Here is a 54282-nt window from a genome sequence, read left to right as displayed (position 1 = left end):
TGCACTTCACGGTCATGGTGAACGGCACCGCCGTGAACCCGATGAACTGGTTCTGACCAGGTTTCAGGCAAACCCGCTCGACCACAGGCTGCCTGACGGCTTGCGGGCCGTGGACACCTCGCCGAGTCGGCGTTGCTTGACCTCCTCCGCTGCGCTCCTCCGGTCAAGCAACGCCGACTCGGCTCCTGTCGCGTGCGGATCATGAGGGGCACCGCAGCGGAACCTGGTTGCCGGCTCCTGAGAGAATGGCGGGATGCCGAAGGAACAGGGGCGCAAGCTCATCGCGCAGAACAAGAAGGCGCGGCACGACTACCACATCGAGGACACCTTCGAGGCCGGCCTGGTGCTCGTGGGGACCGAGGTGAAGTCGTTGCGCATGGGCCGGGCGTCCCTGGTCGACGGGTTCGTCGACATCGACGACCACGAGGCCTGGCTGCACGGCGTGCACATCCCGGAGTACTCCCAGGGCACGTGGACCAACCACGCCGCCCGGCGCAAGCGCAAGCTGCTGCTCAACCGGGTGGAGATCGACAAGATCGAGCGTCGGGTCAACGAGAAGGGCCTCACGATCGTCCCGCTGTCGCTGTACTTCCTCGACGGTCGGGCCAAGGTCGAGATCGCGCTCGCCAAGGGCAAGAAGTCGTGGGACAAGCGGCAGACCATCGCCGAGCGCACCGCCAACCGGGAAAAGGAGCAGGCCCTGGGCCGGCGCCTGAAAGGTATGGATTGATCGACGAGGACGTCCCGGCCTGGTGGGCGGCGCTCGGGCTGCCCGGGCTCTTCGACGTCCACGTCCACTTCCTGCCCGAGAACGTCCAGCGCAAGGTCTACGCGCAGTTCGACGACGCCGGGCCGAAGATCGGGCGCCCGTGGCCGATCCGCTACCGCGGCAGCCACGAGGAGCGGGTCGAGCACCTGCGCGCCCTCGGCGTACGCCGCTTCTCGACGTTGCCGTACGCACACCGGCCCGGCATCGCGACGTACCTCAACGACTGGGCGCGCTCGTTCGCCGAGCGCGTGCCCGAGAGCCTGTGGTCGGCCACCTTCTACCCCGAGCCGGACGCCCCGGCGTACGTCGAGAAGCTGGTCGCGGACGGCGTCGAGGTGTTCAAGGTGCACGTGCAGGTGGGCGAGTTCCACCTCGACGACCCGCAGCTCGACCAGGTCTGGGGCACGCTCGAGGACGCCGGCACCCCGATCGTCGTGCACGCGGGGTCCGGTCCGGTCGGCAACGCCTTCACCGGGCCCGACCCGCTGCGCAGGGTGCTGCAGCGATTCCCGCGTCTCGCGGTCGTGATCGCGCACCTGGGCGCTCCGGAGTACGCCGAGTTCGTGGCCCTCGCCGAGACCTACGAGCGCACCTGCCTGGACACCACCATGGTGTTCACCGACTTCTTCGACGCCGAGGCGCCGTTCCCTCGCGACCTGGTGGGCAGGCTCGCCGACCTGCAGGACAAGGTCCTGCTCGGGAGCGACTTCCCGACCATCCCGTACCCCTACGCCCACCAGCTCGAGGGGCTCGAGCGGCTCGGCCTGGGGGATGGCTGGCTGCGCGCCGTGTGCTGGGAGAACGGCATCCGCATCTTCGGCTGAATCCCTCCGGCTTTCCCCTCGTGGCCCCGATCCGCTCGGGACCTTAGGCCCTGTGGAGCCGATTCTCCGACGGGTGAACTGTGCGCATGCACACCACTTCCCCCGTTGACGCGTGCGTGCAGACGCTGCAGGTGGTCGGATCCAGGTGACCCTGTCGACCATCCGTGCCGTGGCCACGCCGACGGAGGCCACGGAGCAGGCGCCCTCGGTCCTGCGCTGGACGGCGCTGTGTGCCGTCGCCGAGGCTCTGGGGATGACTGCGGCCGCGGGGGCGTCGCGGGCCGGTCAGGTCGTCGCCGACCGACCGGGTCCCTGGGGAGGTGCAGGCCTGGCCCTGGCGATCATCGTCGCCGGTGGCCTGGTCGAAGGGATTGCGCTGGGTTCGGCGCAGGCCTGGTCGCTCGGCGGCTGGCTGTCCTCGCTGCAGAGGGGACGCTACGTGCTGATGACCGTGGTCGTCGCCGGCCTGGGGTGGGCGGGTGCCTCGGCGCCTGCCGTTCTCACGGGGGATGGCGGCGGGGCAGCCCCGCCGCTTCCGCTGGTGCTTGTCGGCGCCGCGGGTCTGGGACTGGTGATGGGCCCCCTGCTGGGGTCCGCACAGGCGGTCGCCCTACGCGGCGCGACCTCCCACCCGTGGCGCTGGATCGGCGCCAACGCGGTCGCCTGGCCACCGGCCATGTGCCTGATCTTCCTGGGTGCCTCGGTGCCCGGTGAGGACTGGCCGGTGGCCAGGCTGCTGCTGCTCGCAGCCGTGACCGGTGCGCTCGCCGGTGCGGCGCTCGGACTGGTCACAGGCTGGCACCTGGCTTCGCTGAACGGCGCGGCCCCCCACAACCGGCTGGTCCTGGGGCTGCTCGGCACCCCGTGGCGGGGCCGGCTCGACCGCCGGCTGGTGGGCCTCGGCGTCCGTGGCCGGCGCACGGGACGCAGCTACCGCTTCCCTGCGCAGTACGCCGTCGACAGCGGGGGCCTGGTCCTGGTGCCGGGTCACGCCGAGCAGAAGACCTGGTGGCGCAACCTGCGCGAGCCCGGCACCCCGGTCGAGGTGCTGTGGGGCGGGGACTGGGTGCCCGGCGCGGCGGACCTGCTGCACCCGGGGGACCCCGGCTACGCGGTGGCGCGCTCCACCTACCACCGCCGCTGGCCGCACCTGTCGCTGCCGCCGGGGCAGGTCGTGGTGCGGATCCGCTACGCGGGACCGTCCGCGGGGAATGCCTGATGCAGTCCGCTGGTTGAGTCGGATAGCCTGTGCATGCAGGTCACAACTCAAGAGGGGCTGATCGGTTTCGACTTGGGACGTTAGTTCCAGGGGAAGCGGGTCGAGAAGCCAGCGTCATCTCGTAAACGATCGCTGGAAACCAATAACTGCCAACGCTAAGCGCAGTTCCTTCGCTCTCGCCGCCTGAGCGGTGATCGAAGCGTCAGACCGGGCATCCGTCTCCGTCCCGGACCCTGGCGTCATCTAGGAGACTTGCTGCTCAACTCCTGTCAGGAGGGTTGAGCGGGACTTTTTCCTGACTGAGCCTGTCGGGGACGTGTTCGTGCGAGCCCCGGGGCCGAGAAAAGCGACATCACGGACTGCACCCGGAGAAGACCTGGTTCGACGCTCGAGGACGCGGGTTCGATTCCCGCCAGCTCCACGCACGACGAGACGGCCCGGATCCCAGCGCGCAGCGCTGGGATCCGGGCCGTTCGCGTGCGTGTACCGAGCCGAGTCGGCGGTTCCTCGTCGGGGGAGCGAAGCGGAGGAGGCGAGGAAGCGCCGACTCGGCGATCGCCGAGCAGCGGCGAGCCGTGAACCAGCGGGGACCCACGCAGCAACGGCGAGCCACGAGCCGCGCAGCAGCCCCAGCCAGAATCCGACCCCCACGCCTCCGGCTCCGTGCCCGCACCGCGGTTGATCCGATGCACCTGGTGAATCGGATCAACCGCGGTGGCGTCGGCCCGGTCCCCGGGCTGGTCCTGGCGGACGACCCCGTCGTCGACTACACGGTCGCGGTCTCGTCCAGCCGCGGGGGAGCGACCGCGACCAGCCGCTCGAGCAGGGCCCGGTCGCCGGTGACCGACACCTGGTCGAGCCGTCGGTTGACGAACATGTCGTAGATCGACGACGGATCCGCCTCAACCACCACGTCCGGGTCCTCGACCGGTCCGCGGCGTACCTCCCCGTCGACCAGCGAGGTCACCTCGCCGTCGACGCGGAACTCGAAGCGCCCGGTCGGCGCCCGGTGGGCGAGGACGATGTCCATCGCGTTGGCCATCCAGCCGGGGAACAACCCGGACTCGGGCGTCGGTGGGCCGAGCGAACGGGCGCCCCAGAGGGCCAGCTCGCGCACGGCCGGCCGCAGCTCGCGGCCGTACTCGGTGAGCTCGTAGACCTTCGAGGCGGCCGGTGGCGGGAGCGTGCGCCGGGTGACGACGTCCGCCTGCTCGAGGTCGCGCAGCCGCGCGGCCAGGATGTTCGTCCCGATGCCCGGCAGTCCTTCGACCAGGTCGGTGTAGCGCTTGGGGCCGTGCATCAGCTCGCGCACCACCAGGAGCGCCCAACGGTCCCCGACCAGGTCCAGCGCGTGTGCGATCGGGCAGTACTGGTCATAGCGCTTCGCCATACCAAAAGAGTACCACCCGATGACTATTTGCAATGGATCGCTTGCAAAAGTGAAGTGAGCGAGCCTACGGTCGTTGCACCTACTACGAATTTGAAAGGAACGACGATGGTGCACACCGACCGGCGCAAGTGGCTGGCCCTCGCGCTCCTGTGCGTGGTCCAGTTCATGGTCGTCCTCGACATCGCGATCGTGAACGTGGCCCTGCCCTCCATCAAGATCGACCTCGGCTTCTCCCAGGGTGACCTCCAGTGGGTCATCAGTGCCTACGCCCTCGTGTTCGGCGGCTTCCTCCTGCTCGGTGGCCGCGCCGCCGACATGCTGGGGCGGCGCCGGATCTTCCTCGTCGGCACCGTGGTGTTCACCTCGGCGTCGCTGCTCGCGGGCCTGGCCTGGTCCGAGCCCTCGCTCATCGCCGCGCGTGCCTTCCAGGGCCTCGGCGCGGCGATCATCACGCCGGCCGCCCTGTCGATCCTCTCGACCACGTTCGTCGAGGGCCGCGAGCGCAACATCGCCCTGGGCGCGTGGGGTGCCGTCGGCGGCTTCGGCGCGGTCGCGGGGGTCCTCCTCGGAGGAGTCCTCACCGACGCCCTCAGCTGGGAGTGGATCTTCTTCGTCAACGTCCCGGTCGGCGTGCTCGGCTTCATCCTCGCGCCGGTGCTGCTGCACGAGAGCCGCGACGCCCGCGTCCAGCGGTTCGACGCTCCGGGTGCGGTGCTGGTGACCGGCGGGCTCTCCGGCCTGGTCCTGGCCATCACCGAGGCCAGCCGCCACGGGTGGCTCTCGGCGCAGGCCATCGCGGTGTTCGCGACCTCGGCCCTGCTGCTGATCGGCTTCGTCGCCTGGGAGCTGCGCCACCCCGAGCCGCTCATGCGCTTCGGGATCCTGCGCACCCGCACGGTGAGCGGCGCCAACGTGGCCGGCTTCATCCTGGGGACGGCGTTGTTCTCGATGTTCCTGATGCTGACCCTCTACATGCAGCAGGTCCTGGGCTTCTCCGCGATGAAGACCGGCGTCGCCTACCTCGCGGTCGCCGGTACGGCGATCCTGTGGTCGGCCGTCGCCGGCCAGCTGGTCACCCGCGTGGGCGTCAAGCCGGTGCTGGTGGTCGGGATGGCCATGCTCACCGCCGGGCTGCTGTTCTTCACCCAGGTGCCGGTCGACGGCACGTACGTGCGTGACCTGCTGCCGGGGTTCCTGGTCCTCGGCGTCGGGATCGGGTTCTCCTTCGTGCCGATCTCGATCGCGGCACTGGCCGGCGTCCGTCCGGCAGAGGCCGGGCTCGCGTCCGGGTTGATCAACACCTCGCAGCAGGTCGGCGGCGCGCTGGGGATCGCCCTGCTCTCGACCATCGCGACCTCGCGCACCGAGGACTCGCTCGCCTCGGGTGCCATCCCGCCGCAGGCCCTCGTCGACGGCTTCTCGGCCGCCTTCGTGGTCGGTGCGATCGTCGCCGCAGCCGGACTGCTGGCGGCCCTGACCCTGATCCGTCGGGACGAGATGGAGGCCCCGGTCACGGCCGCGGTGGAGGACGAGCCGCTGCTCGACGCCGCGTGAGGCACGCCGGTCCCGTCCACGGGCCGGCACGTGCGAACGACGCGGTGGGTCCGACGTACCAGGTACGCCGGACCCACCGCGTCGTCGTGCACCCGGACCTCGAGGGGTCCGGGGAAGGCCGGGCGGCTGCGGGGGAGGGGGCGCCACCGCCCGGGTGGCTCAGGCCGTCGCGACAGTGGTCACTCGGCCGTCGGGACGGTGGTCAGTCGAACCACGCGTCGGCGGTCGCCTTGTCCATGCGGGAGTCGTAGCCGCTGCCCTCGGCGCTGTTCCAGTACAGGCCGAAGTCGAAGATGCCGGCGTCGACCATGGCGGCCTTCATCGCGCGGGTGTTCTCCACCCGGTTCGGGTCGCTGGTCGGGGCGCCGGTCTCGGCGACACCGCTCCGCGAGACGCCGGCGGTCTTGGCCGCGGCGACCATGCGGTCGACCAGGGCCTGCGGGTCCTTGCCCTTGCCGTAGTAGGCGTCGAACGCGAACACGTCCACGGTGCCCTTCGGGGGAGTCCAGTCCGCGACGTTGCGGCCGGACTTCGGGTTCAGGGTCCAGGCCATCAGGATGTTGGTCGGGATGAAGCCCTCGGCGCGCATCAGCGGCGCCTGCAGGGACCACTGCCGCTTGTACTCGTCCGACCAGGCCTTGTACGTCGCGGAGCCCGGGTTGCCGTTGTCGTCCTCGGGCTCGTGGTTGAACGAGGTGTAGACCGTCAGGCCGTCGGGGATGCCCGCGAGGAACTTCTTGATGGCGGTCTGGTCGGTCTCCTTCCAGGAGATCACGAAGGTCTTCACGCCGTCGGCGAGCGCCTGCTTGACGGCGCCGTTGTTGCTGAACGAGGCACCGTCGAGCTGCTGGAAGAAGACGCGGGCCGCCTTGGCGCGCCCGGCGTAGATGCTCTCGTCCACCTGCGACGCGGTGGTGTAGTTCGCACCGAACTTGGTGCTGCCGCTCGGGGCCGGAGTCTGCGTCCCGCCCGTGGTGCCACCGGTGGTCCCACCCGTGGTGCCGCCGGTCGTGCCACCGGTGGAGTCGCTGGTGCCGCCCGAGGTGGCGACCTCGACGGTGTCGGAGACCGGGCCGACCTCACGCACGCCATTCACCTCGACGACCCGCACCCGGACGTACCGGCTCGAACCCGCCGGCAGGTCGGACAGAGTCAGCTGGTGCTTGCTGGTCCACTTCCGCTTGGCGTCGGTCATCTGCGGGTTGTCGGCGACGTCGAGCCGGTAACGGGTCGCGCCGCTGACCTGGTCCCACGCGACCGTGATGGTGGTCGAGGTCGCGTCGACGGCGCGCAGGTTCGACGGGGCGGGGGTGGTGGACCGGCTCGCCAGGAGCTGCACGCTGTCGGGCTGGGCGGCGTGGGCGGCGCCGGTGACGGCGGGAACGCCGAGCCCGACGCTGGCGGCGGCCACGAGGGCGAGGGTGCGGTGTGTGAGGGGGAGCTTCATCACAGGGGTTCTCTCCGGGTTGCGGGCAGGTCGACCGGGATGGTCGGACGCTGTCGGGTGTTGGTGGTGGATGTGGCACGTCGGCCGGGTGGTCGACGCCCGTGCGGGTCGGGATGAGCCCCCGTGCTCATCGTGTGGGCTCGGACCTGCCGAGACCGTCAGCCGAGCGCGATCACTCGAACCAGGCGTCGGCTGTCCTCTTGTCCATGCGGGAGTCGTAGCCGCTGCTCTCGGCGCTGTTCCAGTACAGGCCGAAGTCGAAGATGCCGGCGTCGATCATGGCGGCCTTCATCCGACGCGTGTTCCGGACCCGGTCGGGGTCGCTCGTCGGGGCGCCGGTCTCGGCGACGCCGCTGCGGGAGACCCCGGCCTTGCGGGTCGCGGCGACCATGCTGTCGACGAGGGACCGCGGGGACTTGCCCTTGCCGTAGTAGGCGTCGAACGCGAACACGTCCACGGTGCCCTTCGGCGGCGTCCACGAAGCGACCTTCCGGCCGGACTTCGGGCTGAGGGTCCAGGCCATCAGGATGTTGGTCGGGATGAAGCCCTGCTTGCGCATCAGGGGCGCCTGTCGCTCCCACTGGTGCTTGTACTCGCGCGACCAGGCCTTGTACGCCGCGGAGCCCGGCCGACCGTGGTCGTCCTCGGGCTCGTGGTTGAACGAGGTGTAGACCCTCAGCTTGTCGGGGATGCCCTTGAGGAACTTCTTGATGGCGTGCCGGTCGGTCTCCTTCCAGGAGATAACGAACGTCTTCACGCCGTCGGCCCGCGCCTCCTTGACCGCCCGGTTGTCGCGGAACGAGGCGTGGTCGAGCTGCTGGAAGAAGACCCGGGCGGCCTTGGCGCGACCGCCGTAGACGTTCTCGTGGACCTGGGCGGCGGTGGTGTAGTTGGCGCCGAACCTGGTCTTGCGGGCATGGGCCGGCTTCTGGGCCTCGCTCGACGTCGCCGCATGCCGGCTGCTGTCGGGCTGGGCGGCGTGGGCGGTGCCGGTGACGGTGGGGACGCCGAGGCCGATGCCGGCGACGGCTGCGAGTGCGAGGGATCGGCGGATGAGGGGGAGCTTCATCACAGGTGTGTTTCTCTCCGGGTTGGGGGCAGGTCGACCGGGATCGCCGGTCGCTGTCGTTCGTCGTTGGTCGTGGCGCGTCGGCCGGGTGGTCGACGCCCAGGTCGGTCGGGATGAGCCCCCGTGCTCATCGTGTGGGCGCGGCGGAGCATCGCCGGCCGGTCAGCTCATCGGGAGATGGCGGTCCCGGCCGGTGATCACGTCGCCGGACGTCTTCCCGGGCTGGCTACCGGGTCGGTGCGCGACCGGTGCGGGTGCACGGCACCGGTGAGCCTGCGGCGCTCGCCTCGCCCTGCGGTCCCCGCGAAGGCGGTGCACCGGCTCGGGCTCGGCTCTGAGATGTCGGCCGTGTCGCCCCGAAGGGCGTCGGCCCGGGCTTGCAGGAGATGCAAGTGCCCATGTGGATCATGAAATACGCTTCCTTGTCAGGCCCCGCGCGGAGTGTTGATGCCCTGCTCAGGAGGCCCCAAACCTCTGAGGGCCAGATGTGACGCAGGCAACGGCTTGGCATGCTGTGCCCGTGGACCTGGAGTTCAGTGGTCAGGTGTGGTTCTGGCGAGGGCCCTCGCCGTACCACTTCGTCAGCGTGCCCGAGGACGAGAGCGCGGAGCTCCGGGAGACCGCGGCGATGGTGACCTACGGCTGGGGCATGATCCCGGTCGCAGCCCGGATCGGGTCGACGTCGTGGACGACGTCGCTGTTCCCCAAGGACGGCGGGTACGTCGTGCCGCTCAAGGACAAGGTCCGCACCGCCGAGAGCGTCGAGGTCGGCGACTCCGTGACGGTGCGCCTGACCGTCGACGTCTGAGCCAGGGACCGCTCAGGAGAGACCGAGGATCGTCCCGTCGTCGGCGAGATCGATGCGCGAGGCGGACGGATCGCGGGGCAGTCCCGGCATCGTCATCATGTCGCCGCACACCACGACGACGAACCCGGCGCCCGCGGACAGCCGGACCTCCCGCACGTGCAGCTCGTGGCCGTTGGGGGCGCCGATCAGGGTCGGGTCGGTGGAGAAGGAGTACTGCGTCTTGGCGACGCAGACCGGCAGCGTGCCGTACCCGTCGCGCTCGATCCGCTGCAGGCGCCGACGGGCCCGGGCGTCCCACGTCACCAGGGACGCGCCGTACAACCGGGTCGCGATCGCCTCGACCTTCGCGGCGAGCGGCAGGTCGTCCTCGTAGGTGAACGAGAAGGAGTACGCCGACGGCTCGTCGAGCGCCTCCAGCACGCCCTTCGCGAGGTCCTGCGCGCCGACACCGCCGTCGGCGAAGTGCGTCGCCGGGAACGCCCGGACGCCCTCGGCCGCGACCAGCTCGACGACCGTGGCGATCTCGAGGTCGGTGTCGCTGGGGAAGCGGTTGACCGCGACCACGCAGGGGATGCCGTAGACGTCACGGACGTTGTCGAGGTGGCGACGCAGGTTGACCATCCCGGCCTCGAGGGCCGAGAGGTCCTCGCGGCCGAGGTCGGCCAGGGCCACGCCGCCGTGGTACTTCAGGGCCCGCACCGTGGCCACCACCACCGCGAGGTCGGGACGCAGGCCGGACTTGCGGCACTTGATGTCGACGAACTTCTCCGCGCCGAGGTCCGCCCCGAAGCCCGCCTCGGTGACCACCAGGTCGGCGAGCCGGAGCCCGGCACGGGTGGCCGTCACCGAGCTGCAGCCGTGCGCGATGTTGGCGAACGGACCGCCGTGCACGAACGCCGGAGCGCCCTCGAGGGTCTGCACCAGGTTGGGCGCGAGCGCGTCCCTGAGCAGCGCGGCCATCGCGCCGTCGGCGCCGAGGTCGCGGGCGGTGACCGGCTGGGTCGCCCGGGTGTAGCCGATGACGATGTCGCCGATGCGCCGCTTCAGGTCCGACCACGACTCGGTGAGGCAGAAGATCGCCATCAGCTCCGAGGCGACCACGATGTCGAACCCGTCCTCACGGGGGAAGCCGTTCACGTGCCCGCCCAGCCCGACGACGACCTCGCGGAGCGCCCGGTCGTTCACGTCGAGCACGCGCTTCCAGGTGACGCTGCGGACGTCGATGTCGAGCTCGTTGCCGTGGTGCACGTGGTTGTCGATCAGAGCCGCCAGCAGGTTGTTCGCGGCGGCGATGGCGGCGAAGTCGCCGGTGAAGTGCAGGTTGATGTCGCTCATCGGCACCACCTGGCTGTAGCCGCCGCCGGCCGCGCCGCCCTTCATGCCGAACACGGGCCCCATCGACGGCTCGCGGAGACAGGCGACCGTCCGGTGACCCAGGCCGTGCAGGGCGTCGGTGAGGCCGACGGTGGTCGTGGTCTTGCCCTCGCCCGGCGGGGTGGGGGACAGCGCAGTCACCAGCACCAGCCGGCCCAGCGGCCGGTCGGCCAGCGAGGCCAGGTGGGTGAGGTCGACCTTGGCCTTGTGGTGGCCGTACGGCACCAGGTGCCGCTCCTCGATCCCGAGGGTCTCGGCGGCCACGTCCTTGATCGGGCGCAGTGTGGCGGCGTTGGCGATCTCGATGTCCGACAGCACAGTGGCGCCCTCCTTCGGTGACCCCCACCGGGCACGCTAGCCGAGCCCCACGGGAGGTCATGCGAAATGAGGGTCCATGCCCTCAATTCGCATGACGTCCGTGGTACGGCGCGGTCTACGCTCCCCGGCATGGCAGCAGTCCACGAGCTCACCCGGGCGGACGCGCGGCGCATCGCGGTGCGGGCGCAGCTGCTGACGGAACCACGCCCGACCGACCTGGTCGAGACGGTCCGTCGGCTCTCCCTGCTCCAGGTCGAGCCCACCAGCGCGGTCGCCCCGAGCGCCGAGCTGGTGCTGTGGAGCCGCCTGGGCTCGGAGTTCGACCCGCAGCAGCTGCGTGACGCGGTCGACGAGCAGCGACTCATCGAGCTGCACCAGACGGTGCGGGCGCCCGAGGACATCGCGCTGTTCCGCGCCGAGATGGCCGAGTGGCCGGGATCGGGGAGCCTGCGGCCGTGGCAGGTCGAGGTGCGTGACTGGGTGCAGGCCAACGACGACTGCCGGCGCGAGATCCTCGAGCGGCTCCGCGCGGACGGACCGCTGCCTGCGGGCGAGCTGCCCGACACCTGTGTCGTGCCGTGGCGCTCGAGCGGGTGGAACGACGGCCGCAACCTGCGGATGATGCTGGCCCGGCTCGTCGAGCGCGGCGAGGTCGCCGCGGCCGGCGGGACCGGTCGCGACCGGCTCTGGGACCTCGCCTCTCGGGTCTACCCCGACGACCCGGTGCCCCCGGTGGAGGAGGCTCGACGGCTGCTCGCCGAGAGGCGCCTCGGCGCCCTCGGCATCGCCCGGGCCCGGACCACCAAGCTGCCGCTCGAGCCGGTCGACGTCGGTGAGGTCGGGGAACCTGCGGTGGTCGAGGGGGTCCGCGGGCAGTGGCGGATCGACCCCGCTCAGCTCGGCCAGCCGTTCACCGGCCGCGCCGCGCTGCTGTCGCCGTTCGACCGGCTCCTCGCCGACCGCAAGCGGATGGGCGAGCTCTTCGAGTTCGACTACATCCTCGAGATGTACAAGCCCGCCGGCGCGCGGATGTGCGGCTACTACGCGCTGCCGATCCTGTACGACGACCGGCTGGTGGGGAAGCTGGACGCCACGGCGGACCGCAAGGAGGGTGAGCTCCGGGTCGACGCGGTGCACCGCGACGTGCCGTTCACCGCAGCCATGACGGACGCGGTGGACCGGGAGGTCGCAGACCTCGCGCGCTGGCTCGACCTCGAGCTGGTGCGGGCAGACTGACGACCGCGGGAGCAGTGGTTGGGCCGACCCACGGTGCCCGTGGCACGATCCGTGCCCGTGACCGACGCACCCACCGCCGCCGGGCGGACCCACGCGCAGCCGTCGTACCGGTCCGTGGTCGGGGAGGCGCTCCCCGAGCTCGACCAGCGGCTGTCCGACGAGCTGGACCGCGTGAACGCCGCCGCGACCCGCGGTGTGCCGACCGCTCGCGAGCTGACCGTGCAGGTCCTCGACGCAGCCGGGGAGCTCGCCGCGGGGATGAGCGGCTGGACCTGGGGCGTGGCTGCCGGCATCGCGATGACCTGGGTGCGCGAGGATGCGCGCGGGGACGGCCTCGGCGCCCGGCTGCTGGAGGAGTTCGAGGCCGAGGCACGGGCCCGCGGCTGCACCCACGTCTTCGTCACGTCCTTCACGTTCCAGGCGCCGGGCTTCTACGAGCGGCACGGGTACCGCGAGATCTTCCGGTGGGAGGGCGTGCCCACCCCGGACGCCGCCGACGTGCACTTCCGCAAGGAGCTGTGACCCGGCTTCGAAGGAGCGGGAACCGATCCGGTCTCGTCGACGTCGTACCGGCATGACACCGCGACGGACACAGGTGATCGCCTTGCTGGTGGCGTCCCTGGCGGGGGCGGCGCTGACGGCCTGCTCGTCGGGCGAGGTGACCGGCAGCGGGGGCTCGTGTGCCGCGGTGCTGGTGCACGACGGGCACAGGTACTGGGGACGGGGCGACCTGCGGCGCGACCCGCCGACCACCGGCCGGGTCGTCGACGCCGTGCTCCCCGCCTGCGACGACTCCGGGGGCCAGGTGGACCCGGGGCAGGACGAGCCGGTCGAGGCGGCCGAGCTCGTCGGCGTGCCGACGGACACCGCGCTGCTGCTCGGGAACAGCGTCTACGTCCGCAGGGGCGCGAGCCTCCCGGCCGCGGCGGGCGCGTGGTTCCGTCCGCCCCGCTGCACGACCTCCGGGGAGTTCGACCTCACCGCGGACTGGCTCGGCGTCACGGGGCCGAGGAAGACGCGCTTCGACGGGGACGTCCGCCCGCCGTACCGCCTCGAGGTGCACGTCACCGAGGGCCCGCAGGAGTACGTCGGCACGCGGGTGGCGCTGCACGCCGACTCCACGACCGAACCGGCCCTCGGCCCCCGGGACGTGAAGTCGTCGCTGTGGCAGGGCGGTCAGGTCATCGCCCGGGTGCGGTGCGACGGCGGCCGCTTCGCAGCGGTCTCGCTGCGCACGCCGAGCGTCGGCTGAGCGCGACTGCTCAGAGGGGGACGCGCGCCCAGACGGTCTTGCCCTCGAGCTCCTCGCGCACGCCCCACGCCTCGCAGACGGCGTCGATCAGGTGCAGCCCCCGGCCGCCGGTCGCGTCGAGGGCGGAGTCGGTCATCGTCGGCAGCCGGTGTCCGCGATCGAACACCTCGACCAGCACCGAGTCGCCGGTCGTGTCCAGCGTGACGTCCACCGGCCCGTCGCCCTGCCGGACGGCGTTCGTGACGAGCTCGGACACCACCAGCAGCACCAGGTCGGCGGCGTCCTCGGGCACCCGCCGGGCGAGCCACCCCGACGCCCACGAGCGCGCCAGCGGCACCGACATGGGCTGCGCGGGCAGGGAGCGCTGGGCGCGCCCGGTCTCGGCGTCCGGTGACGGCGGGACCCGGGCGGCCAGGACGGCCACGTCGTCGCCGCGGTTGCCGGCGGGCAGCAGGTCCAGGGCGGTGTCCAGGACCCGCGAGGGCCCGGAGGCGGCGGGCAGGGTCTCCAGCAGCACCCCGAGGCGGTGGATGCCCTCTTCGATGTCCCAGGTCCGGGTCTCGACCAGCCCGTCGGTGTAGAGCAGCAGGACCGCGTCCGGGGGCAGCTGGGTGCTGCGCTCCTCCCAGCGCTGGCCGATGCCCAGCGGCGGGCCGGTCTCGACCTCCATCTGGTGCAGGTCGATGCCCTCCTCGGTCATGCCCATGACCACGGGTGGGAGGTGGCCGGCGCACGCGGCGGTCGCCAGCCGGGACTGGACGTCGAGGTGGACGACCAGGACGGTGGCCAGCAGGTCGCTGCCCAGCCGCTCGAGGTAGTCCGCCGCTCGCGCCAGGACACCGGCCGGCGGATGGCCGTCGGTGGCCGCGGCCCGGACCACGGTGCGCAGCTGGCCCATCAGCGCCGCGGCCTGGACGTCGTGTCCCTGGACGTCCCCGACGACCAGGACCATCCCGCCGTCCACGGTGATGGCGTCGAACCAGTCGCCGCCGACGTGCACGCCGGGGTCGCCTGTGCGGTACTGCGCGGCCAGCTCGACCTCGCCGATCCGGAGCGGGATGTCGGGCAGCAGGCTGCGCTGGAAGGCCAGGCCGAGCGCGCGCTCCTCGGCCAGCTCGCGCTCCAGCTGCTCGTCGAGCCGGCTGCGCTCGACCGCCCGGGCCACCGTGCGCACCAGCACGTCGATCAGGGCGAGGTCGCTGGCGCCCGGCCGCACCGGGGTCGGGTAGTACATGGCGAAGGTCCCGAGGACTCGTCCGCCGACGCCCACGATCGGCGTCGACCAGCAGGCCCGCAGCCCCGCCCGGAGCGCGAGCTCTCGGTAGTCGTCCCACAGGGGATCGGTCTCGATGTCCTCGACGATGACCTGGCGACGGCGGTACGCCGCGGTGCCGCAGGAGCCCACCGACGGGCCGATCTCGACTCCGTGGATCGCCTCGTTGTACCAGTCGGGCAGGCTCGGCGCCGCGCCGTGCAGCAGGTGCTTGCCGGACTCGTCGAGCAACAGGATCGAGGCGTAGAGCCGGCCCGTGGACACGCGCTCGACCACGCGCAGCAGAGACTCGAGGGCGCGCGGCAGGTCGTGGCCGGCGACCACACCTGCGAGCAGCTCCAGCTGGGCAGCGAGCAGCAGCGTCTCCCGACCCTCGGCCTCACGGGGGAACTCTGTGCTGAGAGTCATCGCTCGTCGACTGTACGCCCCGACGCGTCCCCGGCCCACGGCCTGAGCCAGGGCCCCGGACGGTGACGCGTCAGTGCAGGAGGGTCTTCAGCACGACCATGACGACGCCGAAGGCGCCGGCCACCGTGGTCGAGAGCAGCCGTTCGGGCAGGGTGAGCTTGCCGTCCTGGCCCATCCGCCAGCCGGCCACGCACAGGATGAGGGTGCTGCAGCCGAGGGCGGTCAGCACGGCGGTGTCGAGCTCGGCGCCCAGCAGGCTCATCGAGGAGAGGGTGAGGAGCGGCAGCAGGGTCGCGGTCACCATCTCCCAGCCGGTGGTCAGCGCCTGCCGGACGTGGGCCCAGGTCGGCCGGTGACCGCTGTGGATCCGCTCGGCCACCAGGCGCGAGTACCGCTCCGCCACCCAGTAGATGGTGAGCGTGACGAGCACGGCGACGTCGAGCGCGATCGCCGACTCCGGGTGCGCCGAGACCATCACCGCGGATCCCACGATCACCCCGTAGATGCCCGCAGCGGTCCCCTCCTCCGCAGCCGTGCTCTCCTCCGTGGGGGCGGCCATGACTGCGCAGGCTACGAAACCGGGCCCGTCGCCGGATCCCCCGCAGGGGATGAGCCGGGCCGAGCCCATCCGGGGCGGGCGATGCGCCACGGGAGGTCCCGTGTCGACGATGGGCGCGACCCGTTCACCCAGAGAGGCAGGCAGATGGCCAAGCAGGAGAAGGACACCCTCTACGTGATCGCCGCGGCGTACGACGACGTCGACGCAGCGGTGGCGGACTACGAAGCGGTCAAGGCCCTCTACCGGGAGGTGAAGTCGTCGCACGACTTCGACGCTTCCGTCATCGCCAAGGACGAGAACGGCAAGGTCAAGATCGTCAAGAAGCACGAGCAGCCCACGCGGCACGGCGCCGCCAAGGGGCTGGGCTGGGGCCTCGCGGTGGGCGTCACGGCAGCACTGTTCCCACCGGTCGCCATCGGGATCGTCGGCGCCGGAGCCGGGGGAGCCGCGATCGGCGCGGTGGCCGGGCACGCCTCGGGCGGGATGTCCCGCGGCGACCTCAAGGACCTCGGGGAGACCCTGGACGCCGGCCAGGCCGGCCTGATCGTGGTGTACGAGACCAACCTGGCCGACCAGATCGCCGCCAACATCAAGGCGGCCAACCGGATGGTCTCGCGGGCGACCGACATGGCGGCGGACCAGCTCGCCGAGGACATGAAGGCCGCGGAGAAGGAGGAGCGGGAGGCAGCGTCGAAGGCATCCGCCTGACCCGCGCCGCGACGTGTCGCCGGGCGGACCCCGGCGACTGCGGCAGAATGCGCGCATGCGACCCGGGCCCCGCATCGCCGCACTCTGTCTCGCCGTCCTCGTCATCACCGGTCTCGGCAGCGCTCCGGCGCAGTCCCAGGAGCCGGTGCCGACGACGCTGACCATGACCGCGCGTCCGGTGCACGCCGACCAGACCACCGCGCTGGAGGTCGACCTCGTGCAGGAGGCCGACGGCGCCCCGGTGGTCGCTGCACCGGTCACGGTGGAGCGGCGCACCGACGGCGCTTGGGCGCCGGTGGCCACGGTCGTCACCGACGACGCCGGTCACGCCGAGGTCGACGCCACCCTGAACCGCACCGCCTCGAACAACGTGTTCCGGGCTTCGTACCCCGGCGACGCGGCGCACGCCCCCTCCGCCACCGGGCGGGTGCCCGTGGCCCTGGTGCGCCGGGCCAGCCGGGTGCGGATCGTGGGGCCGGACCGGGTAGTCGACGAGAAGCGGCTCAGCCTGGAGGTCCGCTGGGACACCGGCAACGGCACCCCGGTGTCGGGCCGGGTGCGGGTGTTCCGCCGCAACGGTGACGGCCCGTGGCGGCTCGACCGCACCCTCACCACCGACGAGGACGGACGCGCCCGGCTCTCCAGCAGGCCCCGCACCGACACGCGCTGGCGCGCCGAGGTGAAGAGGTCCGACTGGTACCGCGCGGACACCAGCCCCGTGCACCGGGTCGACAACCTGCCGCCCGGGGTCCCGGTCAAGCTGCCCGCCGCGGCGCCGCGCCCCCGCGTCCGGGTCCCGGCCCAGCCCCACGCGGTCGGTGCCGGCCCGAACGTCACGATCACCCGGGTGCCGCAGCGGGTCTGGGACCGGATGACCGGGATCAGCTGGCGAGCGGGCTGCCCCGTCGGTCGTGCCCAGCTCCGCTACGTCCGGATCAACTACTGGGACTACCAGGGGTACCGCCGCCGCGGCGAGCTGGTCGCCAACGCGGACGCCGCCGGCCGGATCGCGGCCGCGCTCGCCGACATGTACGCCGCCGAGCTGCCGCTGCGCTCGCTGTACCTCGTCGACCGCTTCGGCTACTCGAAGCGGGTCAAGGGCGGCAACGACCTCCGCTCGATGGCGGCCGGCAACTCCTCGGCGTTCAACTGTCGCGACGTGGTGAACCGGCCGGGCGTCCGCTCGCCGCACTCGTGGGGGCGGGCCCTGGACCTCAACACCTGGGAGAACCCCTACCGCTCCGCGCGGGGCCTGGTCCCGAACTCCTGGTGGCAGTCTCACTCCCACCCCCGGGTTGCCTGGCGGTCCCGCTCGCACGCGGTCGTGAGGATCATGCTCGCCCACGGGCTGCGCTGGACCTACGGGCTCGGCGACACCCAGCACTTCGACGCTCCCGCGGGCAACGGCCGGTTCATGGCGCGGCCGCGGGGCTGCGACGGCGTGTGCGAGTGATCGCCCTCCTCCTCTCCGGCCCGGTCCCGGGGCTCTTCGAGGCCCGGGTGGGACACGCCTGATGGCCGCCGAGGGCTGCGTGTTCTGCGCGATCGCCGCTGGTGAGGTCGAGGCCGACCGCGTGCTGGATACCGAGGAGCTCGTGGCCTTCCTCGACCGGCGCCCGGTCTTCAAGGGTCATGTGCTGCTGGTCCCGCGCGAGCACGTGGTGACGCTGCCCGACCTCCCCGCAGCCCTGCGGGACCCGTTCCTGGCCGCCGGGCAGCGGCTCGCCACCGCCATGGTCGAGGGGCTGGGCGCCCAGGGGTCGTTCGTCGCGATGAACAACACCGTCAGCCAGTCCGTGGCCCACCTGCACCTGCATGTCGTGCCCCGCACCAAGGGCGACGGCCTGCGCGGGTTCTTCTGGCCCCGGCACACGTATGCCGACGACGCCGAGCGGGCGGCGTACGCAGCCCGCCTGCGTGCCGCGCTGGACCGGTAGGACGCGCGCGCGGGATCGGCAGGACGCAACCTTCTCGGCCGAACCCGCGTCTCCCTGTCGTCACAGCACCACTCCTCGGGAGGCACCCATGTTCCTGCGCACGATGCTCGCCACCGCCGCGATGACCGCCGCGACGACCGTCGGCCTGGTCGCCGGCCAGGTCGCCGCCGACCCGGCCACGGCCGGTCCGGGGCCGACGGCCGCGACGGTCGGCTCGACCGAGGCCGGGCCCGGGTGGTACCTCGCCACCGTCGACCACGGCCGACGCGGCGACTACGGCATCGAGCCACGGCGCCAGCGCCTGGTCCTGGTCAGCCCCGAGGGAGAGCGGACCCGGGTGTGGGGCAAGGACCTGGGCCGGCACGGGCGCGGGAGCTTCCAGCTCGTCGACTGGTCCGCCGACGGGCTGACCGCGCTGGTGGTCGTGGACGCGGGGATGGCGAACCAGAAGGCGCTGCTCGTGGACGTCCCCACCGGCTCGACCACGGCCGTGCCGCTGGGGGAGTCGGTGGCCACGGTCCTCCTCGACAGCGCCGGCGGGCTGCTCGCCACCGGCTACTCGAACGGCGACCACCGGGGAGCACCGGTGTGGCGGATCTCGCCGTCCGGCGAGCGCACCCGGTTCGGGGCGCGCGTCGACGGGCCGGTCCTGCCGTCGGCCGACGACAGCCGGCTGGTCACCGGCAGCGCGGACTGGGCGGGCACCGGCATCCGTGTCCTGGACCGGGACGGTCGGCTGCAGCAGCGCATCTCCACCAGCAGGCACTGCACCCCGGTGCGCTGGTGGGACGCCACGACCGCCCTGGTGCAGTGCTGGCGCCGCACCGGCCCCACCCTCTCGTTGGTCGACGTGGCCACCGGGGGGGTGACCCCGCTGACGCACCCGCACGGTCGGGACAGCATCGACCTCGGCGACCTCGACGCCCGCCGGGTCGACAGCGGGCTGTACCTCCAGGCGTCCGGGCCCTGCGGCTACGTCTTCCTCGCCCGCCAGCTCGCGGACGGGTCGGTGAGGAAGGTCAAGGTGCCCCACGCCGCCGGCAACGTCCTGCTCCTCGGGGCCGAGGACGACGAGCTGGTGATCGAGCACGCGATCAGCTGCGACGGTGCGACGTCCGGATCCGCCCTGAGCCGATTCGACCCGGTGACCCGCGACGAGCACGTCCTGATGACGCTCGGCGAGCGGGAGGCCTTCGCGCGGATCCTGCCGTTCGGCGAGCAGCAGGCCTCGGCGTACTGACCCGCGACCGCCCTCTACAGTGTGGGGCGCTGAGACACCCCCACCGAGTCGAGGAGTCATCATGGGCCGTTTTGACGGACGCGTCGCTGTCGTCACGGGAGCCGCTCGCGGCATCGGGTTCGGGACCGCCACGCGGTTCGCCGAGGAGGGTGCCTCGGTCGCGATCATCGACCTCGACGAGGCCTCGGCGGCCGAGTCGGCCGGCCGGCTCCCGCTCACCGAGGGCGCCAGGGCGATCGGCATCGGCTGCGACGTCAGCAACGCCGAGTCCGTCGACGCCGCCGTCGCGCGGGTCGTGGAGGAGCTCGGCGGCATCCACATCCTGGTCAACAACGCCGGCATCACCCGCGACAACCTGCTGTTCAAGATGACCGAGGACGACTGGGACCTGGTCATGAACGTCCACCTCAAGGGTGCGTTCCTGATGACCCGGGCCGCGCAGAAGCACTTCGTGGAGCAGAAGTACGGCAAGATCCTCAACCTCTCCAGCGTCTCCGCGCTGGGCAACCGCGGCCAGGCCAACTACTCCGCGGCCAAGATGGGCGTCCAGGGCTTCACCCGGACCCTCGGCATCGAGCTCGGCCCGTTCGGCATCAACGCCAACGCGATCGCGCCGGGCTTCATCGCCACCGAGATGACCGACGCCACGGCCGCGCGGCTGAAGATGGACGTCGAGGAGTTCCGCCGGCTCAACGCGGAGGCGAACCCGGTCCGCCGGGTCGGGTTCCCCGAGGACATCGCGGCCGCCGCGGCGTTCCTGTGCAGCGACGAGGCGTCGTACATCACCGGCCAGACGCTGTACGTCGACGGCGGCGCCAAGCTCGGCTGACGGCTCCGGCCCACGGCCGTTCCCTCCCCAGATTGGGGAGGGGACCTTCCTCGCGGCCCGCTGATCGGGTTAGCCTGCCGGGTCGCCGTAGGCGGCCGGCCCGGGTACGCCGAGTCCTGCCCGCCCGGGTCGCCCCGGAGCACCGAGGGCGGGAGCGGGGGACCCACAGGTCCCACCGCCGCAACTCGGATGCGGCTCGGGGTGAAGCCGGCGCCTCTCGGGCGGGCCCGGCGGAGGACTTTCCACCTCCAACCCGACAGCTGACCTCGCAGGCGTGGGAAAGGCCCGTCCCAATGTCCGCACGCCTGCGCGCGCTCGTCGCGCTGCCCGTACTCCTGCTCGGCCTGCTCACGGCCCTCGTCGCCACCAGCGTCGTCACGGCGCCGACGGCCGATGCCGCCACCCGCAACCAGCGGGTCCTCCATGCTCGGACCATCGCGCTCCACCAGCTCGGCGACCCCTACCGGTACGGCGCCGCCGGGCCGCGGGCCTTCGACTGCTCGGGGCTCGTCTACTACAGCTACCGCCGCGCCGGGCTCGCCGTGCCCCGCACCTCCCGTGCCCAGGCGGCGCGCGCCCGGCACATCCGCCGGTCCCGCATGCACCCGGGCGACTTCCTCTTCTTCACCGGCAGCGGCGGGGTCTACCACGTGGGGATCTTCCTGCGCCGGGCGCACGGCCACGTGGTGATGGTGCACTCGCCACGTCCCGGCGAGCGGGTCCGGCGTGAGGTCCCGTGGACCAGCCACTGGTTCGCGGGCACCCTGCGCGGTCGGTGAGCCGTGGTCGGCTGCTAGCGTCCCGGACCGTCCGGCGCGGGCGCGCCTCCCCTCGAGGGGCGTCGTTCCCCGGCACACTTGAAGTCGACCAGTTCACTAGACGAACGGAGCCCATCGTGCGCCGTGCCCCCCTGCCCGCCGTCCTGATCGCCGCCAGCCTCGTGCTCGCCGGCTGTGGCGGTGGAGACGACGACGCTCCCGCCTCGGACAGCTCGCCGGCCGCGCAGAAGGTCGCCGGTGGCTCCGAGCTGGACTCCACCTGGCCGCTGACCGGCCTGCCGGTGTCGGGCGACCAGAGCGCATCCCAGGACCACCCGGTGCTGGTGGCGAAGATGGACAACACCTACTCCAGCGCGCCGCAGATCGGCCTCTCGAAGGCGGACATGGTGGTCGAGGAGCTCGTCGAGGGCGGCCTGACCCGGCTCGCCGCGTTCTTCTACTCGCAGGTCCCCGGTGACGTCGGTCCGGTGCGGTCGATGCGGGCCAGCGACATCGGCATCGTCTCGCCGGTCGACGCCGACGTGGTGACCAGTGGCGCGGCGGGCAAGACGATCGCGCGGATCAAGGGCGCCGGCATCACCTTCTTCCAGGAGGGCGCGAAGGGCTTCCACCGCGACTCCGGCCGCCACGCGCCGTACAACCTGATGGCGAACCTCGGGGAGGTCGCCTCGGTCATCAAGCAGGACGAGGCCCGCCCCGACGACTACCTGCCGTGGGGCGACGAGAAGGACATGCCCAAGGGCGTCCCGGCGAGCACCGTCGCGGCGTCGTTCTCGGGTGGGCACACCACCAACTGGACCTACCGCGACGGCGGCTACGTCAACGAGAACACCTACGCCGCCGACGGCGACGAGTTCCCGGCGGACACCGTGCTGGTGCTGCGGGTGCAGATCGGCGACGCGGGCTACCTCGACCCCGCCGGCAACCACGTCCCCGAGACGAAGTTCACCGGCAAGGGCGCGGCCATGCTGTTCCACGACGGCCGGATGGTGCGCGGCACCTGGTCCAAGGACGACCTCGGATCGCCGATCGAGCTGTCCACCAAGGGCGGCGACCTGACCGTCCCGGCCGGTCACACCTGGATCGAGCTGGTGCCGGCCTCCGGCGGGAACGTCACCTTCAAGAAGTAGTCGTCACTCGCTGCCGGGCAGCTCGACGCCGGTGTCGGCCAGCGTCTGGAAGCCCGCGAGGATGAACCCGATCGCCGTCTCGACCCTGGTCGCGGCGGCGATCGGGTCCTCTGCGCTCGAGACCGACTCGCCGGCCGACGACATCGCCCCGAAGAAGATCCGGGCGAACGTCTGGATCATGTCCTCGTCGAGCTCCCACGTGCCGGCGCTCAGCACGGCGCGCACGATCTCGAGGACGTTGGCGAACGTCGAGCGCTCCTCCTGCTCGCGGTAACGCTCGTAGCCGAGGACCGAGGGGCCGTCCTGGATCACGATCCGGCGGTAGCGGGGCTCCTGGACCTCGGTGAGGAACGCCCGCAGCCCGGCGCGCGCCTTCTCCCACGGGTCCCGGTGCCCGCGCAGGGACTTCTGGATCGTCCGGGACGCGTCGGCCTCCACGCGCTCGAACACCGCCTCGAAGAGCGCCTGCTTGCCGCTGAAGTGGTGGTAGAGCGCGCCCTTGGTGACCTGGGCGCCCGCGACGATCGCGTCGAGGGAGGTGGAGGCGTAGCCGTTGGCGGTGAACAGCTCCTCGGCGACGTCGACGAGCGCCCGCTTCGTGGAGGCGGAGTACTGCTGGCGCCGACTCGTCCCCGAGACCCCGGGGACCTTGGGGACGAGCTTGGAGACCGAGGACTTGCTCATCCGCGCAGTTTAGGGACCGGGCAGGGGGTCGGGTGACTGGCCTCACCGCGCGCCGCTTTGCATACCGTCGGTACGTGACCGTACTCTGAGTACGTACCAACGGTATGTAGGTGATACGCAAGGAGCCGACCATGACCTGGAAGTCCTTCCACCACCGCGGAGAGATCCTCCGCACCGTCATCGAGACCGCCGACCTCCGCCGGGACGGACTCCTCCCCATGGACGTCGACGGGGTCGCGGAGACCTTTGGTGACGAGATGTCGTTGCTCGGCGCCCTCCAGCTGCGCTGGCACACCCGCCTCGCCGGCCGGATCGAGCGCGAGCTGATGGACCAGCCGATGGACCTCGAGCGGGCGGTCGTGGCCGCCTGGCAGGGGACCGCGGAGGAGATGCCGGGCGTGCGCGCGGTCGTGGACCACTACCGGGCCGAGCCGCTCGACGCGCGGATGGCCGAGCTGATGGACCGGGCGGCCGCCAAGGAGCACGTCCTGCTGGCCGTGATGGCCGGCCGGGTCAGCACCCAGGACGCGACCGCCGCGCGGGTGGGCGAGACCATCGAGCACGAGGCACGCGCCACCCGCCGTCCCGCCCCTTCCGTGGGCGACGCCGACCCGGCCGCACCGGGACTGCTCGACCGGATCAAGGCCGCGCTGGCCGCCTGACCCCGGCCCGTCGACGTGGCCGACCGGCCGCCCGTGGGCGATGATGGAGACATGACCGAGGTGCGCGCCGGCATGCTGCTGGTGGCCACCCCTGCGCTCCTCGACCCCAACTTCGCCGACACCGTCGTGCTGCTGCTCGACGTCGACGACAACGGCGCCCTCGGCGTGGTCCTCAACCGGCCCTCGGTCGTCCCGGTCGCCGACGTGCTCGGCGACTGGGGTGACGTGGTCGCCGAGCCGGAGGTGCTCTTCCACGGAGGACCGGTCAGCACCGAGGGGGCGCTGGCGGTCGGCTGGCTGCGCGCCGAGGACGACGTACCGGTCGGGTTCCGCGAGGTCGCGGGGCAGCTCGGCCTGGTCGACCTCGACACCCCGCTGGAGCTGCTCGACGGGTCGTTGGTGGGGATGCGGATCTTCGCCGGGTACGCCGGCTGGGGGGCCGGCCAGCTCGACGCCGAGGTCGAGGAGGGCAGCTGGTACGTCGTACCCGCCCAGCCCCGCGATGCCTTCCGGATGGACCCGGCCGACCTGTGGCGCGACGTGCTGCGCCGGCAGCCCGGCGAGCTCGCGTGGCACTCCACACGTCCGGTCGACCCTGAGCTCAACTGACCCGGACCTGAACTAGAGTGGGGCCTCGTGACCACCATCGGATTCTCGACAGAGACAGACGTCCGGGAGGACCGACGTACCGTCCCGACCGATGAGGGGGACCACGAGCGGTTCTCGCACTTCGTCGACAAGGACAAGCTGACCGAGGCCATGGTCATGGGCACGCCCGTCGTGGCCCTGTGCGGCAAGGTGTGGGTGCCCAGCCGGGCCCCGGAGAAGTACCCGGTCTGTCCGGAGTGCAAGGAGGTCTGGGAGTCCATGCGCGACGACGCGGGCGAGGGTGACGAGTGACGGGACGGCCCCACCAGGACCCCGCCCACCCCAGCTCCACCGCGCAGGACCAGCTCGAGATCGACCCCGCACTCCCGCCCGCCTATCCCGACCGTGCGGCGTGGGGGACGGCTCCGTCCCTGCGCGCGTGGCAGGCGGCGGCGATGCACAAGTACTTCGCCGAGCAGCCCCGTGACTTCCTCGCCGTGGCGACGCCGGGCGCGGGCAAGACGACGTTCGCGCTGACGGTCGCCGCCGAGCTGCTCGGCCGGCGGCTCGTCGACCGGGTCACGATCGTGGCGCCCACCGAGCACCTCAAGGTGCAGTGGGCCGAGGCGGCGGCCCGGGCGGGCATCCCGATCGACCCGACGTACTCCGCCGGCAAGGGCAGGACGTCGAAGGACTACGTCGGCATCGCGGTCACCTACGCCGGTGTCGCGGTCAACCCGCTGGCGATGCGGATCCGCACCGAGAACTTCAAGACCCTGGTCATCCTCGACGAGGTGCACCACGCGGGTGACGCGCTGTCGTGGGGCGACGGGGTGCGCGAGGCGTTCGAGCCGGCGGCGCGCCGGCTCGCGCTGACCGGCACGCCGTTCCGCTCCGACGTGAACCCGATCCCGTTCGTGACCTACGCGCCCGGCGAGGACGGCATCCCGCGCTCGGTGGCCGACTACGCCTACGGCTACGCGCACGCGCTGGCCGACCACGTCGTGCGTCCGGTGCTGTTCATGGCCTACTCGGGCGAGATGCAGTGGCGGACCCGCGCCGGCGACGAGATCGCCGCCCGGCTCGGTGAGCCGTTGACCAAGGACATGACCGCGCAGGCCCTGCGTACCGCGCTGGACCCGACCGGCTCCTGGATGCCGTCGGTCCTCGCGGCTGCGGACAAGCGGCTCTCGGAAGTACGCCGGCACGTCCCCGACGCGGGCGGGCTGGTGATCGCCAGCGACCAGGAGTCCGCGCGCGCCTACGCCAAGCTGCTGCGCCAGATCAGCGGCGAGGCGCCCACGGTGGTGCTGTCGGACGAGAAGGCGTCGTCGAAGAAGATCGCGGCGTTCAGCGAGGGGGAGCAGCGCTGGATGGTGGCGGTGCGGATGGTGTCCGAGGGGGTCGACGTGCCGCGGCTCGCGGTCGGCGTCTACGCCACGACGTACTCCACGCCGCTCTTCTTCGCCCAGGCGGTCGGGCGCTTCGTCCGCGCCCGCAAGCGGGGGGAGACCGCGTCGGTCTTCCTGCCGTCGGTGCCGACCCTGCTCGGCCACGCCTCGGAGATGGAGGTCCAGCGCGACCACGTGCTGGGCAAGAAGATCACCGACGAGGGCGACATCTTCGCCGCCGAGGACGCCCTGATGGCGCAGGCGAACGCGTCCGAGAACGCGTCCGCCGAGCTGGAGCTCTCCTTCGAGGCGATCGGGTCGCAGGCGACGTTCGACCGGGTGCTCTACGACGGAGGCGAGTTCGGCCACTCGGGCGAGGTGCACGTGGGGTCGGAGGAGGAGATGGACTTCCTCGGGATCCCCGGCCTGCTCGAGCCCGACCAGGTGCGCGAGCTGCTGCACTCGCGGCAGAGCGAGCGGGCCCGCAAGCAGAAGAGCGCGGCTCCTGCGTCGGAGCCCGACACGGTCGCCCAGCTGTCCACCCACGAGCAGCTCGCGGTGCTGCGCCGCGAGCTCAACGGGCTGGTGGCGGCCTGGCACCACCGCACCGGCCAGGCGCACGGCATCACCCACGCGGCGCTGCGCAAGGAGTGCGGTGGGCCGGCGGCCGCGGTGGCCACGGCCGACCAGCTGCACGCGCGCATCGACCGGCTGCGCGAGTGGGCCTCCCGCAAGTCCTCCTGAGCACGTCGGTCGGCGCGGGCCGGTCCGCCGCGACCGGACCTACACTCGGCACATGCCGGCCGAGACCTCCCAGACGCTCGACCGCGGGCTGCGGGTCCTCGACGTCCTGGCCGGCGCCCCGGGCGGGCTCACGATCACCGAGCTGGCGGCCCGGCTGGCGGTGAACCGGACCGTGGTCTACCGCCTGGTCAGCACGCTCGAGCAGCACGCGCTGGTCCGCAAGGACGGGCGCGGCCGGCTCCACGTCGGCCTCGGCGTGCTGCACCTCGCCTCGGCGGTCCAGCCGGCGCTGCGCGACCTCGCCGTCCCCGTGCTGCGCGACCTCGCCGAGCAGGTCGGCTGCACGGCCCACCTCACGGTTGCCGACGGCGAGGAGGCGCTCGCGCTGGCGGTCGTCGAGCCGTCGTGGACCGACTTCCACGTCAGCTACCGGGTCGGCTCCCGACACCCCCTGCAGCAGGGGGCGGCCGGCAAGGCGATCCTGCTCGGCCGCACCGCCGCCGCCGACCACCCCTACGAGGTGACCGAGGGCGAGCTCCAGCCGGGCGCGCGCGGGCTGGCCGCCCCGGTCCGCGACGTCGAGGGGCTCGAGGCCAGCGTCGGCATCGTCACCCTCGGCGAGCTGGACGTCGCAGCCATCGGCCCCGTCGTGGCGGCGGCCGCCGCCCGGGTCGCCTCCCGCCTGCGCTGACCCTCGTTGAGCTGGGCCGAGATCAGCGTTGAGCCGGGCCGAAATCGGTTGGCTCCATCGAATCAGGCCCAGCTCGAGACCGAATCGGCCCAGCTCAACGGGTGGCGGCCTCCCGCGCCAGCGGCAGCACCCGGTAGGGCACCTGGGTGGCGAGGGCGATCACCGTCGAGCTGCGCACGATCGCCGGGTCCTTGAGCACCAGGTCGATCACCCGCTGCAGGTCGGTGTTGGAGCGGGCGACCACGCGGGCCCACATGTCGCCGGCGCCGGTGATCGTGTGCGCCTCGAGGACCTCGGGGATCGCCGCGAGGTGCCGGCCGACCGTGTCGTGGCCACCGTGGTCGGCGGTGTCCTGGCGGATCTCCAGGGTGAGGAACGCCGTCACCGGGTAGCCCAGCGCGTCGGGGGAGAGCTCGGGACCCCACCCGGTGATCACGCCGCGCTCCACCAGCTTGTCCAGCCGGGCCTGGACCGTGCCGCGCGCCACCGAGAGCCGGCGGGACGCCTCGAGCACCCCGATCCGCGCGTCCTGCGCGAAGAGATCGATCAATCTGCGGTCGAGATCGTCCACCGATCACCCCTCGCTGGGCAAGTTGCACACTGTTTCGTCGTACTGTTGCACACTCTGCGCGCCCTCGACAGGCTGTGCCCATGACTTCCACGGAATCGATGCACGCCCCCGTCGAGCAGGCGTCCACCGGCGGCGCCCTCACCACCGACGAGCTCAAGGCCGACCTGACCCTCGAGCAGCTGCAGCAGCTGGTCGGCCTGGTGCAGTACGACGAGGACAACGACGTCTTCCCGGTGACCGGGTGGGACTCCATCGTCTTCGTCGTGGGCAACGCGACCCAGACCGCGCACTACTACCAGTCCGCGTGGGGCATGCAGCTCGAGGCCTACTCCGGGCCCGAGAACGGCAACCGCGACCACAAGTCCTTCGTGCTCCGCTCCGGCTCGATCCGCTTCGTCATCAACGGCGCGGTCGACCCCGACAGCACCCTGGTCGAGCACCACCGCAAGCACGGCGACGGCGTCGTCGACATCGCCCTCGAGGTGCCCGACGTCGACAAGTGCATCGCCCAGGCGCGCCGCGCCGGCGCGACCGTGCTGCGCGAGCCGGAGGACGTCACCGACGAGCACGGCACCATCCGCATCGCCGCGATCGCGACGTACGGCGAGACCCGGCACACCCTGGTCGACCGGTCCCGGTACGCAGGCCCGTACCTCCCCGGCTACGTCCCCGCCGAGAGCACCTGGGTCAAGCGCGAGGGCGAGCCGAAGCGGCTCTTCCAGGCCCTCGACCACATCGTCGGCAACGTCGAGCTCGGCCACATGGACGAGTGGGTGGAGTTCTACAACAAGGTCATGGGCTTCGTGAACATGGCCGAGTTCATCGGCGACGACATCGCCACGGACTACTCCGCGCTGATGTCGAAGGTGGTCGCGAACGGCAACCACCGGGTCAAGTTCCCGCTCAACGAGCCGGCGATCGCGAAGAAGAGGTCGCAGATCGACGAGTACCTCGAGTTCTACCGCGGCGCCGGCGCCCAGCACCTCGCCCTCGCCACCGGCGACATCCTCGCGACCGTCGACGCCCTGCGCGCCAACGGCGTGGAGTTCCTCGACACCCCCGACTCCTACTACGAGGACCCCGAGCTGCGCTCGCGGATCGGCGAGGTGCGGGTCCCGATCGAGGAGCTGCAGAAGCGCAAGATCCTCGTCGACCGCGACGAGGACGGCTACCTGCTGCAGATCTTCACCAAGCCGCTCGGTGACCGCCCGACGGTCTTCTTCGAGCTGATCGAGCGGCACGGCTCGCTGGGCTTCGGCAAGGGCAACTTCAAGGCGCTCTTCGAGGCGATCGAGCGCGAGCAGGACAAGCGCGGCAACCTCTGAGCCCGGGCGGCGGGCTGGCTCGCCGGCGTACGAAAAAACTTGTAACGCTCCGTTAGGGAGACTCGTGCCCCGTCACAACGGAGCACCTGAGTCCCTAACGGAGCGTTACAAGTTCTCGGTGGCCGCCGAGAACGGTCAGCTCAGGTCGCCGACCAGCTCCGCCTCGGCCTCGTCCCGGCTGTGCGGCGCGGGGGCCTCGCCGCGCAGCGCGCGGGCGATGGTGGGGCTGCCGGCGGCCACGATGACCACGCCGACGGCAACCGCGGCCGCACCGAACCAGAACGGCGCGTGCAGGTCGACGTGCTCGGCCAGCTTGAGGGCGACGTACGGGCCGACGGCGCCGCCGGTGAAGCGGACGAAGGAGTACGCCGCGGACGCGACCGGCCGCTCGACCGGAGCCGCGTGCATGACCGCCTCGGTGACCAGGGTGTTGGTGATGCCGAGGAAGGCGCCGGCCACGACGATGCAGGCGGCGATCACCGGCTCGTGCTCGGCGAAGACGGCCATCACCGCGAGGTCGAGGGCGAAGCCGGCCAGCACTGCGGTGAGGCTGGGCAGGGTGCCGAACGTCCGCTGCAGCCGCGGCGCGACCACCACGGAGGTGATGGCCAGCAGCAGACCCCAGCCGAAGAAGGTCCAGCCGATCTGCATGATGTCGAAGCTCGGCAGCGCGAACGGCCCGGCGGCCATGAGCGTGAAGAAGCCGAGGTTGTAGAAGATCGCGACCAGGGCGAGCAGCAGCAGCGCCGGGTGCCGCAGCGCCCGGAACGGGTCGGCCAGCGACGTGCGCCGCCCCTGCGGCGGGGTGGTCGGCAGGAAGAACGCGGTGGCAACCAGTGCGATGGTCATCAGCACGGCCACACCGAAGAACGGCCCACGCCACGACTGCTCACCGAGCAGGCCGCCGACCAGGGGGCCGGAGGCGATGCCCAGGCCCAGCGCCGCCTCGAACAGGATGATCGCCTGCGCGACCGACCCCTTCGAGGAGCTGACGATCGTCGCGAGGGCGGTCGCGACGAAGAGCGCGTTGCCGAGGCCCCAGCCGGCCCGGAACCCGATCACGGCGCCGACGCTGCTCGAGGAGCCGGCCAGCGCGGAGAACACGATGATGAGGACGAGGCCGGAGAGCAGCGTGCGCTTGGGGCCGATGCGGCTCGAGACGACGCCGGTGACGAGCATCGCGATGCCCATGATCGCCATGTAGCTGGTGAACAGCAGGGACACCTGGCTGGGCGTCGCCTCCAGCTTGACGGCGATCTCCTTGAGGATCGGGTCCACCAGGCCGATGCCCATGAACGCGATCACGCACGCGAAGGCCACGGCCCAGACCGCGCGGGGCTGCTTGAGGAGCGAGCCGGTGGGCTCGCTGGTGGTGCTGTGGGAGGTCACAGGGTGCCTTTCTCGGTGTCGGGTGTGTCGCTGAGGACGTCGCGCAGCACGGCGACGGCGGTGGCGAGGTCCTCGACGGTGTGCTCGTGGTGGTCGGTCAGGCGGGCTGCGACGAGCTCGCCGTTCAGCCGCCGGATCCGGTCCAGCTCGCGCCGGCCGGCCTCGGTCAGCGTGACCACGCTGCCTCGGGCGTCGGCGGGGTTGGGGCGCTTGTCGACCCAGCCCCGCTCGACGAGGCCGGCGACCGCGCCGGACATCGTGGGCTGGGAGCTGCGGTCGGCGGCCGCGAGCTGGGTGATGCCCAGCGGGCCGTACTCGTCGAGGAGCGACAGCACCCGGATGCCGGCGGGCTGCTCGAGGGCCCGGCGTACGGCGCGCACGAGGCGGGCGGCGTACACGACGAGGTCGCTGCTGAGCTCCTGGAGCCGAGGATCGGTGGTCACGTTCCACCACGTTACATCGGAAACCTATGTAAGTGAACGTGATCCCGCGCACGCAGGCTGGCTGCGCCGCGCCTCCCGGTGCGGCATGATCGCGGCGTGGCGACGTACATCGCGTTCCTGAGGGCCATCAACCTCGGGGCGAAGCGCAAGTTCCCGAAGGATGCGATCCGGGCGGCGGTCGAGACGGCGGGCGGCACGCGCGTGGAGACCTACATCAACACCGGCAACGTGCGGCTGGACTCCTCGATGCGCTCACGGACCCGGCTGGAGGCGGCCCTGGAGTCGGCCTTCCTCGAGGACCGCGGCTTCGAGGTGCCGACGATCGTGTTCACGCCCACCGAGCTGCGCGAGATCGCCGAGGACGCCAAGCGGTTCGCCGACGGGCACGACGGGCGGCACTACGTGTCGCTGCTCAAGGAGGAGCCGACGGCCGAGGCCGTGGCGAAGCTGGAGGCCGCCGGAGCGGCGGGGGAGGTGGCCCGGGTGGGCGGCCGCGCCGTGCACCTGCTCCTGGGCGCCGAGTACCACACGGCGACGCTGACCAACACGATCGTGGAGAAGCACCTCGGCGTCGCCACCAACCGCAACCTCACCGTGGTCACCACCCTCGCCGAGCGCTGGGGCGGCTGATCACGCCTCGGTGAACATCTCGTGTCGGTCGCGGCGTGGGTCTTCCGGTTGACCGGGGCCACCGGGTAGAAACTGTCCGGCTCACCCGTCGATCCCTCGGAGGACTTCCGCATGCCCATGCCCACCCCCTCGCGCCGCGCCCTGCTCACCGGAGGTGCCGCGCTCGCGGCGGCCGGGTACGTCGCGGAGCCCGCCCTCGCCGATGCGCGCGACGCTCGCCTGGACCGGCACTACGGCCCGCACAGCAAGCACGTCCGGCTCACCGTCCTGGGCACAACCGACCTGCACGGCCACGTCTACAACTGGGACTACTTCAAGAACGCGGAGTACGACGACAAGGCGCAGAACGACGTCGGCCTTGCCAAGGCCGCGACCCTGATCAAGGCGATGCGCAAGGAGCGCAAGGGCGAGCCGGTCCTGACCCTCGACGCCGGCGACACGATCCAGGGCACCCCGCTGGCCTACTACTACGCGAAGATCGACCCGATCACCGGCGGTGCCGTGCACCCGATGGCGCGGGCGATGAACCTGGTCGGGTACGACGCCGCGGCGCTCGGCAACCACGAGTTCAACTACGGCATCGACACGCTGCGGGCCTTCGAGTCGCAGCTGGACTTCCCGCTGCTCGGCGCCAACGCCGTGGACCACGCGAAGCCGCACCGACCGGTCTTCCGCCCCTACGTCATCAAGAAGTTCAAGGTCGGCGAGGGGCGCGTCCTGAAGGTCGGCATCCTCGGCCTGACCAATCCGGGCATCGCGATCTGGGACAGGGCCAACGTCGAGGGGAAGATGGAGTTCCCCGGCCTGGTCGAGACCGCGAAGAAGTGGGTCCCGGAGATGAAGGAGAAGGGCTGCGACCTGGTCATCGTCTCGGCCCACTCGGGCGCGGACACCTCCTCGTCGTACGGCGACGCCCTGCCGTACCCGGAGAACGCCGCCTCGCTGGTCGCCGAGGAGGTGCCGCACGTCGACGCGATCCTGGTCGGGCACGCGCACGTCGAGATCCCGCAGCGCTTCGTCCGCAACAAGAAGACCGACCAGCAGGTGCTCATCTGCGAGCCCTACTACTGGGGCATGCGCGTGGCCGTCATGGACCTCGTGGTCAAGGAGGTCTACACCCGTCACGGCCGCCAGAAGTGGGCGCTGGTGGCGACCGGCTCCCAGCTGCTGAACTCCAACACCGTGGACGCCGACCCCCGCGTGGCCGCCGCGGTCCAGGGGCAGCACGACACGGTCATCGAGTACGTGAACTCGGTCATCGGCCAGTGCACCGAGGAGCTGCCCGCGGAGCGTGCGCGGGTCGAGGACGTGCCGATCATCGACTTCATCAACTACGTCCAGGCGGGGGCGGTGAAGGCCGGTCTGACCGGCGCCGACGCGGCCCTCCCGGTGCTGTCGATCGCCGCGCCGTTCAGCAAGGACGCCGTCTTCCCGAAGGGGGACATCACGGTCCGGGACGTCGCGGGTCTCTACGTCTTCGACAACACGCTGCTCGGCGTGAAGGTCAGCGGCAAGGACATCCGCGACTACCTGGAGTTCTCGGCGCGCTACTTCAAGCAGGTCTCGGGGACCGGGCCGTTCAAGATCTCCGACCTGACCAACGCCGTCACGCCTCAGGCGCCGGCCCCGAACGGCACGCCGGACTACAACTACGACTGCATCGCCGGCCTGGACGGGCGGCTGACCTACGACATCGACGTCGCGCAGGCCGCCGGCTCGCGGATCAAGAACCTCGCGTACGACGGTGCGCCGGTCACCGACGAGATGCAGTTCGTGCTGGCGGTCAACAACTACCGCCAGTCCGGCGGCGGTGGTTTCCCGGCCGTCTCGACCGCCCCGGTCGTCTACAACCGGCAGAACGAGATCCGCCAGCTGCTCATCGACTGGGTCACCACCAACGGCGTCATCGACCCGACCGAGTTCGCCTCCGTGGACTGGAGGCTGGTCTCGAACGGGCAGGACATCACCATCACGAGCTGAGCCCGGCCCCGCCACTTGTAACGCTCCGTTAAGGCGTCTGGAACCCCGTCACAACGGGGTTTCAGAGCCCCTAACGGAGCGTTACATGTTTTCCGAGGGGCGAGAAACGTCCACAGCCTCGACCCATGCTCCCGCTGTCCACAGCCGCTCGCTCGTGCCCCGCGCAGGGTTCCGGACTCCCGCAGGGTCGGTCTCGTGAATCCCAAGGTGGCCGCACTCATGGCAACGCAGCACGGGCTGGTCCTGCGACGGCAGGTCCTCGCGGCCGGAGTGCCCCCGGAGCGGCTCGACTTGTGGCTGAAGCAGGGCGAGTGGGTGACCGTGCGGCGCGGCGTCTACTGCCTCAGGGTGCTCTGGGACTCGCTGGACGAGTATCGCGGGAAGCCTCTCCTCAGGGTGCGGGCTGCCAGCCTCAACATGTCCACGCCGCACGTGGTCAGCCATGACTCGGCCGCCCTGCTCCATGGGATCCGTCTGCTCCACGAACCGCCGCGCTGGGTGCACATCACCCGCTTCGGCGTTCACGGGTCTCGGACCAAGAACGGGGTCAAGCACCACAAGGCGCCGTTCACGCCGGGACAGGTCGTGCTCGTCGACGACCTGCCCACGCTCGACGTCGCCCGCACCGCTGTCGACATCAGCCGGGAGCACGGGGAGCGGGGAGGCCTGGTCGCGTGCGACTCGGCGCTCGCGATCATCGAGGACCGGAGCCTGCTGTGGGAGGCCGCGGAACCGATGCGCAGCTGGCCAGGCATCACCACGGTGCGCACCTGCATCGAGCACGCCGACTCCGGAGCGGAGCGTGTCGCGGAGACACTGGGCCGCAAGCTGGCCCATGAGCTGAACCTCGGTCCGGTCCAGACCCAGTTCGGCCTGCGGGACGGAGGGCGGGTGGTCTGGTGCGATCTCCGTGTCGGCCGGCACATCATCGAGATAGACGGTCACAAGAAGTACCGCAGGGCGCAGGAGGGCGGTCTCTCGATGGTGTCCGGCGAGGAGGCCCTGTGGCGCGAGAAGACCAGGCAGGACTTCGTCTGCGGCTTCAAGCTCGGCATGTCCCGGGTGACCTGGGCGGAGCTGCAGCTCGACCGCTGGGAATCCACCAGGCTCCGCGTGCTGCGCGAGGCGCTGGACACGAATGCACGGTTCGGGACGTGCATCGACGACCTCGCGGCGTACATCATCCGGCGCGTGCGCTGACGCGCCCTTTCTTGTAACGCTCCGTTAGGGGCTGTGATGCCCCGTTACAGAGGAGCGCCAGAGTCCTTAACGGAGCGTTACAAGTGACCGGCCCGCCTCACTCCCCGCGGAACACCGGCTTCCGCCGCTCCCCGAACGCGCGCATCCCCTCCGCGGCGTCGGCGGTGCGGAGCAGCACCGTCTGGCCGGTCCGCTCCCGCTCCAGGGCGCCCTCGAGCTGGTCGAGCGTGGCCGCGTTGACCGCCTTCTTGGCGGCGGCCAGGGCCAGCGGGGGACCGGCGGCGAGCCGGCGCACCAGGGTCGAGACGAGGTCGGCGAAGGACTCGTCGGGCGCGAGGTGGCTCACCAGCCCGGCGTCGTACGCCTCGCGGGCGCTGAGCGGCTCGGCCAGCAGCGCCATCCGCATCGCCCGCGCCCGCCCGACCGAGGCGGCGACCGTCGCGGTGGCCCCGCCGTCCGGCATCAGACCGATCCGGGCGAAGGCCAGCAGGAAGCTCGCGGACTCGGTGGCCACGACGACGTCCGCGGCCAGCGCCGCCGAGCAGCCCACACCGGCGGCGACGCCGTTGACCGCCGCGACGACCGGCTTGTCGAGCCGGGTGATGGCCCGGACGATCCGGTTGGCCCGGTCCAGCGCCGAGACGTCGAAGTGCTCGTGCGCGTCGACACCGGAGATGTCCGCGCCGGCGCTGAAGGCCGGCCCGGTGCCGGTCAGCACCACGACGCGTACGTCGTCGCGCGCGGTCGCCTCCTCGAGCAGGTCGGCCAGCTCGTCGGCCAGCGCGGCCGACAGCGCGTTGAACACCTCCGGGCGGTTGAGCGTCAGCCACAGCGCGCCGTCCTCGACGCGCACCTCGAGCTCAGCCAACGGTGACGCCCGCGTCCCGCATCGCCACCAGTGCCGCCTCGGTGGTCTCCGGGGCGACGCCCGCACAGAGCCGCGTGAGCACCCGTGTGTCGAAGCCGTTCGCGACCGCGTCCAGCGCCGTCGCCCGGACACAGTGGTCGGTGGCCAGGCCGCAGACGTCCACGTGCGTGACGTCGTGCCGGCGCAGCCAGTCGGCCAGCCCGGCCCCGGAGTCGGTGTGCCCCTCGAAGCCGGAGTACGCCGCCGCGTGGTCGCCCTTGAGGAAGATCGCGTCGAACGGCTGGGGATCGAGGTTGGGGTGGAACGCCTCGCCGTCCGTGCCGACCTTGCAGTGCACCGGCCACGACTCCACGTAGTCGGGGTCGCGCGACCAGTGCGCCCCGGGGTCGATGTGGTGGTCCTTGGTCGCGACCACGTGGGCGTAGTCGGGGGCCTTCGGGTCCTTGGTCACCCAGTGGTGCAGGATCTCGGCGATGTCGTGCGCGACCTGCGCGCCGCCCGCGACCGGCAGCGAGCCGCCCTCGCAGAAGTCGTTCTGCACGTCGACGACGATCAGTGCGCGCTTCACCATGGCCCGAGCCTAGGGTCGCCGCGGCAGCCAGTCGATGACGTCGCGCACGACCGTGTCCCACAGCCCCCACTCGTGGGCGCCCGACCGGTAGTCCGTGGTGACGTCGGCGCCGACCTCCCGGGCACGCTCGACGAAGCGCTCGTTGTGCGGGAAGAGCGGGTCGTCGGTCCCGCAGGACACGTGCAGTGGGGGCAGGTCGGGCACCGGGGCCCGGTCCAGGAGCGCGAACAGGTCGTCCACGGGGCCCGGGACACCGCCGAAGACCTGCTCGAACAGGGCCCCGCGCTCCGACCCCTGGGCCAGCGCCGCGATGTCGAGCGCGCCGGACAGCGAGGCGGCCGCGGCGAACCGGTCGGGGTGGGTGAGCGCCAGCTTGAGCGCGCCGTACCCGCCCATCGACAGGCCCGCGACGAACGTGTCCTCGCGGCGACCCGACACGCGGAAGAACGAGGCCACCACCTGCGGCAGCTCCTCGGACACGTAGGTCCAGTACCGGTGGCCGTGCAGCTCGTCGGCGTAGAAGCTGCGCCCCACGGCCGGCATCACGACCGCCAGCCCCGCCTCCGCGGCGTACCGCTCGATCGAGGTGTAGCGCGTCCAGGCGGTGTGGTCGTCGGAGAGACCGTGCAGCAGGTAGAGCACCGGCAGCTCGTCGCCGCTCTCGGTCGGCTCCACGCCGATCTGTGCGCGGGTCGACTGGGGGAGCACCACCGTCAGCGACGTGCCCATCTCGAGTGCCTCGGAGAACAGGTCGCAGGTCAGGACCGCCATGTCACGCGCCCACGTGGAGGGTCTCGATCACGGGCTCGCCCCGCGACATCTGCTGCGCCTCGAGCGGCAGCTCGGCGCGCGAGCGCTGGTGCCGGTCCCGGGCCGCAGCCAGCGACTCGCGGCCGACCACCTCGCCGTCGCGCACCAGCGGCACGAGCAGCGACCGGTCGTCGCCGTCGTCGACGGGCGGCGACCCGATGCCCACCACCTCGGCCTCGGCCACGCCGGCCGCGTCGCGCCGGCGCAGGGCGTACTTCCGGCCGCCGATCGAGATCTTGTCCTGGCTCTTCTTGGCCACCGAGACCATCGCCCCGGTGTCGTCCTCCCGGGCCACCAGCTTGTAGACGAAGCCGCACGTCGGGTGGCCGGATCCGGTGACGAGCTCGGTGCCGACGCCGTACCCGTCGACCGGCGCGGCCGCCAGCCCGGCGATCGCGAACTCGTCGAGGTCGCTGGTCACGATGATCCGCGTCCCGGTCGCGCCGAGGGAGTCGAGCTGCGCGCGCACCTGGTGGGCGAGCACGCCGAGGTCGCCGGAGTCGATGCGCACGGCCCCGAGCCCGGGGCCGGCCACCTCCACGCCGAGGCGCACCGCCTCGGCGATGTCGTAGGTGTCGACGAGCAGCGTCGTGCCCTTGCCGAGCGACTCGACCTGCGCGCGGAAGGCCTGCTCCTCGGTGTCGTGCAACAGGGTGAAGCTGTGCGCGCTGGTGCCCGCCGTCGGCACGCCGTACCGCTGGCGGGCCGCGAGGTTGGAGCTGGTGGCGAAGCCGGCGACGTACGCCGCGCGGGCGGCCGCCACGGCCGCCTCCTCGTGGGTCCGCCGCGAGCCCATCTCGATGCAGGGCCGGTCGCCGGCCGCCGTGGTCATCCGGGACGCCGCGGACGCGATCGCGGAGTCGTGGTTGTAGATCGAGAGCAGCACCGTCTCGAGCAGCACCGCCTCCGCGAACGGCGCCTCGACGACCAGCAGCGGCGAGTACGGGAAGTACGTCTCGCCCTCCGCGTAGCCCCAGACGTCACCGGAGAAGCGGTACGACGCCAGCCAGTCGAGCGTCCGCGCGTCGACGACGTCCGTCAACGTCGCCAGCACGTCCTGGTCGAAGCGGAACCGCTCGAGTGCGTCGAGAGCCCGCCCGACGCCGGCCACCACGCCGTAGCGGCGCCCCTCGGGCAGCCGTCGGGGGAAGAGCTCGAAGACCGAGCGCCGGTCGGCGGTGCCGGCGCCCAGCGCGGCCTGGAGCATGGTCAGCTCGTAGTGGTCGGTCAGGAGGGCGGTCGACGCGGTCGACGGGGCGGCAGTCGCGGTCACGGCGACCAGCGTAGGGGCCGGGCGTCGAGACGGCGTGTGCCACGATTGTCCTGTGTCTGCCGCCAGTCCGGTCGAGGTCGAGCCGACCACCACTCCCGACGAGGTCACCGTCCCCGCTGTGCCGTGGGTGACCATCGTCTGGAACGACCCAGTGAACCTGATGTCCTACGTCACCTACGTGTTCCAGAAGTACTTCGGCTATCCGAAGAAGAAGGCCGAGAAGCTGATGATGGAGGTCCACGAGGACGGCAAGTCCGTGGTCAGCACGGGCAGCCGCGAGGAGATGGAGCGCGACGTGCAGGCGATGCACGAGTACGGCCTGTGGGCCACCCTGGAGCGCTCGGAGTGACCACGGGTTTCGCGCGCCACCGCCGCAGCGGCCGGGTCATCGCCAACTTCACCGGCTTCGAGGCCGACCTGCTCAGGTCGCTGGCCTCGCAGCTGGTCGAGCTCCTGCGCAACGAGGCGGCCGTCCCGCGCGACGACGTCGACCCGTTCGAGGCGATGATGGACTTCTCCGGCCCCACGGCCGAGCCCGAGGACCCGGTGCTGGCGCGGCTGTTCCCGACCGCCTACCCCGGTGACGAGGAGGCGGCGTCGGAGTTCCGACGGTTCACGGAGGGCGCGCTGCGCGACGGCAAGGCGGCGTCCGCGTGCGCGCTGATCGACGCGCTCGAGGAGGCGGGGCTGCCGCCCGAGCTCTCCGAGGACGGGCTGATGATCGACGTCGAGCTCGACGAGCCGGCCGCCGAGACGTGGCTGCGCTCGTTCACCGACCTGCGGCTCGCCCTGGCCACCCGGCTCGGGGTCGAGGACGGGGACGAGGCGTTCTGGCACTCCCTGCCCGACGAGGACCCGCGCGCGCAGGCCCACGACATCTACGAGTGGGTGGGCTACCTGCAGGAGACCCTGGTCGACGCTCTCTCGCCCCGCTGACCCACCTCCGCGGGCGCCGCCGGCCGGATGGTTGACTTCCGCCATGCGTGCGTCTCGGGGGCTCCTGGCCGTGTCCGCTCTCTGCCTGGTCGCCGCGTTGACCTCGTGCAGCGGCGACGACGACAGCTCCGCGAGCGGCGAGACGCCGGCGGAGAAGCCGAGCCCCACGATGACCGAGGAGGCCCGGGTCACCTGTGACGCCTCGATCGAGCTGACCGGTGACGTGACCGCGTCCTGGAAGGGCGACGGCTTCGCCACGACCGAGAACACGTCCGGCCCGCCGGCCTCCTACCAGGCCGCGGGCAAGGGCTTCTCGCTGTCGATGTACTCGCAGGGCAACGGCTTCGAGACCCCCTCTGCCGTGGTGACGGCCCAGGGTGCGACGTACACCACGCAGGACGCGGACGGGGTCGAGGTCGACGACGCCGGCAAGGGCGGAAAGGTCGACGCGGACGCGCTCGGTATCAAGCCCGACTCGCAGGTGCACGTGACCGCGTCGTTCGACTGCTGAGCCCCGGGCGAGGCGCGGTCCGCACGTCTTGCATGGTGGGCCGGGTGCAGCCCGCTGCGCCGGGCAAATACGCTGGGTCGGTGCTCACCATCGACCAGGCGACGTACGCCGCCATCGTGGCCCACGCGAAGCGGGACCACCCCGACGAGGCCTGCGGCATCGTGGCCGGGCCCGAGGGCAGCGACCGTCCCGAGCGCGTGGTGGAGATGGTCAACGCGGCCGGCAGCCCGACCTTCTACGAGTTCGACTCCACCGAGCTGCTCGACCTCTACAAGCAGATGTGGGCGAACGACGAGGAGCCGGTCGTGATCTACCACTCCCACACCGCCACCGAGGCCTACCCGAGCCGCACCGACATCGGTCTCGCGAGCGAGCCGGGCGCGCACTACGTGCTGGTGAGCACACGCGAGCACGGGAATAACGAGGGGCCTGTGGAGTTCAGGTCCTACAGAATCATCGACGGCGAGGTGACCGAGGAAGAGGTCACCGTGGTGCCGGAGCTGAGCTGAGAACCCAAGGAGTTTTCCATGGCCATCGAGGTCCGGATCCCGACCATCCTGCGCACCTACACCGGCGGCGAGAAGGCCGTCAGCGGTGACGGCGCGAAGCTGAGCGCGCTGATCGACGACCTGGAGGCGAACCACCCCGGCCTCAAGGAGCGCTTGATCGAGGACGGCGACCTGCGTCGCTTCGTCAACGTCTACGTCAACGACGAGGACGTCCGCTTCATCGGCGGTCTCGACGCAGAGCTGGCCGACGGTGACCAGGTCGTCGTGCTGCCCGCGGTCGCGGGCGGGGCGGCCTGACCCTCCCCTTACGGCGTGCCTCCCGGTTCGCCGGGCCGATCGGGCCCGGCGAACCGTAGAGTTCACGAATGGACTCGTCTGCGACCGGCCGCCGCACCTTCGTCCTCGTCGACGGCGAGAACATCGACGCCACCCTCGGGTCCTCGGTCCTGAACCGGCGCCCGGCCCCGGACGAGCGGCCCCGCTGGGAGCGGGTCACGGCGTACGCCGAGGCCATCTGGAACCAGCCTGTCACCGGGCTCTTCTTCCTCAACGCCTCCACCGGCCAGCTGCCGACGTCGTTCGTCCAGGCGCTGCTGGCCATGGACTACCGGCCCGTCGCGCTGTCGGGCCGTGCCGACCAGAAGGTCGTGGACATCGGCCTGCAGCGCACCCTCGAGGCGCTCGTCGACCGCGACGCCGATGTCCTGCTGTGCAGCCACGACGGGGACTTCGTGCCCCAGATGCAGGCCCTGCTCGGCTCCGGCCGCCGGGTCGGCGTCATCGCGCTGCGGGAGTACACCAACGCCCAGTTCACCGCGCTGGGGCTTCGGATCCACGACCTCGAGGACGACGTGCACGCCTTCAACGTGCCGCTGCCGCGGGTGCGGGTCATCCCGCTCGACGAGTTCGACCCGGAGCTGTTCCTGCGCTGACGCGGGGCTGTTCCTGCGCTGACGAGGGCCGGTCTCGCCGACGCGGCCGCCGCGGAGGACGCCTCCGCCGCGGTGGCATGCTGGATCCATGCGTTTCGACAACCTGCTGGCCTCCGTCGGCAACACCCCGCTGGTGGGGCTGCCCCGGCTCTCGCCGACCCCCGAGGTCCGGCTGTGGGCCAAGCTGGAGGACCGCAATCCGACCGGCTCGATCAAGGACCGCCCGGCCCTGAAGATGATCGAGCAGGCCGAGAAGGACGGCACCCTCCGCCCCGGCTGCACGATCCTCGAGCCGACGTCGGGCAACACCGGCATCTCGCTGGCGATGGCGGCCAAGCTCAAGGGCTACCGGATCGTGTGCGTGATGCCGGAGAACACCTCGGAGGAGCGCCGCCAGCTGCTGCGCATGTGGGGCGCCGAGATCGTGTCGTCGCCGGCCGCCGGCGGCTCCAACGAGGCGGTGCGGGTCGCCAAGGGGATCGCCGAGGACCACCCCGACTGGGTGATGCTCTACCAGTACGGCAACGCCGCGAACTCCCTCGCCCACGAGGAGGGCACGGCCCCCGAGATCCTGGCCGACCTGCCGTCGGTCACACACTTCGTCGCCGGGCTCGGCACCACCGGCACCCTGATGGGCGCCGGCCGCTTCTTCCGGCGCGCCAAGCCCGAGGTGCGGATCGTGGCCGCCGAGCCGCGCTACGGCGAGCTCGTCTACGGCCTGCGCAACCTCGACGAGGGCTTCGTCCCCGAGCTGTACGACGCCGACCTGATCGACGCGCGCTTCTCGGTGGGTCCGCGCGACGCCGTACGCCGGGTGCGCGAGCTGCTCGAGCTCGAGGGCATCTTCGCCGGCATCTCCACCGGCGCGATCCTGCACGCCGCGCTCGGCCAGGCCGCCAAGGCGGTCAAGGCCGGGGAGCCGGCCGACATCGCGTTCGTGGTCTGCGACGGCGGCTGGAAGTACCTCTCCACGGGCGCCTACGAGGGGACCATCGACGACGCCGAGGATCGCCTCGAGGGCCAGCTCTGGGCCTAGTCGCCTGCACTCGACCGTGACGGTCGTCTCCGGTGACGTGCGCCGCGATGCCTGCCAACCGGGGGAGTCTCCCTCTAGCCTTGGCTCTTGTGTCCGCCCTGCCCAGTCCCGACGAGTGCAGCCCCGAGACCCGTGACGCGCCCATCGGCATCTTCGACTCGGGGTTCGGGGGGCTGACCGTCGCGCGGTCGGTCATCGACCAGCTGCCGCACGAGTCGATCGTCTACGTGGGCGACACCGCCCGCCAGCCCTACGGCCAGAAGCCCATCGGCGAGGTGCGGGAGTACGCCCTCGAGTGCCTCGACCACCTCGTGGACCGGGGCGTGAAGGCGCTGGTCATCGCCTGCAACTCCGCCAGCGCCGCGATGCTCCGCGACGCGCGTGAGCGGTACGACGTCCCCGTCGTCGAGGTGATCCTGCCTGCGACCCGGCGCGCGGTGGCGGCCAGCCGCACCGGCCGGATCGGCGTCATCTGCACCCGCGCCACCGCCGAGTCGATGGCCTACGACGATGCGTTCGCGGCCGCGCCCCACGTCGACCTGACGATCCAGGCCTGCCCGCAGTTCGTGGACTTCGTCGAGCGGGGCATCACCGGCGGCGACGAGCTGCTCGCGCTCGCCCACGAGTACCTCGACCCGCTGGTCTCCCGCAGTGTCGACACGCTGATCCTCGGCTGCACGCACTACCCGTTGCTGACCGGCGTGATCTCCTACGTCATGGGCGACAACGTGACCATGGTGAGCAGCGCCGAGGAGTGCGCCAAGGACGTCTACAAGATGCTGGTCCGCACCGGCCTGATGCGCGAGGGCGGGGAGCCGTCGTACGACTTCCTCACCACGGGTGCCCCCGAGGAGTTCGAGACCATCGGGCGACGCTTCCTCGGCGCGGAGATGGTGGCCGCCTCGCAGTTCGCCGGCGGACGGGTGCTGCGATGAGGCTGACCATCGTGGGCTGCTCGGGTTCCTACCCCGGGCCGGACTCCCCGGCGAGCTGCTACCTGCTCGAGGCGGAGCACGACGACGGCACCGGTCCGCGGACCTGGCGGATCCTGGTCGACCTCGGCAGCGGGGCGCTCGGCGCCCTGCACCGGTACGCCGACCCGCTCGGCATCGACGCGGTCCTGCTCAGCCACCTGCACGCCGACCACTGCTTGGACCTGTCCGGCTACTACGTCCTGCGCAAGTACCACCCGACCGGGCCGCAGCCGCGGATCCCGGTGTGGGGGCCGGTCGGCACCGCCGACCGGATGGCCCGCGCCTACGACCTGCCGACCGACCCGGGGATGCGGGAGGAGTTCGACTTCCGGACCTGGGACGGGCCGATCCAGGTCGGCCCGTTCGCGGTCGAGCCGGTCCCGGTGGACCACCCGGTGCCCGCCTTCGGGATCCGGGTCAGCGCCGACGGCGCCACGCTCGGCTACAGCGGCGACACCGGCCCGTGCCCCGGCTTCGACGCGGTCGCGAAGGACGCCGACCTCCTGCTGGCCGAGGCGTCCTTCCGGTCGGTCGACGAGAACCCGCCGAACCTCCACCTCACCGGCACCGAGTGCGGCGACGCCGCGACCCGCGGAGGGGCCCGGCGGCTGCTGCTCACGCACGTGCCCCCGTGGCACGACCCCCAGGAGGCCCTCGCCGAGGCCCGCGCGACGTACGACGGACCGGTGTCGCTGGCCCGGGCCGGCGACGTGCACGAGCTCTGACCTGGGCTTCGACCCCGCGATCTCGCGCTGCGGGGCGTCGATCACGCACACCGTGGAGTGCCGTGTCGAGTGCAGAGGGCTGAGCACGTCGGCGACGTCTGTCTGGCCGACAGTCCAAGATTTCTGGGGCTTCGATGCGTCATACAGGTGGAGGATGGTGAGACGGCCCGAGGAGCGGTGATGACGATCCGGAGTCAGGGGGACATCTCGGCCTTCTCGGAGCTCGTCGCGACGCGGTCGCCCGCCCTGCTCCGCACGGCCTACCTGGTCGTCGGCGACCGCCAGCTGGCCCACGACCTGCTCCAGGAAGCGCTGGTCAAGACCTACGTCGCGTGGCCGCGGCTGCGCGACGTCGCGAAGGCCGAGGCCTACGTGCGCCGCACGATGGTGACGACCGCCATCTCGTGGCGGCGGCGCCGCTCCTTCCACGAGCGCCCGGTCGAGGTGGTTCCCGAGGTCTGGCAGGTGGACCCGTCCGAGCAGCTGGCATCCCACGACGACGTGTGGTCGCAGGTGTGCGGTCTTCCGTCCAGGCAACGAGCAGTCCTGGTCCTGCGGTACTACGAGGACCTGTCCTACGCGGACATCGCGGCGGTGCTCGGCTGTTCGATGGGCACCGTGGCGAGCCAGGTCTCCGAGGCCCTGAACACCCTTCGTCAGCGGATCTCACCCGAGTCCGCAGCCTTGCTTCCGGACGATGAGGCGGTGACGCGATGAACACGCTGCGCGAGGCGTTCGAGCGGCGGGCCGGCGGCGCTGGCCCCCTTGGCCTCGATCTCGACGAGCTCATCGGCCTGGGCGAGCAGCGGCTGCGTCGGCGCCGGCGGATCACAGTCCTCAGCGTCGCGGCAGCGGTCGCCATCGCCGCGGTAGCGGTCGGCCTCACAGCCCAGAACGGCACCGGGACGTCAGGCCCCGCGCCCGTCGACCACCCCCCGCGCGAGGAGACGTCGTCGCCGCGCCAGATCGTCTACAGCGACGCTGGGCAGGGGCCGGACCACACGGGCACCATCCACCTCGGGGACCGGATGGTCGAGATCGGCAGCGGCTTCGTGCACCTGGACGTGACCGATGACGGAGTCGTCTACAGCACCGGCGGCTACCTGGACGACGGCCGGGTCTGGTTCACGGACGGCGGCAGCCCCGAGCAGATCGGCTCCGGCGCCTGCGCCGCCGCACACGGGTCGGGCGACACCGTCGTGACGGGCAACGCCGGCTCCCTGGCTGCCTGGTTCGACTGCACGCCTCGTTCCTCGGGGGCGCTCGTCGTCTTCGACACCAGTACAGGGCGCGAACTCGTGAGGCGACAGGTCGCCGAGTGCGGGTCATCCCATCCGTGCGAGCCCGAGGCGATCGTCGGTGACCGCGTCTACTTCACGCGGGGTTCTCTCGACGTGTCGACCGGCCGGCTGAGCAAGGGTCGCTCGTACGGCCAGGACGTCCGGAACCAACCACGCGGCCTGGTCATCGGCGACTCGTGGCAGACCGGCAGGCCCACCGGCGGGATCGGCCAGCCGTTCTGGGTGGACGGATCCCGACTCGTCCCCGTCGACAAGCTGTGGGCGCGTGAACCGGTGCCGGCTGCAGCCTTCGACAGCGTGACCCAGCAGCCGGTGAGGCTACGCCTGCCTCGCGGCTACCAGGCCCAGCACGACGAGCTCGGGCGGGGCGACTTCTGGCTCTTCGAGTGGCTCGACGACGACGCCGTCGCGCTGGTGGGCTGGGACCAGGCCCCCCGCTCCGGCGACATCCTGACCTGCCGGCTCTCGACCGGACACTGCGAGGTCGCCGTCCCCGGTCACAACGGGTCGGGACGCGTCGTCGCCAACAGCGGACTGCCCGGCTGAGCACCTGGAGCGACCATGACCCGACACCGGTCCCGATGGGCGATCCTGATCGTGGCCACGCTGCCCTGCCTCTGGGCGGATGCCGCGACACCCCGGACACAGGGCCGCCGCACCCGGACACCGCGCCGTCCTCACCCGAGGATGGCCCGCTCGAGCCAGGTGACTACGCCCTCACAGCCAATGGCGTGGCCTGCGTCTCGAGGGGAGTGGACGTCGCAGGTTGTGAAGACCGCGCCTTCGACATCTTCACCACCGGTCCCGGTGGCTGGTACCTCGAGGCCTCCCACGAGCACGCGCGCATCTGGATCCTCGACGTGGACGGCGAGCGCGTCGACCTGGGTTGGGTCGCAGTGCCCGGGGTGACCCGCGGCCAGATGGACGACCTGACCGACATGGTCGAGTCGGCCCGCTTCGTCGACGCAGGATGATCGGGCCAACAGAGCTGATCCACACGACGTTCCCCGAGACGTCATACGTGGTGGCGGCCAGGCCGACCGGCACGTACGACGTCCCGTCGGAAGCGCGCCCCGCTCATCGGCTGACGAGTGTGCTCGCCCGAACAGGGACACCCAGTCAGACCAGCCCGGCGTCGTGGACGCAGATGGCGATCTGCACGCGATTGGTGACCTGCAGCTTGTCGAACAGCCGGGACACGTGCGCCTTGACCGTGGGGACGGAGAGGTAGAGCTCGCCCGCGATCTCGGCGTTGCTGAGCCCCCGACCGACGGCGAGCGCGACGTCGCGCTCCCGGTCGGTGAGCAGCGCCAGCCGCCGCTCGGCGTCCGCGACCCGCGCCGTGGCACCGGCGTCGGGCTCGTCGCCGCGCAGGCGACGGATCAGGGTGCGCGTCACGGACGGCGACAGCATCGGTTCGCCATCGGCCACCTTGCGGATCGCGTCGAGGATCTGCGGCGGCGGCGTGTCCTTGAGCAGGAACCCGTCGGCGCCGGCCGCCAGGGCGCCCACGACGTGGTCGTCGGCGTCGAAGGTCGTCAGCACGATCACCCGGGGCGGCTCCGGCTGCAGGTGCAGCTCGCGGGTGGCGTCCAGCCCGTTGAGCATCGGCATCCGGATGTCCATGAGCACCACGTCGGGCCGCAGCTCCCCGACCAGCGCCACGCCGGAGTGGCCGTCACCGGCCTCGCCGACGACCTCGACGTCCGGCTGTCCGCCGAGCATCAGGGTGAGCGCCGAGCGGACGAGGGGATCGTCGTCGACGATGAGGACCCGAGTCGTCATGCGGCCCACGGTATCCACGCGCGCAGCACGAACGTCGATCCCTCGCGGTGGTGGTCGAGTCGACCGCCGCGCAGCTGGGCGCGCTCCGCGAGGCCGATCAGGCCCAGCCCGGCTCCGGGGGTGCTGCTGGCCCGGAAACCGAGCGGGTTGCGCAGCACCAGCTCGATGCCGTCGTCGGGGGAGCCGCTGACGTGGATCGTCAGCAGCGCGCCGGGCGCGTGCTTGCGCACGTTGGTCATGCCCTCCTGCACGATCCGGTAGACCGTCCGCCCCACCACCTGCGGGACCGGGATGCCCCCGTGGTCGAGGCGGTCGGCGTACTCCACGTGCAGGCCGGAGCGCCGGGCCTCCTCGACGAGGCACGGCAGGTCGTCGTACGTCGGCTGCGGCGCGTTGAGCAGCTCGCCGGTCTCGGTGTCGCGGAGCACCCCGAGCACGCCGCGCAGGTCGGTGAGCGCCTCGTGGGCCTTCTCCTGGATGACCGCGGCGCTGGACCGCATCTCCTCGGCCGTGAGGTCGTCACGGAAGGAGAGTGCTCCCGCGTGCATCGAGATCTGGGAGATCCGGTGCGCGAGCACGTCGTGCATCTCCCGGGCGATGCGCGCGCGTTCGGTGCTGCGGGCCTGGCCGACCCGCAGCTCCTGCTCGGACTCCGCGCGCTCGGCACGGTTCTTGAGGGTCCAGATCAGCTCGCGCCGCGACCCGATGTACATGCCCCAGCCCAGGACCGCGGCAGTGAACACCAGGGTGACGGTGAGCGTCAGCCAGGCCGGGTCGGAGCTGTTGACCGGCTGGACGACCACGACCGTCTGCCCGGCCACGACGTTCACGACCCCGACGAGCGCGACCTGCCAGATCCGCCGCCGGGTCGCCAGCGACACCGAGGCGAGGACGGCCGGGCCGGCCGCGATGCCCGAGAACGCACTGAGCCCGGCGGTCAGCAGCGCGACGGGGAGCGGCCAGCGGCGGCGGTAGAACACCAGCACGAACGCAGCGGCGCCCAGCGCGAGGTCCAGGGCCAGCAGCCCCGGGTGGTCGTGCACCTGGTTGACCGCCAGGGGTCCCCAGGCGATGGCGACCACCACCAGCATCCCCAGGACGCGCCAGGCCTGGCGCCCGCGGGTCAGCGCGGGCTGGTAGTCCTCGGGCGTCGGTCTCTGCACGAGCAGAAGGCTAGGCCGACCGCGGTCGAGGACGCAGGATGCCCCGGTCTCGGCGGCACCCCTACTTTGGTCAGCCCGGTCCGATCCTCAAAGCCGATGCCGGACTGCCGCCGGTGCGACAGGCTGACGCCATGATCAAGGTCGAAGGACTCACCAAGACGTACGCCGGCTTCACGGCCGTCGACGACGTGAACTTCGTCTGCCAGCCCGGGACGGTGACCGGGTTCCTCGGCCCCAACGGGGCGGGCAAGACGACGACGATGCGGATCATGGTCGGCCTCACGCCGGCCAGCCGCGGGGAGATCACCATCGGTGGCCTCCACTACAAGGACATCCCCAACCCGGGTCGCCACGTGGGCGTCCTGCTCGACGCCTCCGCGCAGCACGCCGGCCGCACCGGCCGTGAGGTGCTGACCCTCGGCGCCCGCACCATGGGCCTCCCGGACTCGCGCGTCGACGAGATGCTCGCCCTCGTGTCGCTGGACGACAAGGAGGCCAAGCGCCGGGTCCGCAACTACTCGCTCGGCATGCGGCAGCGCCTCGGCATCGCCCACGCCCTGCTCGGCGACCCGTCCGTGCTGATCCTCGACGAGCCGGCCAACGGCCTCGACCCGGCGGGCATCCGCTGGATGCGCGGCCTGCTCAAGGGGTACGCCGAGCGCGGTGGCACGGTCCTGCTCTCCAGCCACCTGCTGCACGAGGTGGAGATCATCGCCGACGAGATGATCCTCATCGGGCGGGGCCGGATCGTCGCCCAGGGCGACAAGAAGTCGCTGCTCGCCGGTGCCGCCGGTGGTGCTGCGACCTTCGCGACCGCGCTGGACAACGAGTCGCTGGCGCTGGGCCTGAAGGAGAAGGGCTTCGCCGTCTCCTCCGCGGGCGACGGCCTGCGGGTGGAGGTCGAGCCGGTCGAGGTCGGCCGGGTCGCGGCCGAGCGCGGCATCGTCCTGACCGACCTGCGGTCCGCCGACGGCGGCCTGGAGGACCTCTTCCTCTCGCTGACGGCCGACACCCAGCGCGAGACCATCACCGAAGGAGCGTCCGCATGAGCGGCCAGACCATCGCCCCGACCGCCCTGCCGACGCTCGACGTGTCGGGGACGCCGGGCATCCCGTTCTCCACCCTCGTCCGCGTCGAGTCGCGCAAGATGGCCGACACGCGCGCCGGCCGATGGCTGCTGATCTCCATCGCCGCGCTCACGGCGCTGGTGCTGGTGATCCAGCTCGCGGTCGTCCTCACCCAGGACCTGGTCGTCGACTTCAGCGACTTCCTGATCGCCATGAACACGCCCATGGGCGTGCTGCTGCCGGTGCTCGGCATCATGTCGATCACCAGCGAGTGGAGCCAGCGCACCGCGATGGTGACCTTCTCGCTCGAGCCGTCGCGGCTGCGGCTGGTGGCGGCGAAGTTCGTGAGCACGCTGCTGATCGCCCTCGCGGCGGTCGTCGTCGGCATGGTCCTGGGCGTCGTGGCGAACCTGCTGTACGGGGCTCTCTCGGGGAACACCGTGGTCTGGGAGGTCAGTGCTCTCCAGGTCTTCTGCTACTTCCTGCTGCACGTCTTCGGGATGGCGACCGGCTTCGCCTTCGGCATGCTCTTCCTCAACACCGCCGCCGGCATCGTCGTGTACTTCGTCTACTCGTTCGTGCTGCCCGGCCTCTTCCAGCTGGGTGCGTCGCTGATGGGCTGGTTCGGGGACCTGCAGCCCTGGATCGACTTCAACGCCGCCCAGAACGCGCTGGTCCAGGGCGACCCGACGGGCTCGGACTGGGGTCACCTCGCGGTGTCCGGGCTGCTGTGGCTGGTGCTGCCGCTGACCGTCGGCGTCTGGCGGGTGCTGAGGGCCGAGGTCAAGTAGGCCGCACCGGCCACCAGGCTCCGGGCGGGTCCGACTCCCACGGGGGTGAGCGGGCCCGCCCGGTCTCGTGCCCGGCCCCGGTCGGTGCCCGGCCGGAGTCGGCTCCCGGCTAGGGTGCCGGTCATGACGACACGTGCCGACGGCCGCGCCGACGACGAGCTCCGACCGATCACGATCACCCGCAACTGGCTCGACCACGCCGCCGGCTCGGTCCTCGTCGAGTTCGGGAGGACGCGGGTGCTGTGCGCGGCCTCCGCCTCCGAGGGCGTGCCGCGCTGGCGCAAGGGGTCCGGCCTCGGCTGGGTGACCGCGGAGTACGCCATGCTCCCCGCCTCCACCAACACCCGGTCCGACCGTGAGTCGGTCAAGGGGCGCATCGGTGGGCGCACCCACGAGATCAGCCGCCTGATCGGGCGCTCGCTGCGTGCGGTCATCGACTACAAGGCGCTCGGCGAGAACACCATCGTGCTCGACTGCGACGTGCTCCAGGCCGACGGCGGCACCCGCACTGCGGCGATCACCGGCGCGTACGTCGCGCTGGCCGATGCCGTCACCCACCTGCGTGCCGCCGGTGCGCTGAAGGGCGAGCCGCTGACCGGCTCGGTGGCCGCGGTCAGCGTCGGCATCATCGACGGCGTACCCCGCCTCGACCTCCCCTACGAGGAGGACGTCCGCGCCGAGACCGACATGAACGTCGTGATGACCGGCGACGGGAAGTTCGTCGAGGTGCAGGGCACCGCCGAGGGCGTCGCCTTCGACCGTGCGGAGCTCGACGCGCTGCTGGCGCTGGCCGAGAAGGGCTGCGCGGACCTGACCCGGCTGCAGTCCGAGGCGCTGTCGCAGTGAGGAGGACGCTGTGAGTGAGGTCTTCCTCGCCTCGCGGAACCGCAAGAAGATCGAGGAGATGGAGCGGATCCTGGGCGAGCACGCTCCCGACCTCCACGTGCTCGGCATCGACGACGTCGACCACTACGACGAGCCGGTCGAGGACCAGCCGACCTTCGAGGGCAACGCGCTGCTCAAGGCCCGGGCCGGGTTCGAGGCGACCGGGCTGCCGTCGCTGGCCGACGACAGCGGGCTGTGCGTCGACGCCCTGAACGGCATGCCGGGGGTCCTGTCCGCCCGCTGGTCCGGCACCCCCAAGAGCGACGCCCGGAACAACGAGCTGCTGCTCCAGCAGCTCGCCGACGTCCCCGACGACCGGCGCGGCGCTCACTTCGCCTGCGCGGTCGCCTTCGTCCACGCCGGGGGCGAGGAGGTCGTCGAGGGCCGGATGCCCGGCCACGTGATCCGTGAGCTGCGGGGGAGCGGCGGGTTCGGGTACGACGTCCTCTTCGTCGCCGACGAGCACGCTGCCGAGGGCCTCACCTCGGCCGAGCTGCCCCCGGGCGAGAAGGACCGGATCTCCCACCGGGGCCGGGCGCTGCGCGAGATCGCGCCCCTGGTCGCCGGGGTCGTCACCGCCCGGGCCTGAGGCTGCTCCGCTTCTTGTAACGCTCCGTTAGGGGCTCTGGAACCCCGCTACAGCGGAGCACCAGAGTCCCTAACGGAGCGTTACAAGTGGTGGGAGGCGCGTCAGTCGGTGAGGCCGTGCTCCACGACGTACGACTCCAGCCGCCGGTCGGGGACCAGCCAGATCGCGGCGACCGCAGCGTAGAAGATCAGGGCCGGCCAGCCGACGAGGGCCGCGGTGAGGATGCCGGCGAGGTAGATGAACGGTGACGCCTTGCCCTTGAGGTCGCGGCCCACCGCCTCGCGCAGCAGCCCATCGGGACCTTCGGCCCGGAAGATCGCCAGCTGCAGGACGTAGTAGGCGATCGCCGCGGCCAGCAGGTTCACGCCGTAGACCACCAGGGGAGTGCGGGCCAGGTCGGTCTCGTCCATCCACGCGGTGGTGAACGGGTAGAGCGAGAGCCAGAACAGCAGGTGCAGGTTCGCCCACAGCACGCCGCCGTCGATGCGGCGCACGAGCTGGAACATGTGGTGGTGGTTGTTCCAGTAGATCCCGATGTAGACGAAGCTCAGCAGGTAGGTCAGGAACCCGGTCGCCGAGTCACCGAGGTCCTCGAGGTGCGCGCCCTCGGGCACGTGCAGCTCGAGCACCATGATCGTGATGATGATCGCGAGGACCCCGTCGCTGAAGGCCTCGAGTCGGCTGGTGCGCATGGGTCGATGATGACAGGCCGCGCCCCTCGGGGGGACGTGGGTGAGTGCGCCCGGAGAGACTCGAACTCTCACTGGCCACGACCTAAACGTGGTGCCTCTGCCAATTGGGCTACGGGCGCGGGGGCCTGGCTCAGGCTGCGTCGAGCCCCAGGTCCTTGCGCAGCTTCGCGACGTGGCCGGTGGCCTTGACGTTGTACTGCGCGAGCTCGATCTTCCCGTCCTCGTCGACGACGAACGTCGAGCGGATGACGCCCTCGACGACCTTGCCGTAGAGCTTCTTCTCGCCGAAGGCGGAGTAGGCCGTCATCACCGACTTGTCCACGTCGGAGAGCAGGGTGATGGTGAGGCCGTCCTTGTCGCGGAACTTCGCCAGCTTCTCCGGCTTGTCCGGGGAGATGCCGAGCACCTCGTAGCCCTGCGCCTTGAGCGAGTCCAGCGAGTCGGTGAAGTCGCACGCCTGCTTGGTGCAGCCGGGCGTCATCGCGGCCGGGTAGAAGTAGACGATCACCTTGCGCCCGCGCAGGTCGGCGAGGCTGACCTGGTTGCCGGCGTCGTCGGGCAGGGTGAAGTCGGGCGCGGTGTCACCGGGAGAGAGCCGTTCCATGCTCCGAACACTAGGACATCCGCCGAGGGGCTCCACGGGGTGATGGCGGGGAGACCGCGGGTGACCCGGGTGGTGGCATCCGCGGGGACGCCGACCGGGCCGACCTGACCGGTTGGTAGCCTTCGCGGGTGAGCAACGAGATGTCTTCCCTCGAGCGCGAGATCGAAGAGACGCGCCAGCACCTGGCGACCACGATCGACCAGCTCCTCTACCGCGCGCACCCGAAGACGATCGTGAGCCGCGAGGTCAGCAGCATCAAGGCCCACTACGTCGACGTCGAGACCGGGCAGCCCCGCACCGACAACATCCTCAAGACCGTGGGTGGCGTCGTCGGCGTCATCGCGGTCTTCGTGGTGATCCGCAAGGTCGTCCGCTGACCCCTGGGCCCGCCGCCTCCCGGCGTCCAGCCCGCGTCCACCCCCGTCGAGAACCAGAAGCGCCGTGACCGACAAGACCCCCATCAAGATGCTCCACGACCGAGTCCTGGTCGAGGTCGACCGTGACTCCGGTGAGCGTCGCTCCTCCGGCGGCATCGTGATCCCCGCGACCGCCGCCATGGGTGCCCGCCGCCTGACCTGGTCGAAGGTCGTCGCGGTCGGGCCGCACGCCCGCGCCGTCGAGGTCGGCGACCGGGTGTTGTTCGACGCCGAGGACAAGGCCGAGGTCGAGGTGCACGGCGAGCTCTACATCGTGATGCGCGAGCGTGACGTGCACGCGGTGGCCGCCGACCGGCTCGGCGACGAGCCCACCGGCCTGTACCTCTGACGCGCCGGGGCCGCCGCCCATAACCCGCGCCTCCGGGCGGCGTTGGGTAGAACATGTTCTCCCGCCTGACCGGCCTGGTGGCCGCCGGCCTGCTGCCGCTCGGGGTCCTCGCGATCCCCGCGGACGCGGCGCCCGTGAAGACGCCGGCCGCGCCCCTCACCGCCGTCCACCCCGCGCGCGACGCGCACCGCTACACCGCCACCATCCGGCGTACCCCGCACGGCATCCCGCACATCACCGCGGACGGGTGGGGCTCGCTCGGCTTCGGCAGCGGGTACGCCGCCGCCGAGACGTCGACCTGCACGCTGGCGGACACGCTGGTGACGGCGCGTGGCGAGCGGTCCCGCTGGTTCGGCCCGCAGCACCGCTACAACGACCAGGTCACGCTCGACGCGTCCAACCTGCAGGTCGACGCGTTCGTGACCGACCTCCGCAACCGGCACGTGGTGGAGAAGCTGCTGAAAGACCCGGTGGCCGGCCCCGGCCGGCAGGCCCGGGCGATGGTGCGTGGCTACACGGCCGGCGTGAACCGCTACGTCGGGAAGGTCGGCCCGCGGGGCGTGACCGACCCTGCCTGCCACGGCGCGGGCTACCTGCGCGAGAAGGCGACCCCCCTCGACCTCTGGTACGGCGTCTACCTGGCCAACCTGCTCGCCTCCAGCGGCGTGTTCGTGAAGGAGATCGTGGACGCCGACCCGCCCACGGTGGACGACCCGGGCCTTCCGGACCCGGTCGCCGGTGCCGTCGACCGCGACGCGCTGCTCGCCGCGCTCGGCCGCGACCCGAGCACGCCGTTCGGCTCCAACGCGACCGCCGTCGGCGGCGACGCCAGCACCACCGGACGGGGGATGCTGCTCGGCAACCCGCACTTCCCGTGGCGCGGCCGCTACCGCTTCACCCAGCAGCAGCTGACGATCCCGGGGAGGTACGACGTCGCCGGCGCCTCGCTGATCGGCTCGCCGGTCGTGAACATCGGGTGGAACCGGGACGTCGCCTGGAGCCACACCGTGTCCACGGCGTACCGCTTCACGCCCTACGAGTACAAGACGGTCGGGCCGGGGACGACGTACCTCA

At 71.6% G+C, this 54282-nt stretch carries 62 protein-coding genes, 1 tRNA gene and 1 other RNA gene (2 of these 64 cut by a window edge); 45 read left to right on the top strand and 19 right to left on the bottom strand.

All coding sequences use genetic code 11. The features are described from left to right. The 5 genes from ACZ43H_RS13325 to ssrA all read left to right on the top strand — a co-directional run. Positions 1-56, top strand: the 3' portion of a protein-coding gene (locus tag ACZ43H_RS13325) for a M23 family metallopeptidase (RefSeq protein ID WP_464583481.1). It extends 1198 nt beyond the left edge of the window; 56 of the gene's 1254 nt are visible here — the last part of the coding sequence; the start codon falls outside the window, past its left edge; its stop codon occupies positions 54-56. A 197-nt stretch (positions 57-253) separates the two neighbouring features. Further along, positions 254-730 carry an SsrA-binding protein SmpB gene (gene smpB / locus ACZ43H_RS13320; RefSeq protein WP_464583479.1) on the top strand — a complete coding sequence of 159 codons (477 nt, stop codon included), beginning with the start codon at positions 254-256 and terminating at the stop codon, positions 728-730. Continuing rightward, positions 727-1593 (top strand): amidohydrolase family protein, encoded by an 867-nt coding sequence (locus ACZ43H_RS13315; RefSeq protein ID WP_464583477.1) that lies wholly within the window; start codon positions 727-729, stop codon positions 1591-1593. The genes smpB and ACZ43H_RS13315 overlap by 4 nt, the downstream gene beginning before the upstream one ends. 169 nt (positions 1594-1762) lie before the next feature. Next, entirely contained in the window at positions 1763-2812 is a 1050-nt protein-coding gene (locus ACZ43H_RS13310; protein WP_464583475.1) for a PNPOx family protein, read from the top strand. Positions 2813-2865: 53 nt separating this feature from the next. Continuing rightward, positions 2866-3236, top strand: a transfer-messenger RNA (tmRNA) gene (ssrA, locus tag ACZ43H_RS13305). Positions 3237-3578: 342 nt separating this feature from the next. Here ssrA and ACZ43H_RS13300 read toward each other — a convergent pair. Next, positions 3579-4202 carry a winged helix-turn-helix transcriptional regulator gene (locus ACZ43H_RS13300; protein WP_464583473.1) on the bottom strand — a complete coding sequence of 208 codons (624 nt, stop codon included), beginning with the start codon at positions 4200-4202 and terminating at the stop codon, positions 3579-3581. Positions 4203-4307: 105 nt separating this feature from the next. On the opposite strand from ACZ43H_RS13300, the gene ACZ43H_RS13295 reads away from it, so the two are divergent. Beyond that, the gene (locus ACZ43H_RS13295) at positions 4308-5756 is read left to right on the top strand and encodes a DHA2 family efflux MFS transporter permease subunit (protein WP_464583471.1); all 1449 of its coding nucleotides are present in this window, start codon (positions 4308-4310) and stop codon (positions 5754-5756) included. Positions 5757-5958: 202 nt separating this feature from the next. Here the strand turns inward: ACZ43H_RS13295 and ACZ43H_RS13290 are convergent, their stop codons facing one another. Continuing rightward, positions 5959-7203 (bottom strand): fibronectin type III domain-containing protein, encoded by a 1245-nt coding sequence (locus ACZ43H_RS13290; RefSeq protein ID WP_464583469.1) that lies wholly within the window; start codon positions 7201-7203, stop codon positions 5959-5961. Positions 7204-7375: 172 nt separating this feature from the next. After that, entirely contained in the window at positions 7376-8272 is an 897-nt protein-coding gene (locus tag ACZ43H_RS13285) for a hypothetical protein (protein WP_464583467.1), read from the bottom strand. A gap of 520 nt (positions 8273-8792) precedes the next feature. Between ACZ43H_RS13285 and ACZ43H_RS13280 the strand changes: the two genes are divergently transcribed. After that, entirely contained in the window at positions 8793-9080 is a 288-nt protein-coding gene (locus tag ACZ43H_RS13280; RefSeq protein WP_464583465.1) for a DUF1905 domain-containing protein, read from the top strand. Between the two features lie 12 nt (positions 9081-9092). Here the strand turns inward: ACZ43H_RS13280 and ACZ43H_RS13275 are convergent, their stop codons facing one another. Beyond that, the gene (locus tag ACZ43H_RS13275) at positions 9093-10772 is read right to left on the bottom strand and encodes a formate--tetrahydrofolate ligase (RefSeq protein ID WP_464583463.1); all 1680 of its coding nucleotides are present in this window, start codon (positions 10770-10772) and stop codon (positions 9093-9095) included. A gap of 129 nt (positions 10773-10901) precedes the next feature. Here ACZ43H_RS13275 and ACZ43H_RS13270 point away from each other — a divergent pair, with 129 nt between their 5' ends. The 3 genes from ACZ43H_RS13270 (at position 10902) to ACZ43H_RS13260 (ending at position 13260) form a co-directional block, all read left to right on the top strand. Then, positions 10902-12008, top strand: coding sequence for a DNA glycosylase AlkZ-like family protein (locus ACZ43H_RS13270; protein WP_464583461.1), 1107 nt, complete (start codon positions 10902-10904; stop codon positions 12006-12008). Positions 12009-12065: 57 nt separating this feature from the next. After that, positions 12066-12530, top strand: coding sequence for a GNAT family N-acetyltransferase (locus ACZ43H_RS13265; RefSeq protein WP_464583459.1), 465 nt, complete (start codon positions 12066-12068; stop codon positions 12528-12530). Positions 12531-12603: 73 nt separating this feature from the next. Further along, positions 12604-13260 (top strand): hypothetical protein, encoded by a 657-nt coding sequence (locus ACZ43H_RS13260; protein ID WP_464583457.1) that lies wholly within the window; start codon positions 12604-12606, stop codon positions 13258-13260. Between the two features lie 10 nt (positions 13261-13270). Here the strand turns inward: ACZ43H_RS13260 and ACZ43H_RS13255 are convergent, their stop codons facing one another. Further along, positions 13271-14941: an ATP-binding SpoIIE family protein phosphatase gene (locus ACZ43H_RS13255; RefSeq protein ID WP_464583455.1), complete on the bottom strand. Its 1671-nt coding sequence runs from the start codon at positions 14939-14941 to the stop codon at positions 13271-13273. Positions 14942-15011: 70 nt separating this feature from the next. After that, the gene (locus ACZ43H_RS13250; RefSeq protein ID WP_464583453.1) at positions 15012-15500 is read right to left on the bottom strand and encodes a hypothetical protein; all 489 of its coding nucleotides are present in this window, start codon (positions 15498-15500) and stop codon (positions 15012-15014) included. A 144-nt stretch (positions 15501-15644) separates the two neighbouring features. Here ACZ43H_RS13250 and ACZ43H_RS13245 point away from each other — a divergent pair, with 144 nt between their 5' ends. The 7 genes from ACZ43H_RS13245 (at position 15645) to ACZ43H_RS13215 (ending at position 22123) form a co-directional block, all read left to right on the top strand. Further along, positions 15645-16208 (top strand): DUF1269 domain-containing protein, encoded by a 564-nt coding sequence (locus ACZ43H_RS13245; RefSeq protein WP_464583451.1) that lies wholly within the window; start codon positions 15645-15647, stop codon positions 16206-16208. Between the two features lie 55 nt (positions 16209-16263). Next, on the top strand, positions 16264-17661 hold the full coding sequence (locus ACZ43H_RS13240; RefSeq protein WP_464583449.1) for a M15 family metallopeptidase: 1398 nt from the start codon (positions 16264-16266) through the stop codon (positions 17659-17661). Between the two features lie 61 nt (positions 17662-17722). Further along, positions 17723-18145: an HIT family protein gene (locus ACZ43H_RS13235; RefSeq protein WP_464583448.1), complete on the top strand. Its 423-nt coding sequence runs from the start codon at positions 17723-17725 to the stop codon at positions 18143-18145. Between the two features lie 88 nt (positions 18146-18233). Continuing rightward, the gene (locus ACZ43H_RS13230) at positions 18234-19385 is read left to right on the top strand and encodes a hypothetical protein (RefSeq protein ID WP_464583446.1); all 1152 of its coding nucleotides are present in this window, start codon (positions 18234-18236) and stop codon (positions 19383-19385) included. Positions 19386-19446: 61 nt separating this feature from the next. Beyond that, positions 19447-20214 (top strand): SDR family NAD(P)-dependent oxidoreductase, encoded by a 768-nt coding sequence (locus ACZ43H_RS13225; RefSeq protein WP_464583444.1) that lies wholly within the window; start codon positions 19447-19449, stop codon positions 20212-20214. Between the two features lie 293 nt (positions 20215-20507). Next, positions 20508-20993, top strand: coding sequence for a C40 family peptidase (locus ACZ43H_RS13220; RefSeq protein WP_464583442.1), 486 nt, complete (start codon positions 20508-20510; stop codon positions 20991-20993). A 116-nt stretch (positions 20994-21109) separates the two neighbouring features. After that, positions 21110-22123, top strand: coding sequence for a DUF3048 domain-containing protein (locus ACZ43H_RS13215; protein WP_464583440.1), 1014 nt, complete (start codon positions 21110-21112; stop codon positions 22121-22123). Between the two features lie 3 nt (positions 22124-22126). Here ACZ43H_RS13215 and ACZ43H_RS13210 read toward each other — a convergent pair whose 3' ends face one another. Continuing rightward, complete coding sequence (locus ACZ43H_RS13210; RefSeq protein ID WP_464583438.1) at positions 22127-22807, bottom strand: TetR/AcrR family transcriptional regulator; 681 nt, start codon at positions 22805-22807, stop codon at positions 22127-22129. 131 nt (positions 22808-22938) lie between these two features. Here ACZ43H_RS13210 and ACZ43H_RS13205 point away from each other — a divergent pair, with 131 nt between their 5' ends. The 5 genes from ACZ43H_RS13205 to ACZ43H_RS13185 are packed head-to-tail and all read left to right on the top strand — an operon-like array spanning position 22939 to position 26883. After that, positions 22939-23469, top strand: a complete 531-nt coding sequence (locus ACZ43H_RS13205) for a hypothetical protein (RefSeq protein ID WP_464583436.1) — start codon at positions 22939-22941, stop codon at positions 23467-23469. 51 nt (positions 23470-23520) lie between these two features. Then, on the top strand, positions 23521-24078 hold the full coding sequence (locus ACZ43H_RS13200) for a YqgE/AlgH family protein (RefSeq protein WP_464583434.1): 558 nt from the start codon (positions 23521-23523) through the stop codon (positions 24076-24078). Between the two features lie 27 nt (positions 24079-24105). Then, a complete protein-coding gene (locus ACZ43H_RS13195) occupies positions 24106-24369 on the top strand; it encodes a DUF3039 domain-containing protein (protein ID WP_379181302.1) in 264 nt (87 codons plus the stop codon). Then, on the top strand, positions 24366-26192 hold the full coding sequence (locus tag ACZ43H_RS13190) for a DEAD/DEAH box helicase (protein ID WP_464583432.1): 1827 nt from the start codon (positions 24366-24368) through the stop codon (positions 26190-26192). The genes ACZ43H_RS13195 and ACZ43H_RS13190 overlap by 4 nt, the downstream gene beginning before the upstream one ends. 52 nt (positions 26193-26244) lie before the next feature. Next, the gene (locus ACZ43H_RS13185) at positions 26245-26883 is read left to right on the top strand and encodes an IclR family transcriptional regulator (RefSeq protein ID WP_464583430.1); all 639 of its coding nucleotides are present in this window, start codon (positions 26245-26247) and stop codon (positions 26881-26883) included. A gap of 94 nt (positions 26884-26977) precedes the next feature. Here ACZ43H_RS13185 and ACZ43H_RS13180 read toward each other — a convergent pair whose 3' ends face one another. Beyond that, positions 26978-27454 (bottom strand): Lrp/AsnC family transcriptional regulator, encoded by a 477-nt coding sequence (locus ACZ43H_RS13180; protein WP_464583428.1) that lies wholly within the window; start codon positions 27452-27454, stop codon positions 26978-26980. Between the two features lie 80 nt (positions 27455-27534). Here ACZ43H_RS13180 and hppD point away from each other — a divergent pair, with 80 nt between their 5' ends. After that, on the top strand, positions 27535-28779 hold the full coding sequence (gene hppD, locus ACZ43H_RS13175) for a 4-hydroxyphenylpyruvate dioxygenase (RefSeq protein ID WP_464583426.1): 1245 nt from the start codon (positions 27535-27537) through the stop codon (positions 28777-28779). A 135-nt stretch (positions 28780-28914) separates the two neighbouring features. Here hppD and ACZ43H_RS13170 read toward each other — a convergent pair whose 3' ends face one another. Together ACZ43H_RS13170 and ACZ43H_RS13165 are read right to left on the bottom strand one after the other, a co-directional pair. Beyond that, a complete protein-coding gene (locus ACZ43H_RS13170) occupies positions 28915-30168 on the bottom strand; it encodes an MFS transporter (RefSeq protein ID WP_464583424.1) in 1254 nt (417 codons plus the stop codon). After that, positions 30165-30611 carry a MarR family winged helix-turn-helix transcriptional regulator gene (locus ACZ43H_RS13165; protein WP_464583422.1) on the bottom strand — a complete coding sequence of 149 codons (447 nt, stop codon included), beginning with the start codon at positions 30609-30611 and terminating at the stop codon, positions 30165-30167. The genes ACZ43H_RS13170 and ACZ43H_RS13165 overlap by 4 nt, the downstream gene beginning before the upstream one ends. Before the next feature lie 96 nt (positions 30612-30707). Here ACZ43H_RS13165 and ACZ43H_RS13160 point away from each other — a divergent pair, with 96 nt between their 5' ends. The 3 genes from ACZ43H_RS13160 to ACZ43H_RS13150 all read left to right on the top strand — a co-directional run bounded on the left by ACZ43H_RS13160 (position 30708) and on the right by ACZ43H_RS13150 (position 34421). Then, positions 30708-31241 carry a DUF1697 domain-containing protein gene (locus ACZ43H_RS13160; protein WP_464583420.1) on the top strand — a complete coding sequence of 178 codons (534 nt, stop codon included), beginning with the start codon at positions 30708-30710 and terminating at the stop codon, positions 31239-31241. Positions 31242-31352: 111 nt separating this feature from the next. Beyond that, the gene (locus ACZ43H_RS13155) at positions 31353-33221 is read left to right on the top strand and encodes a bifunctional metallophosphatase/5'-nucleotidase (RefSeq protein WP_464583418.1); all 1869 of its coding nucleotides are present in this window, start codon (positions 31353-31355) and stop codon (positions 33219-33221) included. 219 nt (positions 33222-33440) lie between these two features. Next, on the top strand, positions 33441-34421 hold the full coding sequence (locus ACZ43H_RS13150) for a type IV toxin-antitoxin system AbiEi family antitoxin domain-containing protein (RefSeq protein WP_464583416.1): 981 nt from the start codon (positions 33441-33443) through the stop codon (positions 34419-34421). 97 nt (positions 34422-34518) lie between these two features. Here ACZ43H_RS13150 and ACZ43H_RS13145 read toward each other — a convergent pair whose 3' ends face one another. The 4 genes from ACZ43H_RS13145 to ACZ43H_RS13130 are packed head-to-tail and all read right to left on the bottom strand — an operon-like array spanning position 34519 to position 37877. After that, complete coding sequence (locus ACZ43H_RS13145) at positions 34519-35289, bottom strand: enoyl-CoA hydratase-related protein (RefSeq protein ID WP_464583414.1); 771 nt, start codon at positions 35287-35289, stop codon at positions 34519-34521. After that, positions 35282-35860, bottom strand: a complete 579-nt coding sequence (locus tag ACZ43H_RS13140; RefSeq protein WP_464583412.1) for an isochorismatase family protein — start codon at positions 35858-35860, stop codon at positions 35282-35284. Before ACZ43H_RS13140 ends, ACZ43H_RS13145 begins: the two co-directional genes overlap by 8 nt. A 9-nt stretch (positions 35861-35869) precedes the next feature. Further along, on the bottom strand, positions 35870-36631 hold the full coding sequence (locus tag ACZ43H_RS13135; RefSeq protein WP_464583410.1) for an alpha/beta hydrolase: 762 nt from the start codon (positions 36629-36631) through the stop codon (positions 35870-35872). A gap of 1 nt (position 36632) precedes the next feature. Beyond that, positions 36633-37877, bottom strand: a complete 1245-nt coding sequence (locus ACZ43H_RS13130; RefSeq protein WP_464590819.1) for a nicotinate phosphoribosyltransferase — start codon at positions 37875-37877, stop codon at positions 36633-36635. A 118-nt stretch (positions 37878-37995) separates the two neighbouring features. Between ACZ43H_RS13130 and clpS the strand changes: the two genes are divergently transcribed. From clpS to ACZ43H_RS13070, 12 genes are all read left to right on the top strand, one after another. Next, positions 37996-38292 carry an ATP-dependent Clp protease adapter ClpS gene (gene clpS, locus ACZ43H_RS13125; RefSeq protein WP_464583409.1) on the top strand — a complete coding sequence of 99 codons (297 nt, stop codon included), beginning with the start codon at positions 37996-37998 and terminating at the stop codon, positions 38290-38292. Next, complete coding sequence (locus ACZ43H_RS13120) at positions 38289-38879, top strand: DUF2017 domain-containing protein (RefSeq protein ID WP_464583407.1); 591 nt, start codon at positions 38289-38291, stop codon at positions 38877-38879. The genes clpS and ACZ43H_RS13120 overlap by 4 nt, the downstream gene beginning before the upstream one ends. A gap of 43 nt (positions 38880-38922) precedes the next feature. Next, the gene (locus tag ACZ43H_RS13115; RefSeq protein ID WP_464583405.1) at positions 38923-39390 is read left to right on the top strand and encodes a hypothetical protein; all 468 of its coding nucleotides are present in this window, start codon (positions 38923-38925) and stop codon (positions 39388-39390) included. Positions 39391-39470: 80 nt separating this feature from the next. Next, positions 39471-39899, top strand: coding sequence for a M67 family metallopeptidase (locus tag ACZ43H_RS13110; RefSeq protein WP_464583403.1), 429 nt, complete (start codon positions 39471-39473; stop codon positions 39897-39899). A gap of 18 nt (positions 39900-39917) precedes the next feature. Further along, complete coding sequence (locus ACZ43H_RS13105) at positions 39918-40196, top strand: MoaD family protein (protein WP_464583401.1); 279 nt, start codon at positions 39918-39920, stop codon at positions 40194-40196. A gap of 68 nt (positions 40197-40264) precedes the next feature. Then, positions 40265-40831, top strand: a complete 567-nt coding sequence (locus tag ACZ43H_RS13100) for an NYN domain-containing protein (protein ID WP_464583399.1) — start codon at positions 40265-40267, stop codon at positions 40829-40831. An 88-nt stretch (positions 40832-40919) separates the two neighbouring features. Then, positions 40920-41867, top strand: coding sequence for a PLP-dependent cysteine synthase family protein (locus tag ACZ43H_RS13095; RefSeq protein WP_464583397.1), 948 nt, complete (start codon positions 40920-40922; stop codon positions 41865-41867). 80 nt (positions 41868-41947) lie between these two features. Further along, complete coding sequence (gene murI / locus ACZ43H_RS13090) at positions 41948-42802, top strand: glutamate racemase (RefSeq protein ID WP_464583395.1); 855 nt, start codon at positions 41948-41950, stop codon at positions 42800-42802. Further along, entirely contained in the window at positions 42799-43566 is a 768-nt protein-coding gene (locus ACZ43H_RS13085) for an MBL fold metallo-hydrolase (RefSeq protein WP_464583393.1), read from the top strand. The genes murI and ACZ43H_RS13085 overlap by 4 nt, the downstream gene beginning before the upstream one ends. Before the next feature lie 180 nt (positions 43567-43746). Beyond that, positions 43747-44283 carry a SigE family RNA polymerase sigma factor gene (locus ACZ43H_RS13080; RefSeq protein ID WP_464583391.1) on the top strand — a complete coding sequence of 179 codons (537 nt, stop codon included), beginning with the start codon at positions 43747-43749 and terminating at the stop codon, positions 44281-44283. Continuing rightward, the gene (locus tag ACZ43H_RS13075; RefSeq protein WP_464583389.1) at positions 44280-45413 is read left to right on the top strand and encodes a hypothetical protein; all 1134 of its coding nucleotides are present in this window, start codon (positions 44280-44282) and stop codon (positions 45411-45413) included. The genes ACZ43H_RS13080 and ACZ43H_RS13075 overlap by 4 nt, the downstream gene beginning before the upstream one ends. Before the next feature lie 206 nt (positions 45414-45619). Further along, positions 45620-45841 carry a hypothetical protein gene (locus tag ACZ43H_RS13070; RefSeq protein ID WP_464583387.1) on the top strand — a complete coding sequence of 74 codons (222 nt, stop codon included), beginning with the start codon at positions 45620-45622 and terminating at the stop codon, positions 45839-45841. A 145-nt stretch (positions 45842-45986) separates the two neighbouring features. On the opposite strand, the gene ACZ43H_RS13065 is transcribed toward ACZ43H_RS13070, so the two are convergent. Continuing rightward, a complete protein-coding gene (locus ACZ43H_RS13065) occupies positions 45987-46652 on the bottom strand; it encodes a response regulator (RefSeq protein ID WP_464583386.1) in 666 nt (221 codons plus the stop codon). Beyond that, complete coding sequence (locus ACZ43H_RS13060; RefSeq protein ID WP_464583384.1) at positions 46649-47815, bottom strand: sensor histidine kinase; 1167 nt, start codon at positions 47813-47815, stop codon at positions 46649-46651. Before ACZ43H_RS13060 ends, ACZ43H_RS13065 begins: the two co-directional genes overlap by 4 nt. 131 nt (positions 47816-47946) lie before the next feature. On the opposite strand from ACZ43H_RS13060, the gene ACZ43H_RS13055 reads away from it, so the two are divergent. The 4 genes from ACZ43H_RS13055 to rdgB all read left to right on the top strand — a co-directional run bounded on the left by ACZ43H_RS13055 (position 47947) and on the right by rdgB (position 51147). Continuing rightward, a complete protein-coding gene (locus ACZ43H_RS13055) occupies positions 47947-48864 on the top strand; it encodes an ABC transporter ATP-binding protein (RefSeq protein WP_464583382.1) in 918 nt (305 codons plus the stop codon). After that, positions 48861-49673, top strand: coding sequence for an ABC-2 transporter permease (locus ACZ43H_RS13050; RefSeq protein ID WP_464583380.1), 813 nt, complete (start codon positions 48861-48863; stop codon positions 49671-49673). Before ACZ43H_RS13055 ends, ACZ43H_RS13050 begins: the two co-directional genes overlap by 4 nt. 123 nt (positions 49674-49796) lie before the next feature. Beyond that, complete coding sequence (gene rph / locus ACZ43H_RS13045) at positions 49797-50519, top strand: ribonuclease PH (RefSeq protein WP_464583379.1); 723 nt, start codon at positions 49797-49799, stop codon at positions 50517-50519. A 10-nt stretch (positions 50520-50529) separates the two neighbouring features. After that, positions 50530-51147 (top strand): RdgB/HAM1 family non-canonical purine NTP pyrophosphatase, encoded by a 618-nt coding sequence (gene rdgB, locus ACZ43H_RS13040; RefSeq protein WP_464583377.1) that lies wholly within the window; start codon positions 50530-50532, stop codon positions 51145-51147. Positions 51148-51248: 101 nt separating this feature from the next. On the opposite strand, the gene ACZ43H_RS13035 is transcribed toward rdgB, so the two are convergent. The 3 genes from ACZ43H_RS13035 to bcp all read right to left on the bottom strand — a co-directional run bounded on the left by ACZ43H_RS13035 (position 51249) and on the right by bcp (position 52443). After that, positions 51249-51839: a TMEM175 family protein gene (locus ACZ43H_RS13035; RefSeq protein ID WP_464583375.1), complete on the bottom strand. Its 591-nt coding sequence runs from the start codon at positions 51837-51839 to the stop codon at positions 51249-51251. A gap of 45 nt (positions 51840-51884) precedes the next feature. Further along, positions 51885-51958 (bottom strand) — tRNA-Leu (locus ACZ43H_RS13030). 11 nt (positions 51959-51969) lie between these two features. Continuing rightward, positions 51970-52443, bottom strand: coding sequence for a thioredoxin-dependent thiol peroxidase (gene bcp, locus ACZ43H_RS13025; protein ID WP_464583373.1), 474 nt, complete (start codon positions 52441-52443; stop codon positions 51970-51972). Positions 52444-52571: 128 nt separating this feature from the next. Between bcp and ACZ43H_RS13020 the strand changes: the two genes are divergently transcribed. The 3 genes from ACZ43H_RS13020 to ACZ43H_RS13010 all read left to right on the top strand — a co-directional run. Next, positions 52572-52820, top strand: a complete 249-nt coding sequence (locus tag ACZ43H_RS13020; RefSeq protein ID WP_464583371.1) for a DUF3618 domain-containing protein — start codon at positions 52572-52574, stop codon at positions 52818-52820. Positions 52821-52908: 88 nt separating this feature from the next. Continuing rightward, entirely contained in the window at positions 52909-53208 is a 300-nt protein-coding gene (locus ACZ43H_RS13015; RefSeq protein ID WP_464590817.1) for a GroES family chaperonin, read from the top strand. Positions 53209-53261: 53 nt separating this feature from the next. Further along, positions 53262-54282, top strand: the 5' end (the start) of a protein-coding gene (locus ACZ43H_RS13010) for a penicillin acylase family protein (RefSeq protein WP_464583369.1). Its footprint extends 1418 nt past the window's final position; 1021 of the gene's 2439 nt are visible here — the first part of the coding sequence; its start codon is at positions 53262-53264; its stop codon lies beyond the right edge, outside the window.

This window comes from Nocardioides sp. DN36, assembly GCF_055380375.1.
This window is presented reverse-complemented; position numbering and strand designations above follow the sequence as displayed.

What these genes read in the sequence shown, in the direction of transcription:
- ACZ43H_RS13035 (WP_464583375.1), bottom strand. Translation starts at nt 51,839, where the DNA reads ATGCGCACCAGCCGACTCGAGGCCTTCAGCGACGGGGTCCTCGCGATC.
- ACZ43H_RS13155 (WP_464583418.1), top strand. Translation starts at nt 31,353, where the DNA reads ATGCCCATGCCCACCCCCTCGCGCCGCGCCCTGCTCACCGGAGGTGCC.
- ACZ43H_RS13050 (WP_464583380.1), top strand. Translation starts at nt 48,861, where the DNA reads ATGAGCGGCCAGACCATCGCCCCGACCGCCCTGCCGACGCTCGACGTG.
- ACZ43H_RS13235 (WP_464583448.1), top strand. Translation starts at nt 17,723, where the DNA reads ATGGCCGCCGAGGGCTGCGTGTTCTGCGCGATCGCCGCTGGTGAGGTC.
- ACZ43H_RS13140 (WP_464583412.1), bottom strand. Translation starts at nt 35,860, where the DNA reads ATGGTGAAGCGCGCACTGATCGTCGTCGACGTGCAGAACGACTTCTGC.
- ACZ43H_RS13210 (WP_464583438.1), bottom strand. Translation starts at nt 22,807, where the DNA reads ATGAGCAAGTCCTCGGTCTCCAAGCTCGTCCCCAAGGTCCCCGGGGTC.
- ACZ43H_RS13245 (WP_464583451.1), top strand. Translation starts at nt 15,645, where the DNA reads ATGGCCAAGCAGGAGAAGGACACCCTCTACGTGATCGCCGCGGCGTAC.
- ACZ43H_RS13270 (WP_464583461.1), top strand. Translation starts at nt 10,902, where the DNA reads ATGGCAGCAGTCCACGAGCTCACCCGGGCGGACGCGCGGCGCATCGCG.
- ACZ43H_RS13300 (WP_464583473.1), bottom strand. Translation starts at nt 4,202, where the DNA reads ATGGCGAAGCGCTATGACCAGTACTGCCCGATCGCACACGCGCTGGAC.
- ACZ43H_RS13115 (WP_464583405.1), top strand. Translation starts at nt 38,923, where the DNA reads ATGCGTGCGTCTCGGGGGCTCCTGGCCGTGTCCGCTCTCTGCCTGGTC.
- ACZ43H_RS13285 (WP_464583467.1), bottom strand. Translation starts at nt 8,272, where the DNA reads ATGAAGCTCCCCCTCATCCGCCGATCCCTCGCACTCGCAGCCGTCGCC.
- ACZ43H_RS13205 (WP_464583436.1), top strand. Translation starts at nt 22,939, where the DNA reads ATGACCTGGAAGTCCTTCCACCACCGCGGAGAGATCCTCCGCACCGTC.
- ACZ43H_RS13225 (WP_464583444.1), top strand. Translation starts at nt 19,447, where the DNA reads ATGGGCCGTTTTGACGGACGCGTCGCTGTCGTCACGGGAGCCGCTCGC.
- ACZ43H_RS13080 (WP_464583391.1), top strand. Translation starts at nt 43,747, where the DNA reads ATGACGATCCGGAGTCAGGGGGACATCTCGGCCTTCTCGGAGCTCGTC.
- ACZ43H_RS13105 (WP_464583401.1), top strand. Translation starts at nt 39,918, where the DNA reads ATGGCCATCGAGGTCCGGATCCCGACCATCCTGCGCACCTACACCGGC.
- ACZ43H_RS13200 (WP_464583434.1), top strand. Translation starts at nt 23,521, where the DNA reads ATGACCGAGGTGCGCGCCGGCATGCTGCTGGTGGCCACCCCTGCGCTC.
- ACZ43H_RS13100 (WP_464583399.1), top strand. Translation starts at nt 40,265, where the DNA reads ATGGACTCGTCTGCGACCGGCCGCCGCACCTTCGTCCTCGTCGACGGC.
- ACZ43H_RS13295 (WP_464583471.1), top strand. Translation starts at nt 4,308, where the DNA reads ATGGTGCACACCGACCGGCGCAAGTGGCTGGCCCTCGCGCTCCTGTGC.
- ACZ43H_RS13075 (WP_464583389.1), top strand. Translation starts at nt 44,280, where the DNA reads ATGAACACGCTGCGCGAGGCGTTCGAGCGGCGGGCCGGCGGCGCTGGC.
- ACZ43H_RS13290 (WP_464583469.1), bottom strand. Translation starts at nt 7,203, where the DNA reads ATGAAGCTCCCCCTCACACACCGCACCCTCGCCCTCGTGGCCGCCGCC.
- ACZ43H_RS13255 (WP_464583455.1), bottom strand. Translation starts at nt 14,941, where the DNA reads ATGACTCTCAGCACAGAGTTCCCCCGTGAGGCCGAGGGTCGGGAGACG.
- ACZ43H_RS13250 (WP_464583453.1), bottom strand. Translation starts at nt 15,500, where the DNA reads ATGGCCGCCCCCACGGAGGAGAGCACGGCTGCGGAGGAGGGGACCGCT.
- rph (WP_464583379.1), top strand. Translation starts at nt 49,797, where the DNA reads ATGACGACACGTGCCGACGGCCGCGCCGACGACGAGCTCCGACCGATC.
- smpB (WP_464583479.1), top strand. Translation starts at nt 254, where the DNA reads ATGCCGAAGGAACAGGGGCGCAAGCTCATCGCGCAGAACAAGAAGGCG.
- ACZ43H_RS13230 (WP_464583446.1), top strand. Translation starts at nt 18,234, where the DNA reads ATGTTCCTGCGCACGATGCTCGCCACCGCCGCGATGACCGCCGCGACG.
- ACZ43H_RS13185 (WP_464583430.1), top strand. Translation starts at nt 26,245, where the DNA reads ATGCCGGCCGAGACCTCCCAGACGCTCGACCGCGGGCTGCGGGTCCTC.
- ACZ43H_RS13085 (WP_464583393.1), top strand. Translation starts at nt 42,799, where the DNA reads ATGAGGCTGACCATCGTGGGCTGCTCGGGTTCCTACCCCGGGCCGGAC.
- ACZ43H_RS13130 (WP_464590819.1), bottom strand. Translation starts at nt 37,877, where the DNA reads ATGCTCCAGGCCGCGCTGGGCGCCGGCACCGCCGACCGGCGCTCGGTC.
- bcp (WP_464583373.1), bottom strand. Translation starts at nt 52,443, where the DNA reads ATGGAACGGCTCTCTCCCGGTGACACCGCGCCCGACTTCACCCTGCCC.
- hppD (WP_464583426.1), top strand. Translation starts at nt 27,535, where the DNA reads ATGACTTCCACGGAATCGATGCACGCCCCCGTCGAGCAGGCGTCCACC.
- ACZ43H_RS13220 (WP_464583442.1), top strand. Translation starts at nt 20,508, where the DNA reads ATGTCCGCACGCCTGCGCGCGCTCGTCGCGCTGCCCGTACTCCTGCTC.
- ACZ43H_RS13015 (WP_464590817.1), top strand. Translation starts at nt 52,909, where the DNA reads ATGCTCCACGACCGAGTCCTGGTCGAGGTCGACCGTGACTCCGGTGAG.
- ACZ43H_RS13135 (WP_464583410.1), bottom strand. Translation starts at nt 36,631, where the DNA reads ATGGCGGTCCTGACCTGCGACCTGTTCTCCGAGGCACTCGAGATGGGC.
- ACZ43H_RS13055 (WP_464583382.1), top strand. Translation starts at nt 47,947, where the DNA reads ATGATCAAGGTCGAAGGACTCACCAAGACGTACGCCGGCTTCACGGCC.
- ACZ43H_RS13095 (WP_464583397.1), top strand. Translation starts at nt 40,920, where the DNA reads ATGCGTTTCGACAACCTGCTGGCCTCCGTCGGCAACACCCCGCTGGTG.
- ACZ43H_RS13065 (WP_464583386.1), bottom strand. Translation starts at nt 46,652, where the DNA reads ATGACGACTCGGGTCCTCATCGTCGACGACGATCCCCTCGTCCGCTCG.
- ACZ43H_RS13240 (WP_464583449.1), top strand. Translation starts at nt 16,264, where the DNA reads ATGCGACCCGGGCCCCGCATCGCCGCACTCTGTCTCGCCGTCCTCGTC.
- ACZ43H_RS13150 (WP_464583416.1), top strand. Translation starts at nt 33,441, where the DNA reads ATGGCAACGCAGCACGGGCTGGTCCTGCGACGGCAGGTCCTCGCGGCC.